This is a genomic window from Serratia sp. HMSC15F11 (genome assembly GCF_001808215.1).
Lineage (GTDB): Bacteria > Pseudomonadota > Gammaproteobacteria > Enterobacterales > Enterobacteriaceae > Serratia > Serratia nevei.
The window spans coordinates 1-42,120 of record NZ_KV792401.1 but is presented as its reverse complement, the minus strand read 5'-3'; the positions used below and the strand labels follow the sequence as shown (position 1 = coordinate 42,120).

At 59.9% G+C, this 42,120-nt stretch carries 47 protein-coding genes; 27 read left to right on the top strand and 20 right to left on the bottom strand.

What is annotated here, in order from left to right; translation table 11 throughout:
- Nucleotides 1-71: 71 nt before the first annotated feature.
- A complete protein-coding gene (locus tag HMPREF3138_RS05600; protein WP_038874868.1) occupies nt 72-2,165 on the bottom strand; it encodes a prolyl oligopeptidase family serine peptidase in 2,094 nt (697 codons plus the stop codon).
- Between the two features lie 194 nt (nt 2,166-2,359).
- Entirely contained in the window at nt 2,360-2,923 is a 564-nt protein-coding gene (locus HMPREF3138_RS05595; RefSeq protein ID WP_038874865.1) for a helix-turn-helix domain-containing protein, read from the bottom strand.
- A gap of 115 nt (nt 2,924-3,038) precedes the next feature.
- Between HMPREF3138_RS05595 and HMPREF3138_RS05590 the strand changes: the two genes are divergently transcribed.
- The 3 genes from HMPREF3138_RS05590 to HMPREF3138_RS05580 all read left to right on the top strand — a co-directional run bounded on the left by HMPREF3138_RS05590 (nt 3,039) and on the right by HMPREF3138_RS05580 (nt 5,506).
- Complete coding sequence (locus tag HMPREF3138_RS05590) at nt 3,039-4,226, top strand: benzoate/H(+) symporter BenE family transporter (protein ID WP_038874862.1); 1,188 nt, start codon at nt 3,039-3,041, stop codon at nt 4,224-4,226.
- 86 nt (nt 4,227-4,312) lie between these two features.
- Nucleotides 4,313-4,978: an O-methyltransferase gene (locus tag HMPREF3138_RS05585; RefSeq protein WP_038874859.1), complete on the top strand. Its 666-nt coding sequence runs from the start codon at nt 4,313-4,315 to the stop codon at nt 4,976-4,978.
- A 24-nt stretch (nt 4,979-5,002) separates the two neighbouring features.
- Nucleotides 5,003-5,506, top strand: coding sequence for a cupin domain-containing protein (locus HMPREF3138_RS05580; RefSeq protein WP_038874856.1), 504 nt, complete (start codon nt 5,003-5,005; stop codon nt 5,504-5,506).
- Here the strand turns inward: HMPREF3138_RS05580 and HMPREF3138_RS05575 are convergent.
- On the bottom strand, nt 5,471-6,325 hold the full coding sequence (locus tag HMPREF3138_RS05575; protein ID WP_038874853.1) for an aminoglycoside phosphotransferase family protein: 855 nt from the start codon (nt 6,323-6,325) through the stop codon (nt 5,471-5,473). The two genes, HMPREF3138_RS05580 and HMPREF3138_RS05575, sit on opposite strands and share 36 nt — an antisense overlap.
- Nucleotides 6,326-6,507: 182 nt before the next feature.
- Between HMPREF3138_RS05575 and HMPREF3138_RS05570 the strand changes: the two genes are divergently transcribed.
- Entirely contained in the window at nt 6,508-6,888 is a 381-nt protein-coding gene (locus HMPREF3138_RS05570; protein WP_038874872.1) for a RidA family protein, read from the top strand.
- A gap of 7 nt (nt 6,889-6,895) precedes the next feature.
- On the opposite strand, the gene HMPREF3138_RS05565 is transcribed toward HMPREF3138_RS05570, so the two are convergent.
- A complete protein-coding gene (locus HMPREF3138_RS05565; RefSeq protein ID WP_038874851.1) occupies nt 6,896-7,276 on the bottom strand; it encodes a nuclear transport factor 2 family protein in 381 nt (126 codons plus the stop codon).
- A gap of 276 nt (nt 7,277-7,552) precedes the next feature.
- Between HMPREF3138_RS05565 and HMPREF3138_RS05560 the strand changes: the two genes are divergently transcribed.
- On the top strand, nt 7,553-7,822 hold the full coding sequence (locus HMPREF3138_RS05560) for a hypothetical protein (protein WP_038874848.1): 270 nt from the start codon (nt 7,553-7,555) through the stop codon (nt 7,820-7,822).
- On the opposite strand, the gene HMPREF3138_RS05555 is transcribed toward HMPREF3138_RS05560, so the two are convergent.
- Complete coding sequence (locus HMPREF3138_RS05555; protein WP_004938379.1) at nt 7,819-8,211, bottom strand: nuclear transport factor 2 family protein; 393 nt, start codon at nt 8,209-8,211, stop codon at nt 7,819-7,821. The two genes, HMPREF3138_RS05560 and HMPREF3138_RS05555, sit on opposite strands and share 4 nt — an antisense overlap.
- A 201-nt stretch (nt 8,212-8,412) precedes the next feature.
- Between HMPREF3138_RS05555 and HMPREF3138_RS05550 the strand changes: the two genes are divergently transcribed.
- From HMPREF3138_RS05550 to gstA, 4 genes are all read left to right on the top strand, one after another.
- Nucleotides 8,413-9,108 (top strand): HD domain-containing protein, encoded by a 696-nt coding sequence (locus HMPREF3138_RS05550; protein WP_049193763.1) that lies wholly within the window; start codon nt 8,413-8,415, stop codon nt 9,106-9,108.
- A gap of 95 nt (nt 9,109-9,203) precedes the next feature.
- Nucleotides 9,204-9,467: a YjbD family protein gene (locus HMPREF3138_RS05545; RefSeq protein ID WP_033638398.1), complete on the top strand. Its 264-nt coding sequence runs from the start codon at nt 9,204-9,206 to the stop codon at nt 9,465-9,467.
- A gap of 361 nt (nt 9,468-9,828) precedes the next feature.
- Nucleotides 9,829-10,713, top strand: a complete 885-nt coding sequence (gene dapA / locus HMPREF3138_RS05540; RefSeq protein WP_038874845.1) for a 4-hydroxy-tetrahydrodipicolinate synthase — start codon at nt 9,829-9,831, stop codon at nt 10,711-10,713.
- A gap of 92 nt (nt 10,714-10,805) precedes the next feature.
- The gene (gstA, locus tag HMPREF3138_RS05535) at nt 10,806-11,411 is read left to right on the top strand and encodes a glutathione transferase GstA (protein ID WP_038874842.1); all 606 of its coding nucleotides are present in this window, start codon (nt 10,806-10,808) and stop codon (nt 11,409-11,411) included.
- 40 nt (nt 11,412-11,451) lie between these two features.
- Here the strand turns inward: gstA and pdxY are convergent, their stop codons facing one another.
- From pdxY to anmK, 5 genes are all read right to left on the bottom strand, one after another.
- Nucleotides 11,452-12,312, bottom strand: coding sequence for a pyridoxal kinase PdxY (gene pdxY, locus HMPREF3138_RS05530; protein WP_038874839.1), 861 nt, complete (start codon nt 12,310-12,312; stop codon nt 11,452-11,454).
- 83 nt (nt 12,313-12,395) lie between these two features.
- Complete coding sequence (gene tyrS / locus HMPREF3138_RS05525) at nt 12,396-13,670, bottom strand: tyrosine--tRNA ligase (protein WP_025302669.1); 1,275 nt, start codon at nt 13,668-13,670, stop codon at nt 12,396-12,398.
- Between the two features lie 139 nt (nt 13,671-13,809).
- Complete coding sequence (pdxH, locus tag HMPREF3138_RS05520) at nt 13,810-14,463, bottom strand: pyridoxamine 5'-phosphate oxidase (RefSeq protein ID WP_038874836.1); 654 nt, start codon at nt 14,461-14,463, stop codon at nt 13,810-13,812.
- Nucleotides 14,464-14,551: 88 nt separating this feature from the next.
- Nucleotides 14,552-14,854 (bottom strand): MliC family protein, encoded by a 303-nt coding sequence (locus HMPREF3138_RS05515; protein ID WP_004931294.1) that lies wholly within the window; start codon nt 14,852-14,854, stop codon nt 14,552-14,554.
- 45 nt (nt 14,855-14,899) lie between these two features.
- Entirely contained in the window at nt 14,900-16,021 is a 1,122-nt protein-coding gene (anmK, locus tag HMPREF3138_RS05510) for an anhydro-N-acetylmuramic acid kinase (RefSeq protein WP_038874833.1), read from the bottom strand.
- Nucleotides 16,022-16,094: 73 nt separating this feature from the next.
- Between anmK and HMPREF3138_RS05505 the strand changes: the two genes are divergently transcribed.
- Together HMPREF3138_RS05505 and HMPREF3138_RS05500 are read left to right on the top strand one after the other, a co-directional pair.
- Nucleotides 16,095-16,388: a hypothetical protein gene (locus HMPREF3138_RS05505; RefSeq protein ID WP_134266929.1), complete on the top strand. Its 294-nt coding sequence runs from the start codon at nt 16,095-16,097 to the stop codon at nt 16,386-16,388.
- Nucleotides 16,385-16,849 (top strand): outer membrane lipoprotein, encoded by a 465-nt coding sequence (locus HMPREF3138_RS05500; RefSeq protein ID WP_025159710.1) that lies wholly within the window; start codon nt 16,385-16,387, stop codon nt 16,847-16,849. The genes HMPREF3138_RS05505 and HMPREF3138_RS05500 overlap by 4 nt, the downstream gene beginning before the upstream one ends.
- Nucleotides 16,850-16,941: 92 nt before the next feature.
- Here the strand turns inward: HMPREF3138_RS05500 and slyA are convergent, their stop codons facing one another.
- Nucleotides 16,942-17,373 carry a transcriptional regulator SlyA gene (slyA, locus tag HMPREF3138_RS05495; protein ID WP_038874827.1) on the bottom strand — a complete coding sequence of 144 codons (432 nt, stop codon included), beginning with the start codon at nt 17,371-17,373 and terminating at the stop codon, nt 16,942-16,944.
- Nucleotides 17,374-17,553: 180 nt separating this feature from the next.
- Between slyA and HMPREF3138_RS25140 the strand changes: the two genes are divergently transcribed.
- From HMPREF3138_RS25140 to HMPREF3138_RS05485, 3 genes are read left to right on the top strand one after another with little or no spacing between them, the layout of a single operon-like run.
- On the top strand, nt 17,554-17,790 hold the full coding sequence (locus tag HMPREF3138_RS25140) for a DUF1656 domain-containing protein (protein WP_071605356.1): 237 nt from the start codon (nt 17,554-17,556) through the stop codon (nt 17,788-17,790).
- 3 nt (nt 17,791-17,793) lie between these two features.
- Nucleotides 17,794-18,657 (top strand): efflux RND transporter periplasmic adaptor subunit, encoded by an 864-nt coding sequence (locus tag HMPREF3138_RS05490; protein ID WP_038874824.1) that lies wholly within the window; start codon nt 17,794-17,796, stop codon nt 18,655-18,657.
- A gap of 3 nt (nt 18,658-18,660) precedes the next feature.
- Nucleotides 18,661-20,691 (top strand): FUSC family protein, encoded by a 2,031-nt coding sequence (locus HMPREF3138_RS05485; protein ID WP_038874821.1) that lies wholly within the window; start codon nt 18,661-18,663, stop codon nt 20,689-20,691.
- Here the strand turns inward: HMPREF3138_RS05485 and sodC are convergent, their stop codons facing one another.
- Complete coding sequence (gene sodC, locus HMPREF3138_RS05480; protein ID WP_038874818.1) at nt 20,692-21,213, bottom strand: superoxide dismutase family protein; 522 nt, start codon at nt 21,211-21,213, stop codon at nt 20,692-20,694.
- Between the two features lie 238 nt (nt 21,214-21,451).
- Between sodC and HMPREF3138_RS05475 the strand changes: the two genes are divergently transcribed.
- On the top strand, nt 21,452-23,296 hold the full coding sequence (locus tag HMPREF3138_RS05475) for a polyurethane esterase (protein WP_038874815.1): 1,845 nt from the start codon (nt 21,452-21,454) through the stop codon (nt 23,294-23,296).
- 63 nt (nt 23,297-23,359) lie between these two features.
- Here the strand turns inward: HMPREF3138_RS05475 and HMPREF3138_RS05470 are convergent, their stop codons facing one another.
- The 3 genes from HMPREF3138_RS05470 to HMPREF3138_RS05460 all read right to left on the bottom strand — a co-directional run bounded on the left by HMPREF3138_RS05470 (nt 23,360) and on the right by HMPREF3138_RS05460 (nt 25,546).
- The gene (locus tag HMPREF3138_RS05470; protein ID WP_038874812.1) at nt 23,360-24,256 is read right to left on the bottom strand and encodes an aldo/keto reductase; all 897 of its coding nucleotides are present in this window, start codon (nt 24,254-24,256) and stop codon (nt 23,360-23,362) included.
- A gap of 99 nt (nt 24,257-24,355) precedes the next feature.
- Nucleotides 24,356-24,595 (bottom strand): DUF1289 domain-containing protein, encoded by a 240-nt coding sequence (locus tag HMPREF3138_RS05465; RefSeq protein WP_019455980.1) that lies wholly within the window; start codon nt 24,593-24,595, stop codon nt 24,356-24,358.
- Between the two features lie 21 nt (nt 24,596-24,616).
- The gene (locus HMPREF3138_RS05460) at nt 24,617-25,546 is read right to left on the bottom strand and encodes a LysR substrate-binding domain-containing protein (protein WP_187135399.1); all 930 of its coding nucleotides are present in this window, start codon (nt 25,544-25,546) and stop codon (nt 24,617-24,619) included.
- 139 nt (nt 25,547-25,685) lie between these two features.
- Here HMPREF3138_RS05460 and HMPREF3138_RS05455 point away from each other — a divergent pair, with 139 nt between their 5' ends.
- The 6 genes from HMPREF3138_RS05455 (at nt 25,686) to rnt (ending at nt 31,529) form a co-directional block, all read left to right on the top strand.
- Nucleotides 25,686-26,327: an NAD(P)-dependent oxidoreductase gene (locus HMPREF3138_RS05455; protein ID WP_038874806.1), complete on the top strand. Its 642-nt coding sequence runs from the start codon at nt 25,686-25,688 to the stop codon at nt 26,325-26,327.
- Between the two features lie 138 nt (nt 26,328-26,465).
- Nucleotides 26,466-28,103 carry a phosphoethanolamine transferase EptA gene (gene eptA, locus HMPREF3138_RS05450; RefSeq protein ID WP_038874803.1) on the top strand — a complete coding sequence of 546 codons (1,638 nt, stop codon included), beginning with the start codon at nt 26,466-26,468 and terminating at the stop codon, nt 28,101-28,103.
- 103 nt (nt 28,104-28,206) lie between these two features.
- Nucleotides 28,207-28,827, top strand: coding sequence for a TetR/AcrR family transcriptional regulator (locus HMPREF3138_RS05445; protein WP_038874800.1), 621 nt, complete (start codon nt 28,207-28,209; stop codon nt 28,825-28,827).
- A 90-nt stretch (nt 28,828-28,917) separates the two neighbouring features.
- The gene (locus HMPREF3138_RS05440; protein ID WP_038874797.1) at nt 28,918-30,021 is read left to right on the top strand and encodes an alkene reductase; all 1,104 of its coding nucleotides are present in this window, start codon (nt 28,918-28,920) and stop codon (nt 30,019-30,021) included.
- A 338-nt stretch (nt 30,022-30,359) separates the two neighbouring features.
- Complete coding sequence (gloA, locus tag HMPREF3138_RS05435; RefSeq protein ID WP_004931325.1) at nt 30,360-30,767, top strand: lactoylglutathione lyase; 408 nt, start codon at nt 30,360-30,362, stop codon at nt 30,765-30,767.
- Between the two features lie 78 nt (nt 30,768-30,845).
- The gene (gene rnt, locus HMPREF3138_RS05430) at nt 30,846-31,529 is read left to right on the top strand and encodes a ribonuclease T (RefSeq protein WP_038874795.1); all 684 of its coding nucleotides are present in this window, start codon (nt 30,846-30,848) and stop codon (nt 31,527-31,529) included.
- 68 nt (nt 31,530-31,597) lie between these two features.
- On the opposite strand, the gene HMPREF3138_RS05425 is transcribed toward rnt, so the two are convergent.
- The gene (locus HMPREF3138_RS05425) at nt 31,598-31,945 is read right to left on the bottom strand and encodes a Grx4 family monothiol glutaredoxin (RefSeq protein ID WP_004931329.1); all 348 of its coding nucleotides are present in this window, start codon (nt 31,943-31,945) and stop codon (nt 31,598-31,600) included.
- Nucleotides 31,946-32,360: 415 nt separating this feature from the next.
- Here HMPREF3138_RS05425 and HMPREF3138_RS05420 point away from each other — a divergent pair, with 415 nt between their 5' ends.
- Entirely contained in the window at nt 32,361-33,179 is an 819-nt protein-coding gene (locus HMPREF3138_RS05420) for a C40 family peptidase (protein ID WP_038874793.1), read from the top strand.
- 199 nt (nt 33,180-33,378) lie between these two features.
- Nucleotides 33,379-33,957 (top strand): superoxide dismutase [Fe], encoded by a 579-nt coding sequence (gene sodB / locus HMPREF3138_RS05415; protein ID WP_004931333.1) that lies wholly within the window; start codon nt 33,379-33,381, stop codon nt 33,955-33,957.
- A 61-nt stretch (nt 33,958-34,018) separates the two neighbouring features.
- On the opposite strand, the gene HMPREF3138_RS26125 is transcribed toward sodB, so the two are convergent.
- Nucleotides 34,019-34,108 carry a cytochrome bd-I oxidase subunit CydH gene (locus tag HMPREF3138_RS26125; RefSeq protein WP_019455989.1) on the bottom strand — a complete coding sequence of 30 codons (90 nt, stop codon included), beginning with the start codon at nt 34,106-34,108 and terminating at the stop codon, nt 34,019-34,021.
- Nucleotides 34,109-34,432: 324 nt separating this feature from the next.
- Between HMPREF3138_RS26125 and purR the strand changes: the two genes are divergently transcribed.
- Nucleotides 34,433-35,458, top strand: coding sequence for an HTH-type transcriptional repressor PurR (gene purR, locus HMPREF3138_RS05410; protein WP_033638375.1), 1,026 nt, complete (start codon nt 34,433-34,435; stop codon nt 35,456-35,458).
- Here purR and punR read toward each other — a convergent pair.
- Nucleotides 35,455-36,399 (bottom strand): DNA-binding transcriptional activator PunR, encoded by a 945-nt coding sequence (gene punR, locus HMPREF3138_RS05405; RefSeq protein WP_038874791.1) that lies wholly within the window; start codon nt 36,397-36,399, stop codon nt 35,455-35,457. The two genes, purR and punR, sit on opposite strands and share 4 nt — an antisense overlap.
- A gap of 123 nt (nt 36,400-36,522) precedes the next feature.
- On the opposite strand from punR, the gene punC reads away from it, so the two are divergent.
- Both punC and cfa read left to right on the top strand, forming a co-directional pair.
- Entirely contained in the window at nt 36,523-37,734 is a 1,212-nt protein-coding gene (gene punC, locus HMPREF3138_RS05400; RefSeq protein ID WP_038874789.1) for a purine nucleoside transporter PunC, read from the top strand.
- 345 nt (nt 37,735-38,079) lie between these two features.
- The gene (gene cfa / locus HMPREF3138_RS05395; RefSeq protein WP_038874787.1) at nt 38,080-39,231 is read left to right on the top strand and encodes a cyclopropane fatty acyl phospholipid synthase; all 1,152 of its coding nucleotides are present in this window, start codon (nt 38,080-38,082) and stop codon (nt 39,229-39,231) included.
- Nucleotides 39,232-39,295: 64 nt separating this feature from the next.
- Here cfa and HMPREF3138_RS05390 read toward each other — a convergent pair whose 3' ends face one another.
- Both HMPREF3138_RS05390 and HMPREF3138_RS05385 read right to left on the bottom strand, forming a co-directional pair.
- Nucleotides 39,296-39,589 carry an I78 family peptidase inhibitor gene (locus HMPREF3138_RS05390; protein ID WP_038874785.1) on the bottom strand — a complete coding sequence of 98 codons (294 nt, stop codon included), beginning with the start codon at nt 39,587-39,589 and terminating at the stop codon, nt 39,296-39,298.
- Between the two features lie 54 nt (nt 39,590-39,643).
- Nucleotides 39,644-40,294 (bottom strand): riboflavin synthase, encoded by a 651-nt coding sequence (locus tag HMPREF3138_RS05385; RefSeq protein ID WP_016927930.1) that lies wholly within the window; start codon nt 40,292-40,294, stop codon nt 39,644-39,646.
- 237 nt (nt 40,295-40,531) lie between these two features.
- Between HMPREF3138_RS05385 and HMPREF3138_RS05380 the strand changes: the two genes are divergently transcribed.
- Nucleotides 40,532-41,908: an MATE family efflux transporter gene (locus HMPREF3138_RS05380; RefSeq protein ID WP_038874783.1), complete on the top strand. Its 1,377-nt coding sequence runs from the start codon at nt 40,532-40,534 to the stop codon at nt 41,906-41,908.
- The last annotated feature ends 212 nt before the right edge of the window (nt 41,909-42,120 follow it).

Sequence of the window (42,120 nt, the reverse complement as noted above, 5' to 3'; positions counted from 1 at the left end):
GGTTTAAGGCTTACAATAAAAACACCGGGGTTAACGCCCCGGTGTTTTTTTTATGTCTGCAAGAAAAAGGCTTACGCTGACTTGGGTTTGCCGCTCAGGTTGGCCCACATGAATTCGCTTACCAGCGCGCTGTGGAACGCCGCCTGCTGCTTGTCGGCGGCGGCGCTGTGCCCGCCTTGCGTATTTTCATAGAAATAGGCCTGCTGATACCCCATCGCCTGCATGCGCGCGGCCATTTTGCGGGCGTGGGCCGGGTTGACCCGATCGTCGCTGGTCGCGGTATAGAACAGCACCGGCGGATAGGCCGTCTGCGCCTGAATGTTGTGGTACGGCGAGAAGGTCTTGATGTAGGCCCACTCCTCCGGCTTGCTCGGGTCACCGTATTCGGCGATCCACGACGCGCCGGCGGAAAGCCGGGTATAGCGCTGCATGTCCAGCAGCGGCACTTCGCAGACGATGCAGCCGAACAGCTGCGGATACAGCGTCAGCATATTGCCCACCAACAGGCCGCCGTTGCTGCCGCCGCGCGCCCCCAGATGCGGCGCCGAGGTCACCTTGCGTGTGATGAGATCTTCGGCCACGGCGGCAAAATCCTCGTAGGCACGATGGCGGTTCTGCTTGAGCGCCGCCTGGTGCCAGGCCGGGCCGTATTCGCCGCCGCCGCGGATGTTGGCCACCACGTACACCCCGCCGCGCTCCAACCAGGCCGGCGCCTTGCCGCCGAGATAGCCCGGCAGCAGCGGCACTTCAAACCCGCCGTAGCCATACAGCAGCGTCGGCGTGCTGCCGTCCGGTTTGAGATCTTTGGCGGCAATCTGGAAATACGGCACGCGGGTGCCGTCCTTGGAACGCGCAAAATGCTGGCTCACCTGGTAGCCTGACGCGTCAAAATCCTGCGGCGCCTGTTTCAGCAGCGTCGCCTCACCGCCGTCGAGATTGCCCATGTACAGCGAAGTCGGCTGCAGGAACCCGCTGACGGTCAGGAAATAGGCGTTGCTCTCTTCGTCGATGCCGCCGGCGGAAATGGTGCTGATGGCGCCGGGGTTGCCCAGCGGGCGACGTTGCCAGCTGCCGCCCTGCGGCGTCAGCACTTCCAGCCGGTTGACCACGTTATCCATGATGCTGAGGATCAGATGATCGCGGGTGCCGCTGTAGCCGCTCAGCGCCTGCTCCGCCGTCGGGGTAAACAGCAGTTGCAGCTCGCGCTTGCCCGCCAGATAGTCATCGAAGTTGGCCGCCAGCAGCGCGCCGGACGGATAACGCTTGCCGCCCACCTCCCAGTCGCTGCTCGGTTTGATCAGCAGCCATTCCCGATGCGTGTCCAGCTCGGCGTCGGCCGGGATATCGATTTTTTTCTGCCGGCCGTCCTGCATCAGCAGGAAATAGTCGCGGCGATAGAAATCCAGGCTGCGGCCGACGAAATCGCGCTCAAAGCCCGGCGTGCGATCGTGATAGGCGAAGACCGCCATGTCCTCGGGCTGCGCTTCGTACAGCGTTTCGGCGGCGCTCAGCGGCGTGCCGCGCCGCCAGCGTTTGGCGATGCGCGCGTAACCGGATTGGGTCATCGATCCGGGGCCGAAATCGGTGGCGATGAACAGCGTGTCCCGATCGACCCAGGAGACCCGGCTTTTCGCCACCGGCACGTTGAAGCCGTCCTTGACGAAGCGTTTGGCCACCAGATCGAATTCGCGGATTTCGGTGGCGTCACCGCCGTCCGGCGACAGCTGCATCAGGCAATAGCGGTATTCCGGCGCCAGCGGTTGTGAGCCCTGATAGACCCAATCCTTGCCCTCCGCCTTACCCAACGCATCGATATCCAGCACCGTCTCCCAGGCCGGTTTGGCCTTGCGGTACTCGTCCAGCGTGGTGCGCCGCAGCAGGCCGCGCGGGTTGGCCTGATCCTGCCAGAAGTTGTAATAGTACTCGCCGCGCTTGCTCACCCACGGGATTTGGGTGTCTTTATTAAGGATATCCAACACCTCGCGCTCAATGCGCTGAAAGTCTTCGCCCTGACCGAAACGCGCCACGGTGCGTTGATTTTCCTGCTGCACCCATTGCAGCGCTTTTTTACCCTGCAGCTCTTCCAGCCACAGGAATTCATCGCCGGCGGCCGCGCCGCCTTCCGCCGCCATCGCCAGGCGGATACTGTTGGGTAATGAAGTCATCGCGAATACGGCTCCTGCGGTTTGCGCACTGAGTTTAATGAACTGACGTCGATTGGTGACCGGCAAAATCAAGCTCCTTTTGAGTCGACTGCAACGCCGCCCCGTCGTGGGCGACAGCCTGTGAAATAAGAGTCATTTTCAACAAGGTAGGCGTTTGGCGGCGCGGAGTCAAAGCCCACGGCCGCCGCGTTGAGTCAGGATTGAGGATAGTGGATCAGATCGTGGATACGCACCGTTTGTGAACTGGCGTTGCGGTAAGCGTGCGGCCGATCGGCCTGAAAGCGCATCGCCTCGCCGGCGGCCAGGCTGCGCCATTCGCCGTCTATCGCCAACTCCAACCGGCCGCTGATCACGATGACATGCTCGATCACGCCCGGCTCATGGGGTGACGACTCGCTGAGCGCGCCCGGCGCAAGATCGATGACGAACATATCGAAACCCAGCTGGCGATCGTAGGGAAACAGCGGCACCACGCGCATATCGGCGTTGTCCTGATCGTACACCGGCAGATCGCCGTAACGGTGCAGCGTCGCCTGCTGCTGCGCGGGGGAGGCCTCAAGAAAAGCGGAGAACGCCACGTTGAAACCGGTGGCGATCTTCCACAGCGTCGCCACCGTCGGGCTGGATTCGCCGCGTTCGATCTGCCCGAGCATCGCCTTGCTGACGCCGGTGTATTCCGCCGCCTGCGTCAGGCTCCAACCGCGCTGTGCGCGCAGCGTACGAAGGGTGTGTGCCAAATGGCCGGCAAGTTCCTGCATCCAGTTCTCCTCTGCGTGTCGAGCCCGATTATACCCGCTTGTGCGCTATAACGCACGGTGCTATGCTGATTTCTCAACGTGCGTTATAACGCACAATCACCGATTGGAGCCACTCATGCGCCCAGCCCTTTCCCTGCGCCATCTGACCCTGCCCGCCATCATGGCCGGCTTTGTCGCCGTTCTGGTGGGTTACACCAGCTCCGCCGCGATCATTTTCCAGGCCGCCGCCGCCGCGGGTGCCACGCCGGCGCAGATCGGCGGCTGGCTGAGCGCGCTGGGGATCGCGATGGGCGTCACCTCGCTCGGACTCTCGCTTTACTACCGTACCCCGATCCTCACCGCCTGGTCGACGCCCGGCGCGGCGCTGCTGGTCACCAGCCTGCCCGGCACCCCGATCAACGAGGCGATCGGCGTGTTTATCTTCGCTTCCGGTCTGATCTTGCTGTGCGGCGTCACCGGGCTGTTCGCCCGCCTGATGGACTACATTCCGCAGGCGATTTCCGCCGCGATGTTGGCGGGGATCTTGCTGCGTTTCGGTCTGGACGCCTTCGCTTCGCTGCAGCTCAATTTCCCTCTGAGCGCCGGCATGGGGCTGGCCTATCTGCTCAGCCGCCGTTATCAGCCGCGCTACGCCATCGTGCTGACGCTGGCGGCCGGGCTGGCGATCGCCGCGTTGCAGGGCAATATCCAGCTGACGCAGCATGCGCCGGCGTTCGCCATGCCGGAATTTACCGCGCCGCACTTCAGCTGGCCGACGCTGCTGGGCATCGGCGTACCCTTCTTCGTGGTGACCATGGCTTCGCAGAACGCTCCCGGCATCGCCACGCTGCAGGCGGCGGGCTACCGCGTGCCTACGTCACCGCTGATCGCCTGGACGGCGCTGACCGCGTTACTGCTGGCGCCGTTCGGCGGCTTCTCGGTGTGCATCGCCGCGATCACCGCCGCTATCTGCATGGGGCCGGACGTGCATCCCGATCCGCAGCGGCGCTATATGGGCGCGGTGGCCGCCGGCGGTTTCTACCTGCTGGCCGGGCTGTTCGGCGGCGCCATCGGTCTGCTGTTCAGCGCGTTGCCGGTCGCCCTGATCCACACCATCGCCGGGCTGGCGCTGCTCGGCACCATCGGCGGCAGCCTGCAGCGCGCGCTGCATGATGAGAAACAGCGCGACGCAGCGCTGATCGCCTTCCTCATCACCGCCTCCGGCGTCACATTACTGGGCATCGGTTCGGCCTTCTGGGGCATTGTCGGCGGCGCCATCGCCCATCTGCTGCTGTCGCTGCCGCGGCGAGGAACGGCAGCATGAGATGCCAAACGCACGCCGTGCATTGACAAGCTCGGCGGCGACGCCTTCACTTGGTGGGCACACTGCGTTTCCCGCACGAGACCCGCATGAAAGAAAAGGAACAATGGTCCCAGGTCGATCGCTATATCGCAGACAGCCTGGTAGAACAAGATGATGCCCTGTTGCAGGCGCTGGCGACCAACGCCGCCGCCGGGCTGCCGGCGCATGATGTGGCGCCGAATCAGGGCAAACTGCTGCAGCTGTTCGCCCGCATGGTGAACGCCAAACGCATTTTGGAAATCGGCACGTTGGGCGGCTACAGCACCATCTGGCTGGCGCGCGCGCTACCGGCGGGTGGCAAATTGATCACGCTGGAAGCGGATGAAAGCCACGCCGCCGTCGCCCGCCAGAATATCACTCGCGCCGGCCTCGACGGCCTGGTTGAGCTGCGCGTCGGCCCCGCCATGACTCACCTGCCGACGCTGCACACCCTGGCCCCCTTTGATCTCATCTTCATCGACGCCGACAAACCCAGCAACCCCGATTACCTGCGTTGGGCGCTTAAACTCGCGCGCCCAGGCACGGTGATTATCGGTGACAACGTGGTGCGCGATGGCGCAGTCACCGACGCCGCCAGTACGGACGCCCGTGTACAAGGCGTACGCGAGTTCTTCACGATGATGGCGCAGGAACCCCGCTTGACCGCCACCGCCTTGCAAACCGTGGGCAGCAAGGGCTGGGACGGATTTTCTCTGGCTATCGTCAATTTTTAAGTGACAATGTCACCAAGGAAGCCTATGACTGAGAAAGCCGCGCTGTTAGCTCAGCGCTTGATACGCAATGTCGAACGGGTAGATAAGCAACACGATCGGCGGCCGCCGCTGTATGACAGCGTCGGCGCTCGCCTCGGCACCGGCACCGCCGCCAACAAGCTGGGCGCCTCCTTCGATTGCGTGGCGCCGGGCATGCGTTCCTGCCCCTACCATTTTCACTACGCTCAGGAGGAAATGTTCATCATTCTGGAAGGCAGCGGTACGCTGCGGGTGGCCGGAGAAATGCTGCCGATCGTCAGCGGGGATGTCATCTTCATTCCGCCGGGCCCGGAATACCCGCACCAGATCATCAACACCTCCGATGCGCCGCTGAAGTACCTGTCCGTCAGCACGCGCGAGCAGCCGGAGCTGGTGATGTACCCGGATTCCGGTAAATATCAGGCGATGGCGCGCAGCGCAGACGGCGAGCAGGTACGCTACCTGCAGCGCCCTTCAACCTCGCTCGATTACTGGCAGGATGAACCCTGAATCGCCGTCCGGCAGCGGGAGATCCAATGCGCGCGCCGCCAGCTCGGCCACGCGGAAGTCGATATCCGCCGCCTGCCCGTCTTCCATAAACCAGGCGGCGGAGAGCCCCGACCAGGCCAGGATCCATTGCAGCAAGCGCCGGCGCTCCAGCCCGGCCAAGCGACAGACCTGTTCCACGCGCCGCTGGAAAATGGCCGGATCGGTGGCGATGCCGTAGTTGGGATTACAGAAGATATTGGCGTAATCGAAGCCCCGTTCGCCGTACAAACGCTTGGGATCGATCGCCAGCCAGCCGCGTTCGCCGAAGTCCAGCACGTTGTCATGGTGGATATCGCCGTGCAGCACGCTTTCTTCTCGCGGGCTGCTCAGCAGCTCCGCCGCCGCCGTGGCGCTGAGACGCAGCATGCCGCCGTGCGCCTGCGCCGCCGGCCACAGCGAGCTGAACCACGCCTGCAGCGGGATCAGCTCGGGCAACGGCGCGGCACGCGGCGCATGCAACGCGGCGATCGCCCGACAAAGGATCTGCGTGGCCTGCTCATCGTCGCCGTCACGCACCAGCTGCGCCAGCGAACCTTCACCCTGCGCGCGCTCCAGCAGAATACCGTCGTCGTGCCACGCCAGCACCTGCGCGGCGCCTTCTCCGCGCCACCAGCACATCAGCTGGCCGCCGAAGCGCTCTTCCTGTTCGCGGGCGATCTTTAACATAGCCGCCTCGCCCCGGTAACGCACAGGCATCAGCAAACTGCTGTGGGTTTCGAAGGCTTTGCCGTCCTGTTCCAGTTGCCAGCGTTGCAGGTAGGGAGTAAAAAGCGGGTTCATCGTCTCATGCGTCCTTGTGGCCGATCTGCGCCGCACTGTCACATTCGCGTGAGAGACGACGTATAAAATAAAGAGGGATGATACTCTCAAATATCATCGGTGTGCGGCGTCTGGCCGCCGTTTCCTCAGTATCCTAACCAAGTTTGTCGATTTTTTTAACCGGTCTTGCGCGGGGTTTGATCATGACATCATTAAAACGCACGAATTATCCGCAGTTGCCCACGCCGGGCGGCCCCTATGTGCATGCGGTGCGCCACGGCGATCGCCTGTACGTGTCGGGATTGACGGCCTTCGCCACCGACGCGCAAGGCTTGAGCGCGCCAGAACAGACGCAGGAGATCCTCGAACAGCTGGCAACCATCGCCGCCAGCGAAGGCGTGAATCTCAAGGCATTGATTAAAATCAGCGTTTTCCTGACCGACATTGCCGATCTGGCGGGCGTGCGCCCGGTGCTGTTTGACTATTTCGATGGCGCGCTGCCGGCCTGTTCATTGGTGGCGGTCAGCGCGTTGTTCTCACCGCAGGTGTGCGTAGAGATAGAGGCGGTGATGGCGTTGCAATAATGCGCGGCTAGAGCGCGCCCTCATCCGGCACACAGGGGCCGATCTTGAACCAGGCTTTGGCGATCTGCCCCTGTTCCACTTCGTAGATGGCGATGACATCCATTTTGCCGCGCCCCTGCGGGAAGTTGCGCGTCACCACTTCCTGATCGACCACCATGTTCCCCACCGCCATGCGTTTTATCCGTTCGCCATACAGACTCGGCTCCTGGAAACGCACCAGATGCCGTTCGCGGATCGCCGCCTTGCCGCTGGCCAGCAGCGTGTCGGGATGCTCGTAATACTGCGCGTCGTCCGCCCAGCAGGCCATGAAGGCGTCGATGTCGCGGGCGTTATAGGCGTCAAGCTGTTGTTGAACCACATCCTGCGGGCGTGCCGTTTTATCGTTCATCACATCCTCCTGCCGAAGTTAACCGCCGCATGTATCGAACCCATCACGTTAACCGCCCAGTGCTGCAGCTTGATGACACGGCGAGAGTTGAATAAAAACCCAAAAATAGCGAATAAATAACCTACCACGCCCAATGAACAATTCAAGCACCCGCGCACAAATTTTCTGCGCCGCGCCAGGGGCGGTGAAAACCGCATGGCACCGCGCGTTAATCTTTGCGGCGGTGAGGGAAATTCTGCTAATTTAGCGTGAAAAGCCTGATGATAACGAAACGCTATGCAGCAAAAACAGGTGTTGGACGAAGCCAGACAGTTAAAGCGACTCAACGCCGCCACGCGGCGTCAATCCCATATGTATAAATGGATCGCGCTGATTGCGGCGCTGGATGCGCTGCTGGTATTTTGGTATGACCGGGATATGCGCAACGTCACCTTCTCGGGAGCGGTTGCGCTGGTGTGCGGCTATCTGTGGATCCGCGATCGCAACAAGGCCCGGGGTTACCGGCGCGAGTTCGACCGCAAATTCGGCAAGCGCAGCGGCGATTAAGGCTGCATCGCTTCCAACACTTTAGCGCTGTCGACAATCTGCACAAACTTCACGATTTTGCCGGCGCGCAGCGTATAAATATGCGCAAAAGAGGCGCTGAAGGATTTGCCGGTGGCCCGGTAGGTGCCGTGATAAAAACCTTGCGCGATCACATTGTCACCGGCGTCGTAAAAGTGGTCGACATCGGCGCGGTAGCCTTGCCATTCGCTGCCCAGGCGCTGATGCACATTCTTGATGATATTTTCCGGGCCGATATAGGTACCGGCGTAGGGGAAACCGGCGGCCTCGGTCCACTCGGCATCGGGGGCCAGCGCAGCCAGCAGATTACGGCCGTTTTCTTCGGAACTGCCTTCATAGGTTGCGCGCACTATCTCAAGAGGGGTTGGCATGTCTCTTCTCCAATGGCTGATGAGGATATTCCGGCCATCCCCGCGGACACAGGCTCTCACCAAGCGGAGACGGCGGAATGCGGCTATTCTAGGTTGCTTGTTTCGCTGCAAAAACCGCAGTTATGACAATAGTGGGTTGCACTTTAGTAAACAATAGCCGTTTTACTGTCATTCTCCCGGCATCCGGCGCGGCTATGCTGATTGACCGATTTCCCCCAACAGGAGCTGAACGTGTCTTTACCCTCGCTGACGCAAGAGCTGTTACAACCTTTCTCCCCCTACCAGGCGCTGGCGCAAACGCTGCTGCCGCTGACCCTCGAGTCGGACGACGGTTCGCATGACGTCGCGCACCTGCACCGAGTCTGGAAGAACTGCCGCCGAATCAGCAAGCTGGAAGGCGGCGACCGCCGCATTCTCTGCGCGGCAGTGCTGCTGCACGACGCCGTCGCGGTGGAAAAAAACTCGCCGCAGCGTCATCTGGCCTCGCGCATGGCGGCGCAGCAGGCCACGCTGACGCTGACCCGACTGGAATGGGCGCCGGCGGATATCGCGGCGGTGGCCCATGCTATCGAAGCGTACAGTTTTTCCGCCAGCATCCCCCCGCAAACGCTGGAGGCGAGGATCCTGCAGGACGCCGATCGTCTCGACGCCATTGGCCTGATCGGCGTGGCGCGCTGCTTCTATATCGGCGGCCGCATGCGCAGCGCGCTGTATGATGCCGCCGACCCGCGTGCCGAACATCGCCAATACGACGACAAACGTTTCAGCCTGGATCACTTCGAAACCAAGCTGTTCAAACTGCAAGACAGCTTCCAGACCGCCGCCGGGCGGCACATGGCCGAGCTGCGCACCGAACGCATGCGACGCTTTGTCGACGATCTGCTGGAAGAGGTGTAACGTGGGCTTACCGGGCATTTTCGTTATGCCCATAACATTTTCGGTCACATAACACCGTTAAACTGAAAACCAACTTCACCGAACGGGCGGCACAGATGAAAAAGTTGACGTTGAAAGAGATGACGGAAAGCGAACAGCGGGAAGTTAAAACCGAACTGGACAAGGCACGCAAAAGTCACGGCAGGCCACTGACCAACGCCGAACAACACAAGGTCAAGGACGAGGTGGTGACGCGCATCATGGCCGCCAGAGCGAAACTCGCCAAGGCTGAGCGCGCGGAACGCAAGGCCAACCGCTACCGGCCGAGCGGCGACACCTTCAGTTGGTCCGCTACCATCGGCTCCCGCCCGCCGCGCTGAGCCGTCCAAACCCTCCCCGCCGCCGCGGGGATTTTTATTTATTAGCCAAACTCATCCTCGCTACCGAATCATGAATAACAATGTTATCAATCTGTTGTAAATTGACAGCCTGATGAAGACTATTCATTATCACCCCACTTCCCCTTTTCACGAGACTGCCATGGCCTACCCACGTAACGCTGACATGCTGATGACGCCCGCGTTGCCTATTGGCGGTTTGGCGGCGGTAAAATCGAAGAAACAGACGCTCATTTGACCGGGGCGAGCTGTCCCGTCAGATGAGCTGACTGGATGGCACGCAACGCCCCGCCTTCAATTTTCTCATCTGGCTTCTCTGTCGGTCACACAGAAGGAATATTTTATGGCCTCATTTTCGGGTATTTGGGTGGCGATGGTTACCCCTTTCAATCACGATGCCGTCGATCTGCCGGCGGTGAAACGCCTGGCGCGGCACCTGCTCGACGCCGGCATCGAGGGTCTGGTGGTCTGCGGCTCCACCGGTGAAGCCGCCGCGCTGAGCAAAGAAGAACAGCTGGCGGTGCTCGATGCCGTGCTGGAAGTGGCGCCCGCCCATCAGGTGGTGATGGGCCTGTCCGGCAATAATATGGTCGCCACGCTGCAAATGCAGCAGGCCATTCAGCTGCGCGACATCGCCGGCGTGCTGATCCCGGCGCCTTACTACATCCGCCCTTCGCAATGCGGCCTGATCGACTATTTCACCCAGCTGGCCGACGCCTCAACCGTGCCGGTGATCCTGTACAACATTCCGCAGCGCACCGGCATCGCCATGGAGCTGGCCACGCTGCGCCGGCTCGCACGCCACCCGCGCATCGTCGCCATCAAGGACTGCGGCGGCAGCCCTGACGCCACCATGGCGCTGATCGCCGACGGCGAGATCGATGTGATGACCGGGGAAGACAATCTGATCCTCACCACGCTGTGCCTCGGCGGCACCGGTGCCATCTCCGCCGCGGCCCATGTTCACCCGGAACGCTTCGTTCAGCTGACTCAGCAGGTCGCCGCCGGCGATCTGGCCGCGGCGCGCAGCAACTTCTATGAGCTGCTGCCGATGATCCACCAGATGTTCAGCTTCCCCAATCCGGCGCCGGTCAAGACGGTGCTGGCCCAGCAGGGGCTGATCGCCAACGAGCTGCGCTCGCCGATGCAGGTGGCGCCGCAGGCGCTGCAGCAGCAGATCGCCGCAACGCTGGCGCAGCTGCAGCCCGCCGAGGCGATCATCGGTTAAATTTGTTAGCTAAGCCGCTGTAATTTTGGCGCTATGGGACTACGATGAGAGGTTAAGCATGCCCGTCATTCGTCATCAACAAGGAGCTTCCGATGAAACTGTTCTATAAAGCCGGCGCCTGTTCGCTGTCCCCGCATATCGTGCTGCGTGAGGCAGGGCTGGATTTTACGGCGGAGAAGGTCGACCTGGCGCAGAAGAAAACCGAGAGCGGCGCCGATTACCTCACCATCAACCCCAAGGGACAGGTACCGGCGCTGCAGCTGGATGACGGCAGCCTGCTGACCGAGGGCGTGGCGATCGTGCAATACCTGGCGGACCGCGTGCCGGACCGCAACCTGATCCCGGCGGCGGGCACTCTGTCGCGCTACCACGCGATCGAATGGCTGAACTACATCGCCACCGAGCTGCACAAAGGATTCAGCCCGCTGTTCAATCCGAAAACGCCCGAGGAATATAAAACCATCGCGCGCGCCAAGCTGGAGCAGCAGTTCAGCTATCTGGATTCGGTGCTGGCGAAGCAGCACTTCCTGTTGGGAAGCCGTTTCAGCGTGGCTGACGCCTACCTGTTCACCGTGTTGCGTTGGGCGTTTGCCCTGCAGTTCGACGTGCGCAAGCACGCCCATCTGGCGGCCTGGTTCGATCGCGTTGCGGCGCGCCCGGCGGTAGATGCGGCGCTGAACGCCGAAGGATTGAAGTAAACATTCGGCCCCGGTGGCTGTCGCCGGGGCCGAATGCCACTTACAGTTTGACCGCTTTGAACTCGCTGCGCGGCTGCACGATCCGATCCTGCGCCGCCACCACCTGCAGTTCGTACTCACCCATCTCCTGCGTGGTCAGCATCACCTCATACACGGCGGCGGTGACGTGCTCCAGCGCTTTATCCAGCGCCTCGCCCTTCAGCAGATCCACCAGCAGCAGACCGCTGGTCAAATCGCCGACGCCGACCGGCTGACGCGCGCCGAAGTCCACCAGCGGCCGGCTGATGTGCCAGGCCTCGTCCGCCGTCACCAGCAGCATTTCGAAACAGTCGGCGTGATAGCCGGCGCGGGCCAGATGCTTGACCAGCACCAGCCGCGGCCCTTTGGCGATCAGCGCGCGGGCGGCCTGCACCGCATCGGCCACGTCGGCGACGGCCATCTGGCTCAGCATCTCCAATTCCAGCAGGTTCGGCGCCATCATGTCGCTGCACGGCAGCGCCTGGCGGCAGTGAAACTCGGCCACACCCGGTGCCACGATGCAGCCCTTTTCCGGATGCCCCATCACCGGATCGCAGAAATACCAGGCATTCGGGTTCGCCTGCTTAACCTGACGCACGATCTCCAGAATATGGTCGCCCTGCTCCGGCGAACCGATATAGCCACTCAACACCGCATCACAGCGTTTCAGCTGATCGATATTGGCGATGCCCTGCGCGATCTCGGTCAGGTGGCCGGCCGGCATGACGCAGCCGGTCCACTGACCGTATTGCGTATGGTTGGAGAACTGCACCGTGTTCAGCGGCCAGACGTTGACGCCCATGCGGCGCATCGGGAACTCCGCCGCACTGTTGCCGGCGTGACCAAACACCACGTGCGACTGGATAGAAAGAATGTTTTTCATCGACAGAACTCGTTCGGAATACGGCAGCCGGGCGGCTGCCCAAAAATAAAGGGGCCGCCAGGGCCCCTTACCGTCATTATTCGTTATTGCCAATCCACCAGGCAGTAGTGTTTCTTGCCGCGGCGCAGCAGCGTGTAGCGGCCGAACAGACGGTCTGAATCGCTGAAGCGGTATTCGGCATCGGACTGTTTCTCGCCGTTGATGGTCACCGCGTTGGAACCGATCATGGTGCGCGCCTGGCCGCGTGACGGCACCAGTTCGGCATTCACCAACGCCTGCTGCAGATCGGCGTCGCCATCCAGTTTGATGGTCGGCATGCCGTCCTGCGCCAGCTGGGCGAAGTCCGCTTCGGTCATGTCGTGCAGCGCGCCGGAGAACAGGCTCTGGGTGATGCGCTTCGCGGCCGCCAGGCCTTCCGCACCGTGCACCATGCCGGTCACTTCTTCCGCCAGCACGTACTGGGCGCGTGGCGCCTTGCCGCTGTTCTTGTCTTCTTCTTCCAGCGCGTTGATGTCTTCCAGGCTCATGAAGGTGAAGAACTTCAGGAAGCGGTAGACGTCGGCATCGGCGGTGTTGATCCAGAACTGGTAGAACTTGTACGGGCTGGTTTTTTCCGGCGCCAGCCAGACCGCGCCGCCTTCGGTTTTACCGAACTTGGTGCCGTCTGCTTTGGTGATCAACGGCACGGTCAGACCGAACACCTGCTTCTGGTGCTGGCGACGCGTCAGATCGATACCCGAAGTGATGTTGCCCCACTGATCGGAACCGCCGATCTGCAGCTCCACCTGGTGGCGGTTGTACAGCTCGGAGAAATCGAAGCCCTGCAGCAGGTTATAGGAAAACTCGGTGAAGGAGATGCCGGAGTCGTCGCGATTCAGGCGCTGCTTAACCGCTTCCTTATTGATCATCTGGTTGACGGAGAAGTGCTTGCCGATGTCACGCAGGAAGGTCAGCACGTTCATGCCGCCGAACCAGTCGTAGTTGTTGGCCGCGATAGCGCTGTTGCTGCCGCAGTCGAAATCGAGGAACGGAGAAACCTGTTTGCGGATTTTCTCAACCCACTCGTTCACCGTATCGGTGGTGTTCAGCTTGCGCTCCGCCGCTTTGAAGCTCGGATCGCCGATGAGGCCGGTGGCGCCGCCCACCAGCGCCACCGGCTTGTGGCCGGCCAGCTGGAAGCGCTTCAGGCACAACAGAGGAACCAGATGGCCCAAATGCAAGCTGTCAGCGGTCGGATCGAAACCGCAATACAGTGCAATTGGCCCTTGCGCCAGTCGCTCCGCTAACGCTTCCTCATCCGTAACCTGGGCAACGAGGCCCCGCTCTTGCAGTTGTTTAATCAAGTTGCTGCTTGCCATCAATGACTCCATGTATAAACGAATGCACCTTTGCCGGTACACGGCCTTTCGCCCAGTGGCGAAATAAAAAATTCAGGGTAGCGCATAGAATAAAGCGCCGGCGGCGTCAGCACCAGCGCTTAGAGGGGATTTTCCGTCTTCAGGGTGCCAGTCGGTCAATTTTCCAGTCATTCCCGTCCCGCTGATACAGGAAACGGTCATGCAGGCGATGGGCGCCGCCCTGCCAGAACTCGACGGAGTCGAATTTCACGCGGAATCCGCCCCAGAAACTCGGCAACGGCACCTCGCCCTGCTGGAACTTCTGCTTCAGCTCGAGGAATTTGCTTTCCAGCACGCCGCGCGCGGAAATGCGCGACGATTGCTGCGACACCCAGGCGCCGATCTGGCTGTCTTTCGGGCGACTGTTGAAATACTTCAGCACGTCGAGGGTCGACAGACGCTCCACCTGGCCGAGGAAAATCACCTGGCGATCGAGCATGTGCCAGGGGAACAGCAGGCTGATATGCGGGTTGTGCGCCAGCTGCTGCGCCTTGCGGCTACCGAGGTTGGTGTAGAACACCAGCCCCTGCTCATCGAAATGTTTGAGCAGCACAATGCGTTGATAAGGCTGGCCGTGTTCGTCGACGGTCGCGACGCACATGGCGGTAGGATCGGCCAGGCGGGCATCGCAGGCCTGTTTCAACCAACGCTCGAACAGTTCGAGCGGATTGGCGGTCAGATCGTGGCGGCGCAGGCCGCCTCGGGTGTATTCACGGCGCAGGTCCGCAACATCAAACTCATTCTTTTCAATCATCTGGGTTATCGACCAACTGAAAAATCCGTCGTTACATTCTGCGCCTGCGGCGCCAGGAACTCAATCGCTCCGACGCCGCCGCCGACCGTCACTCCGTCAACACGCAGTCGCTCATGACTACCTTGCCGTTACGCTCAAGATAGGCGTTACGGTCTTTCGACCAAAAAGTGTATTTGCCGTCGCTGTATTTGGCACCGGTCAGCGCCAGCACCTGCTTGAGATGCAGCTGCTCGCCATCCATCAGCAGGCTGACTTCGCTCGCCTTGCCGTCGAGCGCCACCGTCAGCGGCGTAGTGCCGCACTGGTAGTGCATCGTCTGGCTGCTTTGCGGCAGGATGTAGCTGCAGCCGGACAGCGCCAGCGCGCCGGCGACGAAAATGACTTTTTTCATGCTGTTGCTCCTTAGAAAAATCCTTCACAGGCTATCCTAACAGAGCTAACGGGCCCCCAATGGCAAAACCGGATAAATCCCACCCAACACCGTTTCACGGCTGGCGCCGGTCACCGAAGGCAGGTTGCCGGCCTGGCCGGACAGCGTGCGAAACGCCAGCCAGGCGAAAGCCAGCGCCTCCATGTCGTCGCCGCTGACGCCGAAATCGTCGGTCAGCCCGACCTCCGTCCCCGGCAGCAGCGCAGACAGGCGCGCCATCAGCAGCACGTTGCGCGCCCCGCCGCCGCACACCAGCAGACGCTCGCACCCGCCGGCCAGCAGCACCTGTTCGCTGATGCTGACGGCGGTCAGCTCCGTGAGCGTGGCCTGCACATCGACCGGCGCCATCGCCGGCAATCCGGCCAGCTGCCGCTCCAGCCAGGCGATATTAAAATACTCGCGGCCGGTGCTTTTCGGCGCCGGCAGCGCGAAGTACGGATCCGCCAGCATCTGCTGCAACAGCGGTAAACAAACCCGCCCCTGCATGGCCCAGCCGCCGTCCTGATCGTAAGGCTGCGCGCGGTGGCGCCACACCCAGGCGTCCATCAGCATGTTGCCCGGCCCGGTATCGAAACCGCGCACCGGCGTACCGGGCAACAGCAGAGAAAGATTGGCGATGCCGCCGACGTTCAGCACCATGCGCCGCTCGACGGGATCCCCCAGCAGCGCCTGATGAAACGCCGGCACCAGCGGCGCACCCTGCCCACCGTAGGCCATGTCGCGCCGGCGGAAATCGCCGACGGTGGTGATATTGGTCAGCGCGGCGATGCGGTTGTTATCGCCGAGCTGCATCGAGAAACGCGCGTCGCCTTCCGGTTCGTGCCACACCGTCTGGCCGTGGCAACCGATGGCGGTGATCTGCTCGGCGTCGATGCCGGTTTGCTTCAGCAAGCCGAGCACCGCCTCGCCGAACAGCGTGCCCAGTTGAGCGTCCAACCGGCCGACGGCCGCCAACGTGGTCTGCTGCCCCTGGCACATGCCCAGAATCTCTTTTTTCAGCGCCATCGGCATCGGATGGCTATAGCTGGCCTGCTGAGCCACCATGCGATCGTCGATCGCGGCCAATACCACATCGATTCCGTCCAGACTGGTGCCGGACATGACGCCTATATAGCGGCCTGACTTCATAGCAACATCCTCTAACCCGCGCGGTAAGCAAATTTTATCCTGACAAATAAACCAGAATTGCCGGATTAACGCCATGAATTATGATGCTTTTTTTACAGGCCGTGAGCCAAACACCACCTCCCGGCGCCGCTGTGGCACATGTTATGTGTTAAACCGTGCCATAACAGGCAACGGAATGTCGGCCAAGGCTGTCATAAAGGTAAACCGCGGTTTATTATTGGTTGAACAGAGAAAAGATAAGCTGCGTGCAGCGATGGAGCATGGCGGTGTGTCAACTTTCAGCCATACTTTGTCTATCATTTTCACTGAATCTTGCCTGGAGAGCATTGCCAGGTTATGGACTACTACCATCAGGAGTTTTGTATGATCAAGCGTCTTCTCGTCGTTGCCGTCGCCGCCGTTACGCTGGCCGGCTGTGCCAATGAATCCATGTCCGGCGATGTCTACTCGTCCTCGCAGGCCAAGCAGGTGCAGAACGTCACCTACGGGACGCTGGTTTCCGTGCGTCCGGTTAAAATCCAGGGCGGCGAAGGCTCCAACGCCTTGGGGATGATCGGCGGCGCGGTGATTGGCGGCCTGTTGGGTAACACCGTCGGCGGCGGCACCGGCCGTACGCTGGCTACCGCGGCGGGCGCCATCGCCGGCGGCGCGGCGGGCAACAGCATCGGTGAAGTGGCCGGCCGTACCTCAGGCTACGAGTTGGAAATCAAAACCGACCAGAAAGAGAACATCGTGGTGGTACAGAAAGCGGGCGACACCAAGTTCAGCCCAGGACAGCGCGTGCGCATGGCGCGCATGGGCGACACCATCACCGTCTCTCCGCTGTAAGTCAGTCGGCGACAAACGGCAAACCGGAGGCAATCGCCTCCGGTTTTATTTCTGATGCTGTGAAACTGTAATCGTAGAATATAAGAATATTATTATTTGTTCTGCAGTTCGGTGATATTTTGTTCTAACTTGCCAATCAGCCCTACCAACAGATGCACTTCGTCGGCGGTAATGCCGCTTAAAATCTCACTGCGTGTAGACGTGATCACACTGTCCACTTCCCTGATGATCGGATCGGCCGCGTCGGTCAGCTTGATGCGCTTCGCGCGGCGATCGTTGGCACAGGTGTGGCGCGTGATCAGTCCTTTCTCCTCCAGTTGGTCCAGCGTACGAACCAGTGACGGTTGCTCGATACCGATCGCCTTGGCCAGCTGGATTTGCGACTGCTCCGGCGGCAAACGATTGATATTGTGCAAAGTGACCCAGTGCGTTTGGGTCAGCTCCAACGGCTTGAGCCGATGATCGATGAGCGCGCGCCAAACACGAACTAATCGTGCTAAATCTGAACCTAATGTTGACTCCACTTCCCCCTCCTTATAATTAGCATGCTAACATTACCTCCCAGAGTTTAGACTATTTTGGGTAACTCACATTAAAAACACAAATGTATATAATGTATATTGTGGAAATATCCACTATTTTTAGCCGCTATTGTTTAATCGTTATGCAAATATTCAACATATTCACCCTTAGGGATTGTTAATGTGAATACATCATGGTTACACACCTCATCCCCCTTACCCGATTTGGTCCTGGGGGCATCGCTTTATTTTCCACCTATATTTAAAGCTTTTTTAATAGGACTGGTCTTATGGCTGCTGATTCATCAGCTGCTGAGAGACTGGATGTATTCCGGTGAACTCTGGCATCCCATGTTGATGGACCTGTCCATTTTCGTGCTGGCCGTCAGCGGTTCCTTATGGATTTTAGCGAGTTGGTAACCCATGCGGCATAAAACATTAAAATACTTTTCTACGGTGATCGTCTGCGCCATTGCCGTCTGCGCCGGTTGGTGGCTCTGGAATTATTATATGCAATCCCCATGGACCCGTGATGGAAAAGTGCGCGCCGAACTCGTCAATATCACCCCTGAAGTCTCTGGAAGATTAGAGAAAATAAGCGCGAATGACAATCAGTTCGTACCTGCGGGAAGTCTGATTTTTACCCTCGACCCGGTGCCCTACCAGATCGCGCTGGACAATGCCGAGGCCGCGGTGGCAAAAGCGCAATCCGATCTGGCCAAGGCAGACCACGAGGCCGCTCGCCGCCGCGGTTTGCCGCGTAACGTTATTTCCGCTGAAGATTTAGACGCGTCCAATTTAGCCGCTCAGGCAATGAAGGCCGCCTATAAAGCCGCCCTGGCCAACCTGGAACAGGCCAAATGGAATTTGAGCAAAACCAAAATTTACGCGCCAACCGACGGCTATATCACCAATCTGCAGGCGCGGGTCGGGAACTACGCCAACGCCGGTACGCCGCTGGTGGCGTTGGTGGATGTGCATTCGTTTTATGTACTCGGTTATTTCGAAGAAACCAAGCTGAAGCATATAAAAGAAGGCAATAAAGCGGACATCGTTTTATATAACGGCAACACGCCGCTGCAGGGGGAAGTAGAGAGCATCGGCCGCGCCATTTACGATCAGAGCGTCGACAGCAGCAACGATCTATTAATGGACGTTAAGCCTAATGTTCCTTGGGTGCGTTTGGCTCAGCGCGTGCCGGTACGGATAAAATTGCTCAACGTGCCCGCCGATTTGACGCTGGTCGCCGGCACCACCTGCACCATTTCGATTCATCAGCGGAACTAAAGTGTGAACCTGCCTTTTCTGGAGTGGAGCCGTACCCCCTGGGGTAAGGCGACCGGCGGCCAATGGCGCTATGCGCTGCGCAATTCGCTGGCGATGTGTCTCGCGCTGTGGGTGGCGTTCGTGCTCGAGCTCGACGAGCCCTCTTGGGCGCTCACCTCCGCAGCGGTGGTGAGTTTCCCCACCGTCGGCGGCGTGATCAGCAAAAGCATCGGCCGCATCTTCGGCAGCCTGATGGGTGCCGCCGCGTCGGTGGCGATCGCCGGCCACTGTCTGAACGATCCCTGGCTGTTTACGCTGTTCATCGCCGCCTGGATCGGGCTGTGCACCTATATCTCCAACCATTACCAAAACAACGTCTCTTACGCGTTCGCGCTGGCGGGCTATACCGCCGCCATCATCGCCTTCGGCACGGTCAACGTCACCGATACCCAGCAGATTTTCGATATCGCGCAGGCGCGGGTTTGCGAAGTGATCACCGGCATTCTGTGCGGCGGGTTGATGATGATGATCCTGCCCAGTACCTCCGACGGTGAAACGCTGCTGACCTCGCTGCGGCGCATGCAGCTACGCCTGCTGGAGCACGCCGCCATGCTGTGGCAGCCGGAGATCACCGCCCAGATGCGCACCTCGCACGAAGGGGTCATCGGCCAGATCCTGACCATGAACCTGCTGCGTATTCAGGCGTTCTGGAGCCACTACCGGCTGCGGCGGCAAAATAACCTGCTCAACTATCTGCTGCACCAGCAGCTGCGCATTACCAGCGTTATCTCCAGCCTGCGCCGCATGCTGCTGAACTGGCCGGATCGCCCCGCCAATCTGATGCCGGTGATAACGCAACTGCTGGACGAGCTGCGCGATCCCGCCACCGACAAATACCGTTTGGCGCGCCTGCTTCAGCAGATCGCGCCGCAAGACCCTACGGACTACCGCCATCGCGCCTTCTGGCTGCGCCTGCGCCATTTCTGCTGGCTTTACCTGCGCTGCAACCGCTGGCTGCAGCGGCTGGAGAGCGCCACGGCGGTCAGCGAGCTCCAGCCGCCGCGCGTCACCTCGCTGGCGCGCCATACCGACAGCTACGAAGCCGCCTACAACGGCCTGCGCACCTTTTTGTGCATCGTGATCGGCTGCGCCTATTGGATCAACACGCAGTGGGACGCCGGCAGCGCGGCGCTGACGCTCACCGCCATCAGCTGCGTGCTCTACTCCTCGACGCCTTCGCCGATCAACAGCGTCAGCACCTTGCTCAAGGCGGTGCTGCTGCTCTCGGTCGTCTGCTTCGTGGTGAAATTCGGTTTGATGATCCAGATTGACGACTTCTGGGTGTTCTGCGCCTTCCTGTTTCCGATCCTGGTGACCATGCAGATGCTCAAGCTGCAGAACCCGCCTTATGCCGCGCTTTGGGGGCAGCTGATCGTCTTTATGGGGTCGTTCCTGACCGTCAGCAACCCACCGAGCTATGACTACCAGTCTTTCATCAATGATAACATCGCTAAAGTCGTCGGCGTGCTGCTGGCCGGGCTGGCGTTTCAGATCCTGCGCCCCAGCTCGGACAAACGAAAAAGCCGCCGCATTATCCGCGCGCTGCGGCGCGATTTTATCGATCAGTTGAGCAAACGGCCGCAGCAGAGCGAAAGCCAGTTCGAATCGCTGATCTACCATCGCATTAGCCAGCTCAATCAAAGTCAGGATCAGGAAGCGCGCACCTGGCTGCTGCGCTGGGGCGTGGTGCTGCTCAACTGCAGCCATATCGTCTGGCAGCTGCGCGACTGGCAAACCCGCTCCGACCCGCTGTCGACGGTGCGCGATGTCTGCATCCACTGCCTGCGCGGTATCATGACGGAGAAAGGCGTGCAGCACAGTTCGCTGGACGCCACGCTGCAGGAGCTGCTGCGCATGAGCAACGCGCTGGCGCACCACCCGGAACAGGCGGCACGCGATTTGGCCGGCCTGATTTGGCGACTCTATTGCTCGCTGCAGCAGTTGCAGCAGGCGATGGGCCAGCCCGCCACCGCGCCGGCCGTTAGCGGCGGGTGATCACTTGATCACCCCACAGGCGAAACGCTCACCGCCGCCGCCGAGCGGCAGTGGGTGATCCGAGTGGTTATCGCCGCCGGCGTGCACCATCAGCGCCTTGCCCTCAATGTCACTGATTTTTTTCAGCCGCGGCGCCAACACCGGATAGTTCGCCATGCCGTCGGCGGTCACATAGATGGCCGGCAAATCGCCCAGATGCCCGTCGGCATACGGCCCGAGGTGCTTCCCGGTCTTTTGCGGATCAAAATGCCCGCCGGCCGCCAGCGCCGCCACCGCTTTGCCGTCCTTCATACCCGGCTCGCAGCTGCCTTTTTCATGCACGTGGAAGCCATGTACCCCGGCCGGCAACGCTTTCAGGCTCGGCGTGAACAGCAAGCCGTACGGCGTTTCGCTGATGACCACCTTGCCGATATCCTGACCGATCCCCTGCCCGGTCACCAGGTGCATTTCGACGTCGGTTGTCGCCGCCTGAGCCGCGCCACACGCCATCAGGCCAAGTGCTGCATACCAATAACGTTTCATCAATCAGTCTCCTTAATGTCTCTTGAGCTTTCAGTATAGGAGAGCCGGCGCAGGCGCTGTTAACCAACGCACAATCTCGCCAATTTGATTCGCAAACCTAATATTTAGGGCTAATACTATTTCTACCGATGTTGGTCCTCTGACCAGCTGTCGTTCGGCTAACGTTGTTTCCCTGTTTCCACCGCCGACGCATGAGAGTGCACTCCCGGCCAGGCGGCATAATTCATAAGGAACTGATATGGGCATCTTTAGCTATAAGGATTTGGACGAAAACGCGTCGAAAACGCTGTTTTCCGACGCCTTGGCCATCTCTACCTACGCTTACCACAATATCGATAACGGCTTCGACGAAGGCTACCACCAGACCGGCTTCGGGCTGGGCCTGCCGCTGACGCTGATCACCGCGCTCATCGGCAGCACCCAATCGCAGGGCGGCCTGCCCGGCCTTCCCTGGAACCCCGACTCAGAACAGGCCGCGCAGGAGGCGGTGAACAATGCCGGCTGGTCGGTCATCAGCGCCGCGCAGCTGGGTTACGCCGGCAAAACCGATGCACGCGGCACCTACTACGGCGAGACCGCCGGTTACACCACCGCTCAGGCCGAGGTGCTGGGCAAATATGACAGCGAAGGCAATCTCACCGCCATTGGCATCTCATTTCGCGGTACCAGCGGCCCACGCGAGTCGCTGATCGGCGATACCATCGGCGATGTGATTAACGATCTGCTGGCCGGTTTCGGGCCGAAAGGCTACGCTGACGGCTACACGTTGAACGCCTTCGGCAATCTGCTGGGCGACGTAGCGAAGTTCGCGCAGGCGCACGGGCTGAGCGGCGAGGACGTGGTGGTCAGCGGCCACAGCCTCGGCGGGCTGGCGGTCAACAGCATGGCGGCTCAGAGCGACGCCAACTGGGGCGGCTTCTACGCGCAGTCCAACTATGTTGCTTTCGCCTCGCCGACCCAGTACGAAGCCGGCGGCAAGGTGATCAACATCGGCTACGAAAACGATCCGGTGTTCCGTGCGCTCGACGGCACCTCGCTAACCCTGCCGTCACTGGGCGTACACGATGCGCCGCACGCCTCCGCCACCAACAATATCGTCAACTTCAACGACCATTACGCGTCGGACGCCTGGAACCTGCTGCCGTTTTCCATTCTCAACATTCCGGCCTGGCTGTCGCACCTGCCGTTCTTCTATCAGGACGGGCTGATGCGGGTGCTGAACTCCGAATTTTATTCGTTGACCGACAAGGACTCGACCATCATCGTCTCCAACTTGTCGAACGTGACGCGCGGCAATACCTGGGTGCAAGACCTGAACCGCAACGCGGAGACGCACAGCGGACCGACGTTTATCATCGGCAGCGACGGCAATGATTTGATCAAGGGCGGCAAAGGCAACGACTATCTCGAGGGCCGCGACGGCAACGATATCTTCCGCGACGCCGGCGGCTACAACCTGATTGCCGGCGGCAAAGGCCACAATATCTTCGATACCCAGCAGGCGCTGAAGAACACCGAGGTCGCCTACGATGGCAATACGCTTTACCTGCGCGACGCCAAAGGCGGCATTACGCTGGCGGACGACATCAGCACCCTGCGCAGCAAAGAAACCTCCTGGTTGATTTTCAACAAAGAGGTGGATCATCAGGTGACCGCGGCCGGATTGAAATCGGATTCGGGCCTCAAAGCCTATGCCGCTGCCACCACCGGCGGCGACGGCGATGACCTCTTGCAGGCTCGCAGCCACGACGCCTGGCTGTTCGGCAACGCCGGCAACGACACGCTGATCGGCCATGCCGGCGGCAACCTGACCTTCGTCGGCGGCAGCGGCGATGACATCCTGAAGGGCGTCGGCAACGGCAATACCTTCCTGTTCAGCGGCGATTTTGGCCGCGACCAGCTGTATGGCTTCAACGCCACCGATAAGCTGGTGTTTATTGGCACCGAAGGCGCCAGCGGGAATATCCGCGACTACGCCACGCAGCAAAACGACGATCTGGTGCTGGCCTTCGGCCACAGCCAGGTCACGCTGATCGGCGTTTCGCTCGATCACTTCAACACCGATCAGGTGGTGTTGGCCTAAGGAGCGGCGTAAAAAAAGCCGGGCGCTTTCGCCGCCCGGCTTTCCTCTTTTTTTTGCTCCGCCTTAAGGCACGTCATACCCCAGCGCCGCCTTGCGAATGCGGAACCACTGCTGGCGATTCAGCACCAGCTTCTGCGCCTTCAGCGCCGAGCGCACCCGCTCAATCTTGCCGGAGCCGATAATCGGCAGCGGCGACGACGGCAGGCGCATCACCCAGGCGTACACCACCTGTTCAATGGTATCGGCGCCGATCTCTTGCGCCACCCGCTGTAGCTCGTCACGCAGCGGCTGGAACTCGGCGTCGTTGAACAGGCGCCCGCCCCCCAGGCAGGACCAGGCCATCGGCTTGATGCGCAGTTGCTGGCACTGGTCGAGCGTGCCGTCGAGAATGGCCGGCTGGTGAATCGGCGAGATCTCCACCTGGTTGGTCGCCAGCGTGAACGGCAGGCGCGACTGCAATAGCTGGAACTGCGCGGGCGTAAAGTTGGAAACGCCGAAATGGCGCACCTTGCCGCTTTTATGCAGCGCGACGAAGGCTTCGGCCACGTCGTCGGCATCCATCAACGGATCCGGCCGGTGGATCAGCAGCAGATCGAGGTAGTCGGTATGCAGATGGCGCAGCGATTGTTCCGCGCTCTGTACGATATGGTCGCGGTCGGTGATGTAATGGCCGATCGGATTGCCGGGCTTGGCGGTGGTGGCGATGCCGCACTTGGTCACCAGCTCCAGCGACTGGCGCAGCGCCGGCTTCAGGCGCAGCGCGTCGCCGAACGCCTGTTCGCAGGCGTAACCCCCGTAGATATCCGCGTGGTCGGCGGTGGTGACGCCCAGTTCAACATGCTGTTCGATGAACGTCAGCAGCTGCTGCGGCGACATGCCCCATTCCATCAACCGCCAGTAACCGCAAATCATGCGGGAAAATTCAGGCCCCTGCGGCGCGAGACGTATACGTTCTACCATTGCGAAAACCTCATGACATTAGTTGTCAGCCAGCATACACAAGCCGGTGAGGCACAGGGAAGCGGTAAGCCACACGAACGTGCGGCAGATCAGGAAAGGTTAAAACAGCGACGGCTGTTCCGGCAGCGGCTCGTCGGGCGCTTTATTGGCGCGTTGCAGGCGCAGGAAGCGTTGACGGCAAAGGCGCAGCACCTCGCGCTTCTGCGCGTCGCTCATGCTCATCCAGCCGAAGCGTTCCTCGCGGCTGCGCAGGCAGCCACGGCAGAATCCGCGATCGTCGGCCTGGCAAATGCCACGACACGGGCTGGGGATGTCGAAAAATTCAAGCTGCTGCGCCACGGGGCCTCCTGCGTTCTCTTGCTAATTGAAGACGCCATCGCCGCCGCTGGCAAGTCCCTTTTCGCCATTGCGGCGAAAATAGTCGCGCAAATAACGCAGCGCCTGACGGCTTTTCTCCGGCACGTTACGCTCGAGCGTCAGCGCGTGCAGCCGCAGCGGCGCCGGCCGCCACTCCGGCAACAGCAACAACAGCTCGCCGCGCTGAAGCTCGTCGCCAATTTCATACAGCGGCTGAATGGAAATGCCCAGCCCGGCGCGGGTAAAGGCGCGCATCACGTTCATGCTCTCGCTGACGATCTGCCCTTCCGCCAGCCGCAGCTTAACCTGCTGGCCGGACTGGTGCAGCAGATCCAGATGGGCCCCGCTGTAGCCGCTGGAGATCCAGCGGTGCTGCACCAAATCCTGCGGTTTTTCCGGCACTCCATGCTGGCTGAGATAACGCGGTGCGGCGCACAGCACCATCGGCCACGCCGTGAGCGGGTGCGCGATCATATTGGCGTCCGCCAGCTGCCGGTTGGCCCGCAGCGCAATGTCGACCCGCTGCTCTATCATATCGACGATGCGATCGTCCGCCAGCACCCGCAGCGTCAGCTTGGGATGCGCCTGCAGCAGCGGCGCCAGCGCCTCCGCCAGCGATCGGCCGCCGATGCCGACCGGGGTGGCAATGCGCAGCTCGCCCACCAGCGTATCTCGTAGCTCCGCCAACCGCTGCTCCGCCTGCTGCGCCTGTTGCAGCATCGCCTCGCAGCCGGGGTAAAACGCCGCCCCCGCCTCGGTCAGCGCCAGACGACGGGTGGAGCGGTGCAGCAGCGGCACCCCGAGCGCTTTCTCCAGCGAGCGCATATGCTGGCTGACCGCCGACGGCGTCATGCCCAGCCGCCGCGCCGCGCCGGCCAGCGATCCCTCCGCCACCACGGTGGCGAATATCGCCATTCGATTGAGTTTATCCACGATTATGAAGTTTTACTTAATCAAGAAAGCATGAATATGGCACTAATCACGGCTATTGTTAAGGGCTAGAGTATAAACCACGCAGCAGGCATATCGGCCTGCTTCATGATACTGAACACATCCCCGAAGGAGCATACAGATGAAAGTAGCCATTATTGGAGCAACCGGTTTTGTTGGCCGCCGCGTGGTGGATGAAGCGCTGGCTCGCGGCATTCAGGTGACGGCGATCGCCCGCCAGAAAAAAGAGTTGCCGGAGCACGCCAATCTGACCGTCGCACTGGGCGACGTTGCCGATACAGCCTGGCTGGCGGGGCAATTGCGCGGTCAGGATGCGGTGATCAGCACCTACAACCCCGGCTGGGGCGAAGACAACCTGTATGAAAAGACCGCTCGAGGCGCCCAACAGATCCTCACCGCGGTCGAACAGGCCGGCGTCAAGCGCCTGCTGGTGGTCGGCGGCGCCGGCAGCCTGGAAGTGGCGCCGGGCGTTGAACTGGTGGATACGCCGCAGTTCCCGGAAAATATCCGCCCCGGCGCGCAGGCGGTACGCGATCTGCGCAACAAGCTGCGCAATGAATCGGTGCTCGACTGGACCTATCTCTCGCCGGCCGCCCTGCTGGAACCGGGTAAACGTACCGGTCAGTTCCGCCTCGGCACCACCCAGCTGCTGATGAACGGCGAAGCGCCGGCCAGCATTTCGGTGGAAGACCTGGCGGTCGCCATCGTCGATGAGATTGAAAAACCACAGTTTATTCGCGCACAGTTCACCGCCGCCTACTAAACTGCCTCATTGCCAGGCCGCCCGGCCTGGCGTTTTCCCTGCGTTCACCCCCGCCAGTATTCTGAATTTCTAAGGTTTTCTTAAGTTTCATCCGGTAGATTTCAAGGCATTATCTCCTCTCAGGATCCAGATTTGGCAATGTGGTTACGTCAACGCTTACAGTGCAACAGCCTCGGTTTTATCCTCGCCACCGCCCTGTTCTTCACTCTGTTTCAAAACGCGTTATTCCTGCACCGCGCCTGGTCGTATATCACCTTCGATAGCGTCCACAGCGTCATTTTCGCCGCCAGCATGCCGGTGGTGATTTTCTGTGCGCTGAATATCATCTTCAGCGTGTTGACCGTGCCCTACCTGCGCAAGCCGCTGATCGTCTTTTTCTTGCTCGGCAGCGCCGCAGCCAACTATTTCATGTACAGCTATGGCGTGGTGATCGACGGCAACATGATGCAGAACGCCTTCGAAACCAATACCCAAGAAGCGACGGCGCTGCTGACGCCGCGCATGGGGTTGTGGCTGGCGCTGCTCGGCGTTTTGCCGGCGGTGGCGGTCTGCTTCACCCATATTCGCCAGACCCGCCCCTGGTGGTATATGGTCGGGCTGCGCGCCGCCAACGTCATGCTGTCGTTGGTGGTGATCCTGATCGTCGCCGCGCTGTTCTACAAAGACTACGCTTCGCTGATCCGCAACAATAAAAGCGTGGTGAAGATGTTGACGCCTTCCAACTTCGTCGCCGGCACGATCAAGTTTACCGAACAGCGCTATTTCACCCGCAATCTGCCGCTGGTAAAAATCGGTGAAGACGCGCGCAAAGGGCCGCTGATCGCCGGGCAGGCCAAGAAAACGCTGGTGATCCTGGTGGTGGGCGAAACCGCCCGCGCCGAAAACTTCTCCCTCGGCGGCTACGAGCGCGAAACCAACCCGCGCCTGAAGCAGGACGACGTGGTCTACTTCAAGAACGCCAGCTCTTGCGGCACCGAGACGGCGATCTCCGTCCCCTGCATGTTCTCCAACATGCCGCGCAGAGAGTACGACGCGACTCAGGCGGCGCACCAGGAGGGCATGCTCGACGTGCTGGCGCATGCCGGCGTCAACGTGCTGTGGCGCGATAACGACGGCGGCTGCAAAGGCGCCTGCGACCGGGTGCCGCACATCGACATGACCAAGCTGAAACTGCCGCAGGACTGCGACGGCGAAGTTTGCATGGATAACGTGCTGCTGTACAAGTTGAACGACTACATCAATAGCCTGAAAGACGACGGCGTGATCGTGCTGCACCAGATGGGCAGCCACGGCCCGGCTTACTACCGCCGCAGCACGCCGGAGTTCCAGACGTTTTCGCCGACCTGCAACAGCAATCAGATTCAGGATTGCAGCCACGAACAGCTGGTGAACACCTACGACAACTCGATCTTGTATACCGATGCGATGCTCGATGCCACCATCAAGCTGCTGCAGCAGTATGACGATCGGTTCAATACCGCGCTGGTCTATTTGTCCGATCACGGCGAATCGCTGGGGGAAAATGGCATGTACCTGCACGGCACGCCTTATGTCTTCGCGCCGAGCCAGCAAACGCATGTGCCATTCCTGATGTGGATGTCGGCCGACTATCAGCGCAACTTCGGCGTCGATCGCCAGTGCCTGAACACGCTGGCGGAAAAGGACGATGTGTCGCAGGACAACCTGTTCCACACCCTGCTCGGTATGCTGAACGTACAGAGCCGCGAATATCAATCCCAGCTGGATATCCTGCAGCGTTGCCGCAACGCGGCGTAAGCGCTTAACTTCCTCGTGCCGCTGGGGCACAATAGTTTGCAGACAACCGGCGTTTTGTGCGCCGGTTTTTTTATTCCCATTGACCTAGACCAATCGGTCTATTATGCTCGGCACCATGATGACCAAATCAACGCATTGCAACGTGGACACACGTGAACATCTACTCGCCACCGGCGAAACTCTCAGCCTCCGTCTGGGCTTTACCGGCATGGGGCTGAGCGAACTGCTGGCCACTGCGGGCGTGCCGAAAGGTTCGTTCTACCACTATTTCCGCTCGAAGGAAGCCTTCGGCGAAGCGATGTTGCAGCGTTATTTCGCGCATTATGATGCAGAAATGCAGGCGCTGTTTGCCGATGAGCACGGCGATGCCCGCCACCAGCTGCTCGGCTATTACGCCCAGGCCATCAGCTACCACTGCCGCAGCGAATGCCACAACGCCTGCCTGGCGGTGAAGCTTTCCGCCGAGGTGAGCGATCTGTCAGAACCGATGCGCCATGCGCTGGAAACAGGCACCGCTCGCGTGATCGGCCACCTGCAGGAGGCCATCGAACGCGGTATCACCGAGGGCTCGCTGTCGGTGGCCATGAGCCCGGCAGCGACCGCAGAGACGCTGTACTCACTGTGGCTCGGCGCTTCGCTGCGCGCCAAGATCCGCCACTCGCTGGCGCCGTTGACCAGCGCGCTGGAAAGCATCGAGTTGCTACTGCGCCCGCCGCAACCGTAACGGTAACACTTTATTTTTATTGAAAAATGCAGTTCGTGGTTTTTTATCGCCCATTACTAGACGACCGGTCTATTAAATACAGGATGCACTATGAAGACTGAAAAATTGCTCTCTCCGCTGAAGGTTGGCGCCATCACCCTGCCCAACCGCGTGTTTATGGCTCCGCTGACGCGTCTGCGCAGCATCGAACCGGGCGATATTCCTACGCCGCTGATGGCGGAATATTACGCACAGCGCGCCAGCGCCGGCCTGATCGTGACCGAAGCGACGCAGGTTTCCTTCCAGGCGAAAGGCTACGCCGGGGCGCCGGGGCTGCATACGCCGGAGCAGATTGCCGCATGGAAAAACATCACGCAGGCAGTACATGACAAAAACGGCCATATCGCCGTGCAGCTGTGGCACGTAGGCCGCATCTCCCACAACAGCCTGCAACCGGGTGGGCAAGCGCCGGTCGCCCCTTCGGCAATCAACGCCGAAACCCGCACCACCGTGCGTGATGAAACCGGTGCCTGGGTGCGCGTGCCGACCTCCACGCCCCGCGCGCTGGAAACCAGCGAGATCCCGGGCATCGTCAACGATTTCCGCCAGGCAACCGCCAACGCGCGGGAAGCCGGCTTCGACTTCATCGAACTGCATGCCGCTCACGGCTATCTACTGCACCAGTTCATGTCGCCGGCCTCTAACCAACGTACCGATCAATACGGCGGCAGCATCGAGAATCGCACCCGCCTGACGCTGGAAGTGGTCGACGCGGCGGTCGCCGAATGGGGTTCCGAGCACATCGGCATCCGCATCTCGCCGCTGGGGCCGTTCAACGGGCTGGACAACGGTGAAGATCAGGAAGAAGCGGCGCTGTATCTGGTAGAAGAGCTGAACAAGCGCAACATCGCCTACCTGCACATCTCCGAACCGGACTGGGCCGGTGGCAAGCCGTATTCCGACGCCTTCCGCGACTCGGTGCGCGCCCACTTTAAAGGGGTGATCGTCGGCGCCGGCGCCTACACCGCCGAAAAAGCCGAAGCCTTGATCGAAAAAGGTTTCATCGACGCGGTGGCCTTCGGCCGCAGCTACATCGCCAACCCGGATCTGGTGGAACGCTTCCGTCAGCACGCGCCGCTGAACGAACCTAAGCCGGAAAGCTTCTACGGCGGCGGCGCCGAAGGGTATACCGACTATCCGTTTCTGGCGAAGTAACCCGTCCTGATCCCAAACGGCCATGCGACTGCCTGGCCGTTTTTTTATGCGCCGCACGCAAAAAAGCCCGCACGGGGCGGGCCGGTGTTCCCTGGTGTTGTGCTCTACTGCCGTTCAATTTTTACACGCTTGCCGTCGAAATAGATAATTGATTGTGCAGATCAATTACTCTGTATCGATCGGTACGCTCGATCAATATTTAGACATCACCGTCGCGAGCCTCATAAGTGACATTGTCACTCATTCGTTACGTTGAATTCCCTTGCGGGACAAGGCTATACTCGCTTGTGCTTCAATCCACCCGCCGTCTGCCACGGCACAGCCAATTCAGAGGAATTATGCGCTTACTCCATACCATGATCCGCGTCGGTGACCTGCAACGCGCCATCGACTTCTACACCAAGGTATTAGGCATGCGCCTGCTGCGCACCAGCGAAAACCCAGAGTACAAATACTCGCTGGCTTTCGTCGGCTATACGGAAGAGAGCGAAGGCGCGGTTATCGAACTGACCTATAACTGGGGCACCGACAGCTATGACATGGGCACCGCCTTCGGCCACCTGGCGCTGGGCGTGGACGACGTTGCCGCCACCTGCGACAGCATCCGCCGCGCAGGCGGCAAGGTCACCCGCGAAGCCGGCCCGGTGAAAGGCGGTACCACGGTCATCGCCTTCGTTGAAGATCCGGACGGCTACAAAATCGAGCTGATCGAAAATAAACATGCCGGTCAGGGCCTCGGCCACTAAGCCTCCCCTTCAGGGCGCACCGCGCCCTGCTGATTCTCCGCGCGATAGCGCCTGCAACCGGGCGCAAAATTTGCCATAATGCGCGCTGCATTCGATGAAGATAAGAAACTGATGGCCGAGAAAAGTGATCTTAACGCCCTGAGTGGTCGTTTTCGTGGGTTTTATCCCGTAGTAATAGATGTTGAAACCGCCGGCTTCAACGCCAATACCGATGCGTTGCTGGAGATCGCCGCCGTCACGCTGAAAATGGATGAAGACGGCTGGCTGCAGCAGGACGAGACCCTGCACTTCCACGTGGAGCCTTTCGAGGGCGCCAACCTACAGCCGGAAGCGCTGGCGTTCAACGGCATCGATCCGCACAACCCGCTGCGCGGCGCGGTCAGCGAATATGACGCGCTGCACGCCATTTTCAAAGCGGTGCGCAAAGGGCTCAAGGATCGCGGTTGCAACCGGGCCATTATCGTGGCACACAACGCCAACTTCGATCACAGTTTCCTGATGGCCGCGGCCGAGCGCGCCGGCCTGAAGCGCAACCCGTTCCATCCGTTCGCCACCTTCGACACCGCCGCGCTGAGCGGCCTGGTGCTGGGCCAAACGGTGCTGGCGAAAGCCTGCATCGCCGCCGGCATGCCGTTCGACAGCAGCCAGGCGCACTCCGCCCTGTACGACACCGAACAAACCGCCCTGTTGTTTTGCGAGCTGGTTAACCGCTGGAAACGTCTCGGCGGCTGGCCGCTTCCCGCCGGCGACCTCGCCGAATAAGCCCAACAAAAAAGGCGGCCCAGTTTGCACTGGCGCCGCCCATTGCGCGATAACCGCAGGCCTGTCGATTAAGACTGTTGGTCTTCCTGCGCTTTATACTTTTCCGCAGTTTCTTTGATTAGCTGCTGCAATTCGCCGCGCTGATACATCTCGATGATGATATCGCAACCGCCGACCAGCTCACCGTCTACCCACAGCTGCGGGAACGTCGGCCAGTTGGCGTATTTTGGCAGCTCGGCGCGGATGTCCGGGTTTTGCAGAATATCCACGTAGGCGAAACGCTCGCCGCAGGCGGACAGCGCTTGCACAGCCTGTGCGGAGAAGCCGCAGCTCGGCAGCTTAGGCGAACCTTTCATGTACAGCAGAATCGGGTTTTCAGCGATCTGGTGCTGAATTTTTTCAAGTGTCGTCGTCATTTATTGCTTCCTCAAGCCACATTTCATGGCTACAACATGCATCACGCGGGCTATTGTAGCGGCTGGAACAGTCGCAAGAAAACGCCATCTTTTGCAAGGATATTCGCCCGCCGCCGATCGCGTTTCACCGGCCACGTCATTCCGGTCAAAACATACGTCGAGAATAACATTTTTAATCCGACTATTTCACTAATATATTGCGTCGCGATGACGGCGCGGATTAATTATATCCCCACCGCCAACTGGCGCTTTTTCATACACCAACAGGCTGATTTTGAAACAAAAAAAATGTCATTAACGTTTTCTCACAATATGGATTATTATTTATGAGTTCTTCGCTGTTTTATATGGCGAAATTCGGGAATACTGTAACTCTTTCGATATCCGTTTCGGGGCCAAGGTTGGTGACGTCGACATGCGTTTAATTCTTACGCTCTTTGCGCTGCTGTTTACGCAGCTCTTCTTCAATTTGGCGCACGCTGCGCCACAGGCGCGTGTTGCCGCCGAGCAGCGTAAAAGCCATGCTAATGAAGCGCGGCCCGATGACCGCAGAAAAAAGAAAGCGGACAAAGCCGCCAAAAAAGCCAAAGTGACGGCCCCCGAGAAAAAAACCAAGACCGCCAAGACGAAAAGCGAGAAAAGCGCGAAAAAGATCGTCAGCGCCAAACCCAAGGCCAAAGCGCAGAAAACCGCCAAGATTAAAGTCACCCCGCCGAAAAAGGGCTATAAAAAAGGCTATGGTCGCCACCGCGAAGCCGGTATGGCCACCGCCAAACTGGCGCGTGAAGAAAAGCCGTTGAAACTCAGCCCCGCGCACAAAAAACGCTACCAGCACGCCAAGCAGACCGCGATGGCCAAGCTGATGGGCCAGATGGGCAAACCTTACCGCTGGGGCGGCAGCTCGCCGCGCACCGGCTTCGATTGCAGCGGCCTTATCTATTACGCCTATAAAGACGTAGTGAAAATCAAGATGCCGCGCACCGCCAACGAGATGTATCACCTGCGCGATGCGGCGCCGATCAAGAAAAGCGAACTGGAAAGCGGCGATCTGGTGTTCTTCCGCATCAACAACCGCGGCGTGGCGGACCATGTCGGCGTCTACCTCGGCAACGGCAAATTCATCCAGTCGCCGCGCACCGGTGAAGAGATCCGCATCAGCCAGCTCGACAACGACTATTGGCAGAACCACTACATCGGCGCACGCCGCGTAGTGACGCCGAAAACCATTCGTTAATGCCCTGTTCTGCACGGTTGCGGCCCCGGTCGCAACCGCCTGCTCAAGCTATCGTCCATCGCACTTCCCCACGCGCATTTCTCGCTTTTTCTCCTGTTTTTTATGATGAAAATTGTTAATATTGAATGACCACAATAAAAAACGGCCCATATGGTTCTCGCCCCGGCGGGAAGCGAATGGCGCTGTAAAGGAGGAAGCAATGTCGTTTGAATTACCTGCATTACCGTATGAGAAAAACGCGCTCGAGCCGCACATCTCCGCCGAGACCCTGGAATACCACTACGGCAAACACCACAACACCTACGTGGTTAACCTGAACAACCTGGTGAAAGGCAGCGAGTTCGAGGGCAAATCGCTCGAAGAGATCATCAAGACCTCTAACGGCGGCGTATTCAACAACGCTGCGCAGGTGTGGAACCACACCTTCTACTGGCACTGCCTGTCGCCACAGGGCGGCGGTGAACCGCAGGGCGAACTGGCGGCAGCGATCGTCAAATCCTTCGGCTCTTTCGCTGCGTTCAAAGAGCAGTTCACCGATGCCGCAGTGAAAAACTTCGGTGCAGGCTGGACCTGGCTGGTGAAAAAACCGGACGGCGCGCTGGCGATCGTCAACACCTCCAACGCGGCCACCCCGCTGACCGGTGAAGACAAACCGCTGCTGACCGTTGACGTGTGGGAACACGCGTATTACATCGATTACCGCAATGCGCGTCCAAAATACCTGGAAAACTTCTGGGCGTTGGTCAACTGGACCTTCGCAGCGGAAAACCTGGCGTAAGCGCAGGTTCTGAGGTGATAAGGCGCAGCCAGGCTGCGCCTTTTTTATAACCGGGGGTAAATCAGTTCAACGCGGCAACGAAGCTGAAAGCGATAATGACCGCCAATGCGCAAACGGTGGTGAACAGCGACATCTTCAATTCGGTATCCATGACAACTCCTTTAAAATGGGCTTTCCTAAGGATAAAAGGCGCACAATTAGTACGTCAAATCATTTTCCCACAGTTCGCCGATAAAATCTTGTTATCATTTCCCGGTTTATAATCTCGATTACCTCTTCCACTTTTGTTCAATATGCGACAAAATTCGCAGTTCACAACTGCGTACCGGCATCCATGCCCCTCCTGATTAAGCGCTGAAGACTTCAACACACTAAAAACTCAGTTTTCGCTTCTCTGGAGAAGGATCTACGTAGGCAAACGATTAACATCACACTTACATGCTGTAAACATGTGAGTTCAGGAGTCATTCCTTACATGGCAACGATTAAAGATGTGGCCAAACGCGCGGGCGTTTCCACCACCACCGTTTCGCACGTCATCAATAAGACTCGTTTCGTCGCCGAAGAGACCAAAGCGGCCGTGTGGGCCGCCATCAAAGAGCTGCACTACTCGCCGAGCGCCGTGGCGCGCAGCCTGAAAGTCAATCACACCAAGTCGATCGGCCTGCTGGCCACCTCGAGCGAAGCGCCCTACTTTGCCGAAGTGATCGAGGCGGTGGAAAACAGCTGCTACAGCAAAGGCTACACCCTGATCCTGTGCAACTCGCACAACAATCTGGACAAGCAGCGCGCCTACCTGGCGATGCTGGCGCAAAAGCGCGTCGACGGCCTGCTGGTCATGTGCTCCGAGTACCCCGATCAGCTGCTGGGCATGCTGGAAGACTACCGCAACATCCCGATGGTGGTGATGGACTGGGGTGCCGCGCGCGGCGACTTCACCGACACCATCATCGATAACGCGTTCGAAGGCGGCTATCTGGCCGGCCGTTACCTGATCGAGCGCGGCCACCGCGATATCGGCGCCATTCCGGGCCAACTGTCGCGCAATACCGGCGGCGGCCGTCACCAGGGCTTTATGAAGGCACTGCAGGAAGCGCATATCGACATTCGCGAAGAGTGGATCGTCCAGGGTGACTTCGAGCCGGAGTCCGGCTACAAGGCGATGCACCAAATCCTGTCGCAAAAGCAGCGGCCGACCGCGGTATTCTGCGGCGGCGACATCATGGCGATGGGCGCCATCTGCGCCGCCGACGAGCTGGGGCTGCGGGTGCCGCAGGATATTTCCGTGATCGGCTACGACAACGTGCGCAACGCCCGCTACTTCACCCCGGCGCTGACCACCATTCACCAGCCGAAAGAACGCCTGGGCGAAATGGCCTTCACCATGCTGCTGGATCGCATCATCAGCAAACGCGAAGAGTCGCAGGTGATCGAGGTGCATCCGAAGCTGATTGAACGCCGCTCGGTCGCCGACGGCCCGTTCATCGACTACCGCCGCTAATCCCCCGCGCCGGAAGCCTGCACGGCTTCCGGTTCCGCCTCGCTCAGCCACTCCTGGTTCAGCGTCTCCCCATCGCCCAGATACGCCAGCAGCCAGCTCATCGCCGGTGAGGGTTTATCCTGCTGCCAGGTCAAGCAGCAAGGGCTGGCGGGAAACGGCTGCTGCAGCTGCAACGCCTTCAGCTCACCGCGCTGCACCCGCGGCAGTGCCCGATGTGCCGGCATCATGCCGACACATAACCCGGCGCACAAACAGTCGAGCGCCGAAGTCCAGTCCGGCACCACCAGCCGACGCTGGTTATCCAGCGTCCAGGTGACGCGCTTGGGCAGATTGCGCGAGGTGTCCTCCAGGCAAAGTGAAGGGTACGGCCGCAGCTGCTCGTCATTCAGCGGCCCTGTCAGTTGCGCCAGCGGGTGCTGCGGGCTGACCACGCACAGCCAGTTCATATAACCCATGTCGCGGAAGGCGAAGCCGCCGCCGACCGGCACCGCACGGGTGGCGCCGATCGCCATGTCCGCCCTGCCGTCCACCAAGGCATCCCACACGCCGTTGAACACCTCGGGTTGTAGCATCAGTTCGACGTCGGGGAAATGACGGTAGAAATCCAGCACCAGTTGGCGGCTGCGCTGCGGTTTGACGATGATGTCCACCGCAATATTCAGCTGGCCGCGCCACCCGTTGGCCACCTGCTGACAGTGGCGGCGGGTGTCGAGCATTTTTTTGATAACAACTCGCGCATCCTTGATAAACAGCGCGCCGGCCGGCGTCAACTCCACATCGCGGTGACGCCGCTCGAACAGCGGCACCGCCAGCCATTGCTCCAGCTGCCGTACGGTATAGCTCACCGCCGACGGCACTCGGTGCAGCTCCTGCGCCGCCGCGCTGAAACTGCCGGTGCGCGCCACCGCGTCGACCACTTCAAGAGAATATTCAGACCACATCGCTTTGCCTTCAATTTTTTTAACAGCACTTTGCAAATATTACCGTTTCACAAGCAGAGATCCAGCCGGATACACTGGCCGGCGCTAAAAACCTGCGACATTAAAATATTAACGAGAAATACCATGCGAAATTCCTTTGGCTTTATGTTCTACCTCGCCGGCCTGAGCATGCTGGGTTATCTGGCGACCGACATGTACCTGCCCGCCTTCGGCGCCATGCGGGAAGAACTGCAAATTTCCGCCGGCGCGGTGAGCGCCAGCCTGAGTATCTTCCTGGCCGGCTTCGCCTTCGCGCAGCTGCTGTGGGGGCCGCTCTCCGACCGTCTGGGCCGCAAACCGGTCTTATTGATCGGCCTGACGCTGTTCGCCCTCGGCTGCCTGGGCATGCTGTGGGTGGAAAACGCCGTGCAGCTCTGGATCCTGCGCTTTATTCAGGCCGTCGGCGTCTGCTCCGCCACCGCCATCTGGCAAGCATTGGTGGTCGACCGTTACCGCGAAGGCCAAGCCAACCGCGTATTCGCCACCATTATGCCGCTGGTGGCGCTGTCGCCGGCGCTGGCCCCGCTGCTGGGCGCCTGGTTGCTGAACCACGCCAGCTGGCGCGCGATCTTCGCCGCGCTGTTGGTGATCACCGCGCTGCTGCTGCTGCCGACGTTGATGCTCAAAGAGCGCGCCAAAACGCAACCCACCGCCGATGCGCCAAAAAACGGCGTCAGCTTCTGGCAACTGTTGAAATCCCCGGTGTTCAGCGGCAACGTCGCCATGTACGCCGCCTGCTCGGCCGGCTTCTTCGCCTGGCTGACCGGCTCGCCGTTCATCCTCGGTGACATGGGCTACAGCCCGAGCGACATCGGTCTGAGCTACGTGCCGCAAACGCTGGCCTTCCTGCTGGGTGGCTACGGCTGCCGCGCCGCGCTCAAGCGCATCAATGGCAAAACCCTGCTGCCGTGGCTGCTGGTAGCTTATGGTGTCAGCATGGTGGCGCTGTATCTGGTGGCGACACTGACCGAGCCGACGCTCACCACGCTGCTGATCCCGTTCTGCGTGATGGCGCTGGTCAACGGCGCCGGCTACCCAATCATGGTGGCGAATGCGCTGATGCCGTTCCCGGAAAGCAGCGGCAAGGCCGCCGCGCTGCAAAATACGCTGCAGCTGGGGCTGTGCTTTGTGGCAAGCATGCTGGTGTCGGCGTTTATTGCCCAGCCGCTGTTGGCGACGGTGACGGTGATGGTATCGACGGTGATCCTGGCCGCGCTGGGGTATTTCCTGCAGCGGGGAAAAGCGGCCGATGCGCAGCGAAAGGCGCAGCGGGAACATGCTAACTCAGCGTCATAATTACCAAGTTTAATAATCACTTAAAGAATATGCGTGCCGAGTGCGATTTACAGTTGAGTCAACGCCTCGGCACGCCTATACTCAAAAACAACCTTGTAAAGTAACACCTTATAATCTCTATATCTCAATTAGCGCTTGTGTACGCGCTTTGCGTCACACTCTTTTTTTTAAGGATGCATTTATCCCGCGCCGTTCGCGTCGGGTAGCTTCTTAAAATTTCCTCTGTTCATAGTCGGATATCAGACGCCGCGGGCCTATTTTCCGCCGGTAAACGTATGCACCCGCAGAAATTGTCTAAGCTGTTTCCTAACGGGTCATCAGTCAGAAGAAGGTGATGGAGAAGCTATGAGTTCATCGTGTATAGAAGATCTGAGTATCCAGGATAATCAGTGGTACCGTATCGCGCATGAAATGCTCGGCCTGGCCGGCATTGAAATCAACGGATCGCGCCCCTTCGATATTCAGGTTAAAAACCCCGATTTCTTTAAACGCGTTCTGCAACAAGGGTCGCTGGGGCTGGGCGAAAGCTATATGGACGGCTGGTGGGAATGCGAGCGGCTGGATATGTTCTTCCAGCGCGTGGTCAGCGCCGGGCTGGAGAAGAAACTTCCCCACCACCTGAAAGATACCCTGCGTATCGCCGCCGCGCGCCTGACCAATCTGCAATCGAAAAAGCGCGCCTGGATCGTCGGCAAAGAACATTACGATCTTGGCAACGATCTGTTTACCCTGATGCTCGATCCTTACATGCAATATTCCTGCGGCTACTGGAAAGACGCTACTACGCTGGAGGAAGCGCAGGAAGCCAAGCTGCGGATGATCTGCGAAAAACTGCAGCTGCAACCGGGCATGCGCCTGCTGGATATCGGCTGCGGCTGGGGCGGCCTCTCCGCCTATGCGGCGAAGCATTACGGCGTGTCGGTGGTCGGCGTGACCATTTCCGCCGAACAGCAGAAGCTGGCTCAGGCGCGCTGCGCCGGGCTGGATGTGCAGATCCTGCTGCAGGATTACCGCGATCTGCATCAGCAGTTCGATCGCATCGTGTCCGTCGGCATGTTCGAGCACGTCGGGCCGAAAAACTACCGCACCTATTTCAACGTGGTGGAACGCAATCTGGCGCCGCACGGTTTGTTCCTGCTGCACACCATCGGCTCCAACAAAACCGACATGAACGTCGATCCGTGGATCAACAAGTACATTTTCCCGAACGGCTGCCTGCCTTCAGTGAGCCATATCGCCGAAGCCAGCGAAGGCCATTTCGTGATGGAAGACTGGCACAACATCGGTGCCGACTACGATCGCACGCTGATGGCCTGGTTCGAACGCTTCAAACAGGCGTGGCCGCAGCTTGCCCCGCGCTATTCCGAACGCTTCGAGCGGATGTTCAGCTACTACCTGAACGCCTGCGCCGGCGCGTTCCGGGCGCGCGATCTGCAGCTGTGGCAGGTGGTGTTCAGCCCGAAAGGCGTTGAAGGCGGCATTCGCGTCGCGCGCTGAACCATAAAAAAGCCCCGGCAACATCATCGCCGGGGCTTTTTTTTGCTCTCTCGGACCCTGCGGGTTAACCGCAATAAACGCGAATGATTTTATCGTTGCTATCGCCGAGGAAGTTCAGGCGGCGCAGGTTGAAATCCATGGTAACGGCAGAGTTGTACGGAATGGCGCGCACCTTGGCGTCGATCCGCACGCCTTCCAGCGAGGTCATCGGCTTACCGACGAAGTTTTGATACTGCGAAGCGCCGCAGGTATCGTCCGCATCGGCCATTTGCGCGCCGGCGCCCTGCTCAGGTGAGCTGCTGCAGGCGCTCAGCGCCAGCAACGCGGTTAACAACAACGTTTTCCCATAAAACTTCACGCGTTTCTCCTCTCTGCTTATGATTCGATACCGGCGGCAACGCCAGAATCGCTGTCAGTCTTTGTGCGCCGGCGCCATCGCCGCCGCCAGCGTCGCTTCCCGGTTGGCCAGCACGCGCTCGACGGTATCCACCACCGCCTGCGTTTGCGGATCGATTTCGATGTTCACCTTATCGCCCAGGCGTTTCTTACCCAGCGTGGTGCGATCCAGCGTTTCCGGGATCAGGTGCACACAGAAACGATTATTCACCACTTCGCCGATGGTCAGGCTAATGCCGTCGATGCCGATGAAACCTTTGTGCAGCACATATTTCATCAATTCCGCATTCGGCATGCGCAACCATACCTGGCGGTTATTTTCTGACGTATAAATCTTGGCCACTTCCGCCGTGCAGATAATATGGCCGGACATCAAATGACCGCCAATTTCGTCATTGAACTTCGCCGCGCGCTCGATATTGACGATGTCGCCCAGCGCCAGATCGCCGAGGTTGGTCAGGCGCAGCGTTTCCTTGATCAAATCGAAGCTGACGCGGTTGCCTTCCACCGCGGTCACGGTCAGGCAGCAGCCGTTATGGGCCACCGACGCCCCCAGCTCCAGCCCCGGCAACAGCTCGGCAGGCATCTCGATCACGTGGGTGCGGAAATTGGGTTTCTCATCAATGGCGACCAGCGGCGCGGTGCCTTGTACGATACCGGTGAACATATGTGCCTCTTCTTACTAATAGGTTAAAACACTCCCGGCAGTTTGCCCCAGTTGGCGCTGAAAACCAAATCCGCGTAGGCAAAAAACGCGGGCCTGCGCATTTAATAACTATTTATCTGCGGCGTTTGCTTAACGACGCCGAGCAGGTACAATATTTTTGACAAAATTCCGCTATTTTAATTGTTGTCCTCTCGCGGCAGCCCTCCCTCCCACATATATAAATAGAAAGGTGTATGCGTGCAGAAGTACTTAATTGAAGCGCGTAGTTTATTGGCTCTCGCTATCCCGGTCATCATCGCGCAAATATCGCAAACCGCCATGGGCGTGGTGGATACCATCATGGCCGGCGCCTACAGCGCCACCGACATGGCGGCGGTTGCGGTCGGCACTTCAATCTGGCTGCCGGCCATCCTGTTCGGCCACGGCCTGCTGCTGGCGCTGACCCCGGTTATCGCCCAGCTTAACGGCGCCGGGCGGCGCGATCGCATCGCTCATCAGGTGCGCCAGGGCTTTTGGCTGGCTTCCGGCGTGTCCGTGCTGCTGATCGTGGTGCTGTATAACTGCAAGTTCGTCATCGACATGATGCACAACATCGACCCGCAGCTGGCGGATAAAGCCGTCGGTTATCTGCACGCCATTATGTGGGGAGCGCCGGGTTACCTGTTCTTCCAAGTGATGCGCAACCAGTGCGAAGGCCTGTCCAAAACCAAGCCCGGCATGGTGATCGGCTTCCTCGGCCTGCTGGTGAATATCCCGATCAACTACATCTTCATCTACGGCAAGTTCGGCATGCCGGAGCTGGGCGGCGTCGGCTGTGGCGTCGCCACCGGCAGCGTCTACTGGATCATGTTCCTGATGATGCGCTGGTACGTGAAGCGCGCACCCTCGCAGCGCGACATCAAACGCCAGGCAGGCGATCTCGGCGGCCCGGACTGGGCGGCGCTGAAGCGCCTGATCGGCATCGGCATGCCGGTGGCGCTGGCGCTGTTCTTCGAAGTCACGCTGTTCGCCGTGGTGGCGCTGCTGGTTTCGCCGCTGGGGATCGTTGCGGTTGCCGGCCACCAGATCGCGCTTAACTTCAGCGCGCTGATGTTCGTGCTGCCGCTGTCGCTGGGCGTCGGCGCCACCATCCGCGTCGGTTACCGTCTGGGGGAAGGTTCGGTTGAAGGCGCCCGTGTCGCCGCCTACTCCGCCATCGGCGTCGGCATCACCATGGCCGTCTGCACCGCGCTGTTTACCGCCACCTTCCGCGAACCGATCGCCCTGCTGTACAACGACAGCCCGGCGGTGGTGGCGATGGCGTCGCAGCTGATGCTGCTGGCGGCGCTGTACCAAATCTCGGATTCTATCCAGGTGATCGGCAGCGGCGTGCTGCGTGGTTATAAAGACACCCGCGCGATCTTCTTCATCACCTTCATCGCTTATTGGGTGTTGGGCCTGCCGAGCGGCTATCTGCTGGCGTTAACCGATGTGGTAGTGCCGGCAATGGGGCCAAGCGGTTTCTGGATCGGCTTTATCATCGGCCTGACCTTCGCCGCCATCATGATGGCGCTGCGCATGCGCTGGCTGCAGAAACAGCCGACCGCCGTCATCCTGCAGCGATCCACGCGTTGAGCCCGCGCCCGGCCGGTTTCATCCCCGGCCGGGCTGCGGTTTGCGGAAAAAAGCGCCGGACTGCGCACAACCTCAGCAATCGCGTGAAATACCGAATAAAATTGCGCTTTTCCCCTTGCCAGCACGCGGGGAGCTCGTTAATATTCGTCCCCGCTGTCAGCCATGACAGACAGGAAAAGATGCGTCCGTAGCTCAGTTGGTTAGAGCACCAC

Bases quoted from the DNA above. Each gene is read 5' to 3' on its own strand.
- HMPREF3138_RS05470 (WP_038874812.1), bottom strand. From the start codon at position 24,256: ATGGTAGAACGTATACGTCTCGCGCCGCAGGGGCCTGAATTTTCCCGC.
- punC (WP_038874789.1), top strand. From the start codon at position 36,523: ATGCGAAATTCCTTTGGCTTTATGTTCTACCTCGCCGGCCTGAGCATG.
- HMPREF3138_RS05545 (WP_033638398.1), top strand. From the start codon at position 9,204: ATGAAAAAGTTGACGTTGAAAGAGATGACGGAAAGCGAACAGCGGGAA.
- HMPREF3138_RS05570 (WP_038874872.1), top strand. From the start codon at position 6,508: ATGACATCATTAAAACGCACGAATTATCCGCAGTTGCCCACGCCGGGC.
- HMPREF3138_RS05600 (WP_038874868.1), bottom strand. From the start codon at position 2,165: ATGACTTCATTACCCAACAGTATCCGCCTGGCGATGGCGGCGGAAGGC.
- HMPREF3138_RS05440 (WP_038874797.1), top strand. From the start codon at position 28,918: ATGAAGACTGAAAAATTGCTCTCTCCGCTGAAGGTTGGCGCCATCACC.
- eptA (WP_038874803.1), top strand. From the start codon at position 26,466: ATGTGGTTACGTCAACGCTTACAGTGCAACAGCCTCGGTTTTATCCTC.
- HMPREF3138_RS05455 (WP_038874806.1), top strand. From the start codon at position 25,686: ATGAAAGTAGCCATTATTGGAGCAACCGGTTTTGTTGGCCGCCGCGTG.
- HMPREF3138_RS26125 (WP_019455989.1), bottom strand. From the start codon at position 34,108: ATGGATACCGAATTGAAGATGTCGCTGTTCACCACCGTTTGCGCATTG.
- HMPREF3138_RS05515 (WP_004931294.1), bottom strand. From the start codon at position 14,854: ATGAAAAAAGTCATTTTCGTCGCCGGCGCGCTGGCGCTGTCCGGCTGC.
- HMPREF3138_RS05555 (WP_004938379.1), bottom strand. From the start codon at position 8,211: ATGCCAACCCCTCTTGAGATAGTGCGCGCAACCTATGAAGGCAGTTCC.
- sodC (WP_038874818.1), bottom strand. From the start codon at position 21,213: ATGAAACGTTATTGGTATGCAGCACTTGGCCTGATGGCGTGTGGCGCG.
- pdxY (WP_038874839.1), bottom strand. From the start codon at position 12,312: ATGAAAAACATTCTTTCTATCCAGTCGCACGTGGTGTTTGGTCACGCC.
- pdxH (WP_038874836.1), bottom strand. From the start codon at position 14,463: ATGATTGAAAAGAATGAGTTTGATGTTGCGGACCTGCGCCGTGAATAC.
- purR (WP_033638375.1), top strand. From the start codon at position 34,433: ATGGCAACGATTAAAGATGTGGCCAAACGCGCGGGCGTTTCCACCACC.
- gloA (WP_004931325.1), top strand. From the start codon at position 30,360: ATGCGCTTACTCCATACCATGATCCGCGTCGGTGACCTGCAACGCGCC.
- HMPREF3138_RS05505 (WP_134266929.1), top strand. From the start codon at position 16,095: ATGAATTATGATGCTTTTTTTACAGGCCGTGAGCCAAACACCACCTCC.
- HMPREF3138_RS05445 (WP_038874800.1), top strand. From the start codon at position 28,207: ATGCTCGGCACCATGATGACCAAATCAACGCATTGCAACGTGGACACA.
- gstA (WP_038874842.1), top strand. From the start codon at position 10,806: ATGAAACTGTTCTATAAAGCCGGCGCCTGTTCGCTGTCCCCGCATATC.
- HMPREF3138_RS05590 (WP_038874862.1), top strand. From the start codon at position 3,039: ATGCGCCCAGCCCTTTCCCTGCGCCATCTGACCCTGCCCGCCATCATG.
- HMPREF3138_RS05500 (WP_025159710.1), top strand. From the start codon at position 16,385: ATGATCAAGCGTCTTCTCGTCGTTGCCGTCGCCGCCGTTACGCTGGCC.
- HMPREF3138_RS05595 (WP_038874865.1), bottom strand. From the start codon at position 2,923: ATGCAGGAACTTGCCGGCCATTTGGCACACACCCTTCGTACGCTGCGC.
- sodB (WP_004931333.1), top strand. From the start codon at position 33,379: ATGTCGTTTGAATTACCTGCATTACCGTATGAGAAAAACGCGCTCGAG.
- HMPREF3138_RS05385 (WP_016927930.1), bottom strand. From the start codon at position 40,294: ATGTTCACCGGTATCGTACAAGGCACCGCGCCGCTGGTCGCCATTGAT.
- punR (WP_038874791.1), bottom strand. From the start codon at position 36,399: ATGTGGTCTGAATATTCTCTTGAAGTGGTCGACGCGGTGGCGCGCACC.
- HMPREF3138_RS05490 (WP_038874824.1), top strand. From the start codon at position 17,794: ATGCGGCATAAAACATTAAAATACTTTTCTACGGTGATCGTCTGCGCC.
- rnt (WP_038874795.1), top strand. From the start codon at position 30,846: ATGCGCGCTGCATTCGATGAAGATAAGAAACTGATGGCCGAGAAAAGT.
- HMPREF3138_RS05580 (WP_038874856.1), top strand. From the start codon at position 5,003: ATGACTGAGAAAGCCGCGCTGTTAGCTCAGCGCTTGATACGCAATGTC.
- HMPREF3138_RS05475 (WP_038874815.1), top strand. From the start codon at position 21,452: ATGGGCATCTTTAGCTATAAGGATTTGGACGAAAACGCGTCGAAAACG.
- HMPREF3138_RS05560 (WP_038874848.1), top strand. From the start codon at position 7,553: ATGCAGCAAAAACAGGTGTTGGACGAAGCCAGACAGTTAAAGCGACTC.
- HMPREF3138_RS05425 (WP_004931329.1), bottom strand. From the start codon at position 31,945: ATGACGACGACACTTGAAAAAATTCAGCACCAGATCGCTGAAAACCCG.
- dapA (WP_038874845.1), top strand. From the start codon at position 9,829: ATGGCCTCATTTTCGGGTATTTGGGTGGCGATGGTTACCCCTTTCAAT.
- HMPREF3138_RS05585 (WP_038874859.1), top strand. From the start codon at position 4,313: ATGAAAGAAAAGGAACAATGGTCCCAGGTCGATCGCTATATCGCAGAC.
- HMPREF3138_RS05575 (WP_038874853.1), bottom strand. From the start codon at position 6,325: ATGAACCCGCTTTTTACTCCCTACCTGCAACGCTGGCAACTGGAACAG.
- cfa (WP_038874787.1), top strand. From the start codon at position 38,080: ATGAGTTCATCGTGTATAGAAGATCTGAGTATCCAGGATAATCAGTGG.
- anmK (WP_038874833.1), bottom strand. From the start codon at position 16,021: ATGAAGTCAGGCCGCTATATAGGCGTCATGTCCGGCACCAGTCTGGAC.
- HMPREF3138_RS05420 (WP_038874793.1), top strand. From the start codon at position 32,361: ATGCGTTTAATTCTTACGCTCTTTGCGCTGCTGTTTACGCAGCTCTTC.
- tyrS (WP_025302669.1), bottom strand. From the start codon at position 13,670: ATGGCAAGCAGCAACTTGATTAAACAACTGCAAGAGCGGGGCCTCGTT.
- HMPREF3138_RS05565 (WP_038874851.1), bottom strand. From the start codon at position 7,276: ATGAACGATAAAACGGCACGCCCGCAGGATGTGGTTCAACAACAGCTT.